At 38.5% G+C, this 57,671-nt stretch carries 51 protein-coding genes and 1 pseudogene (2 of these 52 only partly in view); 40 read left to right on the top strand and 12 right to left on the bottom strand.

The features are described 5' to 3' along the window. Both A3H37_09485 and A3H37_09480 read left to right on the top strand, forming a co-directional pair. Positions 1–355 carry the 3' end of a hypothetical protein gene (locus A3H37_09485; protein ID OGL51574.1) on the top strand. 1,445 nt of this gene lie to the left of the window's left edge, so only the last 355 of its 1,800 coding nucleotides appear in the window; its start codon lies beyond the left edge, outside the window; its stop codon occupies positions 353–355. Next, on the top strand, positions 352–1,110 hold the full coding sequence (locus A3H37_09480) for a hypothetical protein (protein ID OGL51573.1): 759 nt from the start codon (positions 352–354) through the stop codon (positions 1,108–1,110). Before A3H37_09485 ends, A3H37_09480 begins: the two co-directional genes overlap by 4 nt. Before the next feature lie 123 nt (positions 1,111–1,233). Here the strand turns inward: A3H37_09480 and A3H37_09475 are convergent, their stop codons facing one another. The 3 genes from A3H37_09475 to A3H37_09465 all read right to left on the bottom strand — a co-directional run bounded on the left by A3H37_09475 (position 1,234) and on the right by A3H37_09465 (position 4,005). Beyond that, on the bottom strand, positions 1,234–2,247 hold the full coding sequence (locus A3H37_09475) for a recombinase RecA (protein ID OGL51572.1): 1,014 nt from the start codon (positions 2,245–2,247) through the stop codon (positions 1,234–1,236). A gap of 216 nt (positions 2,248–2,463) precedes the next feature. Continuing rightward, positions 2,464–3,618 carry a hypothetical protein gene (locus tag A3H37_09470; protein OGL51571.1) on the bottom strand — a complete coding sequence of 385 codons (1,155 nt, stop codon included), beginning with the start codon at positions 3,616–3,618 and terminating at the stop codon, positions 2,464–2,466. A gap of 21 nt (positions 3,619–3,639) precedes the next feature. Next, positions 3,640–4,005, bottom strand: coding sequence for a hypothetical protein (locus A3H37_09465; GenBank protein OGL51570.1), 366 nt, complete (start codon positions 4,003–4,005; stop codon positions 3,640–3,642). Positions 4,006–4,052: 47 nt separating this feature from the next. Between A3H37_09465 and A3H37_09460 the strand changes: the two genes are divergently transcribed. The 3 genes from A3H37_09460 (at position 4,053) to A3H37_09450 (ending at position 5,993) form a co-directional block, all read left to right on the top strand. Next, a complete protein-coding gene (locus tag A3H37_09460) occupies positions 4,053–4,463 on the top strand; it encodes a hypothetical protein (protein OGL51569.1) in 411 nt (136 codons plus the stop codon). Beyond that, positions 4,460–4,735, top strand: coding sequence for a hypothetical protein (locus A3H37_09455; GenBank protein OGL51568.1), 276 nt, complete (start codon positions 4,460–4,462; stop codon positions 4,733–4,735). Before A3H37_09460 ends, A3H37_09455 begins: the two co-directional genes overlap by 4 nt. A 217-nt stretch (positions 4,736–4,952) precedes the next feature. Beyond that, positions 4,953–5,993 (top strand): 23S rRNA (adenine(2503)-C(2))-methyltransferase, encoded by a 1,041-nt coding sequence (locus A3H37_09450; protein OGL51567.1) that lies wholly within the window; start codon positions 4,953–4,955, stop codon positions 5,991–5,993. On the opposite strand, the gene A3H37_09445 is transcribed toward A3H37_09450, so the two are convergent. The 5 genes from A3H37_09445 to A3H37_09425 all read right to left on the bottom strand — a co-directional run bounded on the left by A3H37_09445 (position 5,980) and on the right by A3H37_09425 (position 13,521). Further along, positions 5,980–9,321 (bottom strand): hypothetical protein, encoded by a 3,342-nt coding sequence (locus A3H37_09445; protein ID OGL51566.1) that lies wholly within the window; start codon positions 9,319–9,321, stop codon positions 5,980–5,982. The two genes, A3H37_09450 and A3H37_09445, sit on opposite strands and share 14 nt — an antisense overlap. Before the next feature lie 40 nt (positions 9,322–9,361). After that, positions 9,362–9,793: a hypothetical protein gene (locus tag A3H37_09440; GenBank protein ID OGL51565.1), complete on the bottom strand. Its 432-nt coding sequence runs from the start codon at positions 9,791–9,793 to the stop codon at positions 9,362–9,364. Between the two features lie 64 nt (positions 9,794–9,857). Continuing rightward, positions 9,858–10,931 carry a hypothetical protein gene (locus A3H37_09435; protein OGL51564.1) on the bottom strand — a complete coding sequence of 358 codons (1,074 nt, stop codon included), beginning with the start codon at positions 10,929–10,931 and terminating at the stop codon, positions 9,858–9,860. Positions 10,932–11,233: 302 nt separating this feature from the next. Next, positions 11,234–11,449: a hypothetical protein gene (locus A3H37_09430; GenBank protein OGL51563.1), complete on the bottom strand. Its 216-nt coding sequence runs from the start codon at positions 11,447–11,449 to the stop codon at positions 11,234–11,236. Positions 11,450–11,592: 143 nt separating this feature from the next. Then, positions 11,593–13,521, bottom strand: a complete 1,929-nt coding sequence (locus A3H37_09425) for an aconitate hydratase (protein ID OGL51562.1) — start codon at positions 13,519–13,521, stop codon at positions 11,593–11,595. Between the two features lie 233 nt (positions 13,522–13,754). Between A3H37_09425 and A3H37_09420 the strand changes: the two genes are divergently transcribed. Then, positions 13,755–15,296 (top strand): hypothetical protein, encoded by a 1,542-nt coding sequence (locus A3H37_09420; GenBank protein ID OGL51561.1) that lies wholly within the window; start codon positions 13,755–13,757, stop codon positions 15,294–15,296. 270 nt (positions 15,297–15,566) lie between these two features. Here A3H37_09420 and A3H37_09415 read toward each other — a convergent pair whose 3' ends face one another. Next, a complete protein-coding gene (locus A3H37_09415) occupies positions 15,567–16,430 on the bottom strand; it encodes a 4-hydroxybenzoate octaprenyltransferase (protein ID OGL51560.1) in 864 nt (287 codons plus the stop codon). Next, the gene (locus A3H37_09410; GenBank protein OGL51602.1) at positions 16,427–17,140 is read right to left on the bottom strand and encodes a hypothetical protein; all 714 of its coding nucleotides are present in this window, start codon (positions 17,138–17,140) and stop codon (positions 16,427–16,429) included. Before A3H37_09410 ends, A3H37_09415 begins: the two co-directional genes overlap by 4 nt. A 258-nt stretch (positions 17,141–17,398) precedes the next feature. On the opposite strand from A3H37_09410, the gene A3H37_09405 reads away from it, so the two are divergent. Next, entirely contained in the window at positions 17,399–18,592 is a 1,194-nt protein-coding gene (locus A3H37_09405; protein OGL51559.1) for an aspartate aminotransferase, read from the top strand. Positions 18,593–18,959: 367 nt separating this feature from the next. After that, complete coding sequence (locus A3H37_09400; GenBank protein ID OGL51558.1) at positions 18,960–19,328, top strand: hypothetical protein; 369 nt, start codon at positions 18,960–18,962, stop codon at positions 19,326–19,328. A 27-nt stretch (positions 19,329–19,355) separates the two neighbouring features. Here the strand turns inward: A3H37_09400 and A3H37_09395 are convergent, their stop codons facing one another. Beyond that, positions 19,356–19,787: a hypothetical protein gene (locus tag A3H37_09395; GenBank protein OGL51601.1), complete on the bottom strand. Its 432-nt coding sequence runs from the start codon at positions 19,785–19,787 to the stop codon at positions 19,356–19,358. Positions 19,788–19,911: 124 nt separating this feature from the next. Between A3H37_09395 and A3H37_09390 the strand changes: the two genes are divergently transcribed. From A3H37_09390 to A3H37_09315, 16 genes are all read left to right on the top strand, one after another. Beyond that, positions 19,912–20,913, top strand: a complete 1,002-nt coding sequence (locus A3H37_09390) for a hypothetical protein (protein ID OGL51557.1) — start codon at positions 19,912–19,914, stop codon at positions 20,911–20,913. A gap of 1 nt (position 20,914) precedes the next feature. Further along, complete coding sequence (locus tag A3H37_09385; GenBank protein ID OGL51556.1) at positions 20,915–21,502, top strand: hypothetical protein; 588 nt, start codon at positions 20,915–20,917, stop codon at positions 21,500–21,502. Positions 21,503–21,535: 33 nt separating this feature from the next. Next, positions 21,536–22,462 carry a sugar kinase gene (locus A3H37_09380; protein OGL51555.1) on the top strand — a complete coding sequence of 309 codons (927 nt, stop codon included), beginning with the start codon at positions 21,536–21,538 and terminating at the stop codon, positions 22,460–22,462. A gap of 50 nt (positions 22,463–22,512) precedes the next feature. Further along, entirely contained in the window at positions 22,513–23,253 is a 741-nt protein-coding gene (locus tag A3H37_09375) for a 16S rRNA (cytidine(1402)-2'-O)-methyltransferase (GenBank protein OGL51554.1), read from the top strand. Positions 23,254–23,917: 664 nt separating this feature from the next. Then, positions 23,918–24,394, top strand: coding sequence for a hypothetical protein (locus A3H37_09370; GenBank protein OGL51553.1), 477 nt, complete (start codon positions 23,918–23,920; stop codon positions 24,392–24,394). A gap of 30 nt (positions 24,395–24,424) precedes the next feature. Then, the gene (locus tag A3H37_09365; GenBank protein OGL51552.1) at positions 24,425–28,315 is read left to right on the top strand and encodes a magnesium chelatase subunit H; all 3,891 of its coding nucleotides are present in this window, start codon (positions 24,425–24,427) and stop codon (positions 28,313–28,315) included. Positions 28,316–28,461: 146 nt separating this feature from the next. Further along, positions 28,462–29,538 (top strand): magnesium chelatase, encoded by a 1,077-nt coding sequence (locus A3H37_09360; protein ID OGL51551.1) that lies wholly within the window; start codon positions 28,462–28,464, stop codon positions 29,536–29,538. A 206-nt stretch (positions 29,539–29,744) separates the two neighbouring features. Continuing rightward, a complete protein-coding gene (locus A3H37_09355; GenBank protein ID OGL51600.1) occupies positions 29,745–31,733 on the top strand; it encodes a hypothetical protein in 1,989 nt (662 codons plus the stop codon). A gap of 335 nt (positions 31,734–32,068) precedes the next feature. Then, on the top strand, positions 32,069–33,157 hold the full coding sequence (locus tag A3H37_09350) for a hypothetical protein (GenBank protein OGL51599.1): 1,089 nt from the start codon (positions 32,069–32,071) through the stop codon (positions 33,155–33,157). 119 nt (positions 33,158–33,276) lie between these two features. Further along, a complete protein-coding gene (locus A3H37_09345; protein ID OGL51550.1) occupies positions 33,277–33,981 on the top strand; it encodes a hypothetical protein in 705 nt (234 codons plus the stop codon). A gap of 163 nt (positions 33,982–34,144) precedes the next feature. Next, complete coding sequence (locus A3H37_09340) at positions 34,145–36,049, top strand: hypothetical protein (protein ID OGL51598.1); 1,905 nt, start codon at positions 34,145–34,147, stop codon at positions 36,047–36,049. A gap of 104 nt (positions 36,050–36,153) precedes the next feature. Then, a complete protein-coding gene (locus A3H37_09335) occupies positions 36,154–36,939 on the top strand; it encodes a hypothetical protein (protein OGL51549.1) in 786 nt (261 codons plus the stop codon). Positions 36,940–37,128: 189 nt separating this feature from the next. Continuing rightward, positions 37,129–37,311 (top strand): hypothetical protein, encoded by a 183-nt coding sequence (locus A3H37_09330; GenBank protein ID OGL51548.1) that lies wholly within the window; start codon positions 37,129–37,131, stop codon positions 37,309–37,311. 174 nt (positions 37,312–37,485) lie between these two features. Beyond that, positions 37,486–39,987 (top strand): hypothetical protein, encoded by a 2,502-nt coding sequence (locus tag A3H37_09325; GenBank protein ID OGL51547.1) that lies wholly within the window; start codon positions 37,486–37,488, stop codon positions 39,985–39,987. Continuing rightward, on the top strand, positions 39,974–40,543 hold the full coding sequence (locus A3H37_09320) for a hypothetical protein (GenBank protein OGL51546.1): 570 nt from the start codon (positions 39,974–39,976) through the stop codon (positions 40,541–40,543). The genes A3H37_09325 and A3H37_09320 overlap by 14 nt, the downstream gene beginning before the upstream one ends. Further along, positions 40,536–41,729, top strand: coding sequence for a hypothetical protein (locus tag A3H37_09315; GenBank protein OGL51545.1), 1,194 nt, complete (start codon positions 40,536–40,538; stop codon positions 41,727–41,729). Before A3H37_09320 ends, A3H37_09315 begins: the two co-directional genes overlap by 8 nt. 204 nt (positions 41,730–41,933) lie before the next feature. On the opposite strand, the gene A3H37_09310 is transcribed toward A3H37_09315, so the two are convergent. Continuing rightward, a complete protein-coding gene (locus A3H37_09310; protein OGL51544.1) occupies positions 41,934–42,884 on the bottom strand; it encodes a hypothetical protein in 951 nt (316 codons plus the stop codon). Positions 42,885–43,180: 296 nt separating this feature from the next. On the opposite strand from A3H37_09310, the gene A3H37_09305 reads away from it, so the two are divergent. The 16 genes and pseudogenes from A3H37_09305 to A3H37_09230 form a co-directional block, all read left to right on the top strand. Next, positions 43,181–43,630, top strand: coding sequence for a hypothetical protein (locus tag A3H37_09305; GenBank protein ID OGL51543.1), 450 nt, complete (start codon positions 43,181–43,183; stop codon positions 43,628–43,630). 124 nt (positions 43,631–43,754) lie between these two features. Further along, positions 43,755–45,278, top strand: coding sequence for a hypothetical protein (locus A3H37_09300; GenBank protein ID OGL51542.1), 1,524 nt, complete (start codon positions 43,755–43,757; stop codon positions 45,276–45,278). A 357-nt stretch (positions 45,279–45,635) separates the two neighbouring features. Next, entirely contained in the window at positions 45,636–47,144 is a 1,509-nt protein-coding gene (locus A3H37_09295; protein ID OGL51541.1) for a leucyl aminopeptidase, read from the top strand. Beyond that, positions 47,141–48,136 (top strand): hypothetical protein, encoded by a 996-nt coding sequence (locus A3H37_09290; protein OGL51540.1) that lies wholly within the window; start codon positions 47,141–47,143, stop codon positions 48,134–48,136. The genes A3H37_09295 and A3H37_09290 overlap by 4 nt, the downstream gene beginning before the upstream one ends. A gap of 111 nt (positions 48,137–48,247) precedes the next feature. After that, entirely contained in the window at positions 48,248–48,784 is a 537-nt protein-coding gene (locus A3H37_09285; protein OGL51539.1) for a hypothetical protein, read from the top strand. A 58-nt stretch (positions 48,785–48,842) separates the two neighbouring features. Further along, positions 48,843–49,325: a hypothetical protein gene (locus A3H37_09280; GenBank protein OGL51538.1), complete on the top strand. Its 483-nt coding sequence runs from the start codon at positions 48,843–48,845 to the stop codon at positions 49,323–49,325. A gap of 223 nt (positions 49,326–49,548) precedes the next feature. Further along, positions 49,549–50,529 (top strand): hypothetical protein, encoded by a 981-nt coding sequence (locus A3H37_09275; protein ID OGL51537.1) that lies wholly within the window; start codon positions 49,549–49,551, stop codon positions 50,527–50,529. A 62-nt stretch (positions 50,530–50,591) separates the two neighbouring features. Continuing rightward, entirely contained in the window at positions 50,592–50,762 is a 171-nt protein-coding gene (locus A3H37_09270; protein OGL51536.1) for a ferredoxin, read from the top strand. A 150-nt stretch (positions 50,763–50,912) separates the two neighbouring features. Further along, a complete protein-coding gene (locus tag A3H37_09265; GenBank protein ID OGL51535.1) occupies positions 50,913–51,458 on the top strand; it encodes a hypothetical protein in 546 nt (181 codons plus the stop codon). A gap of 17 nt (positions 51,459–51,475) precedes the next feature. Beyond that, on the top strand, positions 51,476–51,715 hold the full coding sequence (locus A3H37_09260) for a hypothetical protein (protein ID OGL51534.1): 240 nt from the start codon (positions 51,476–51,478) through the stop codon (positions 51,713–51,715). 12 nt (positions 51,716–51,727) lie between these two features. Next, positions 51,728–52,717: a hypothetical protein gene (locus tag A3H37_09255; GenBank protein ID OGL51533.1), complete on the top strand. Its 990-nt coding sequence runs from the start codon at positions 51,728–51,730 to the stop codon at positions 52,715–52,717. Continuing rightward, the gene (locus A3H37_09250; protein ID OGL51532.1) at positions 52,714–53,703 is read left to right on the top strand and encodes a 2-oxoisovalerate dehydrogenase; all 990 of its coding nucleotides are present in this window, start codon (positions 52,714–52,716) and stop codon (positions 53,701–53,703) included. The genes A3H37_09255 and A3H37_09250 overlap by 4 nt, the downstream gene beginning before the upstream one ends. Positions 53,704–53,718: 15 nt before the next feature. Beyond that, positions 53,719–54,963: a hypothetical protein gene (locus A3H37_09245; GenBank protein ID OGL51531.1), complete on the top strand. Its 1,245-nt coding sequence runs from the start codon at positions 53,719–53,721 to the stop codon at positions 54,961–54,963. A 155-nt stretch (positions 54,964–55,118) separates the two neighbouring features. Further along, the gene (locus A3H37_09240; GenBank protein OGL51530.1) at positions 55,119–56,483 is read left to right on the top strand and encodes an aspartate ammonia-lyase; all 1,365 of its coding nucleotides are present in this window, start codon (positions 55,119–55,121) and stop codon (positions 56,481–56,483) included. 183 nt (positions 56,484–56,666) lie between these two features. Continuing rightward, positions 56,667–57,401 carry a hypothetical protein gene (locus tag A3H37_09235; protein ID OGL51529.1) on the top strand — a complete coding sequence of 245 codons (735 nt, stop codon included), beginning with the start codon at positions 56,667–56,669 and terminating at the stop codon, positions 57,399–57,401. A gap of 86 nt (positions 57,402–57,487) precedes the next feature. Continuing rightward, positions 57,488–57,671: pseudogene (locus A3H37_09230) on the top strand (hypothetical protein) (it continues 71 nt past the right edge of the window).

The raw sequence follows: 57,671 nt of genomic DNA, 5'->3' as shown, positions 1-57,671 counted from the left end.
AAGAAACAGGAGAGCCATCGGGGAGGCAAAAAAAAGACTTAAAGAAGCCAGGAAGTGCAGGGAGAATTATAAAGATGCCTTCTTTACTATTCTGTCCAAGACTGTCAGGGAATATCTTGGAGATAAACTGAATGTTGCAGGTTCTGCTCTTACCCCTGCTGAAATAGGGGAAAGGCTTGGAACTGCAGGAATAAATGAGAAGACTGTTGAAAAAGTTAAAAGTTTCCTTGAGAACCTTGAGTATAAAAAGTTTGTTTCCGGAGGCTTATCTCCTGAGGAGAAAAAAGAGCTTTTGATATCCGGTGAAGAGCTGTTGAATGTTCTTGAAAGGGATTTCAGGAGATTTCCTATATGAAAGTTTTTGTTCTTTTTTTCCTGTTTTCCATAATGCTGATTTCCCTTCCGGTTTTTTCTTCAGATGAACCCTCTAATATTTTTCTTGAAGCAAACCAGGCATACAATAAAGGCGACTATGACGGGGCTATTTCATTATACGAGAAGCTTTTAAACTCAGGAATCAGAAATGGTTTGCTCTATTATAACCTTGGGAACTGCTATTTCAGAAAAGGAGAAACAGGAAGGGCTATTTTCAATTACAAGAATGGTAAGTTATATAGTCCTCGGGATGAGGATTTAACTGCAAATCTTAATTATGCAAGGCAGAATATTAAAGATAGAACAGAAATAAAAGACCCGGAAATTCGCAGAAGAATTTTTTTCTGGTATTACAGTTTAAATCTTAAAGAGCTTTTCATGATATTTCTTGTCTTCAATGGAATATTCTGGATTTCAGCTATTTTGAAGATTTTTAAACCCTTGCCTCTCTTAAGAGCCGTTTTCTTTGTTTCACTCTTTATAATGCTTTCAAGCGGAATTTCAGCAGCAACAAAGTTTTACGTGATGGAAAACCTTAAGGATGGAGTTGTGCTTGCAGAAGAGGTTTCGGTGAGGTCCGGAAATAGCAGTAATGATACAATCCTGTTTAAACTCCATGAAGGGACAGAAATTGAAATTCTTGATGAGAGCGATGGGTGGTTAAAAATAAAACTTCCCCATGGTTCAAAGGATATGAGGGGATGGGTGGAGAAGGGGTTTGTTGGTATTGTATAAAACAGGTATAGGCTTATCTTAGCCTGACTACCAATCAAGCTTCTTAACGCTTACTCAAAATAATCTAACCGAATTTTTGTTTATGAAAAACACAACCTGAATACCCTGTGCGAAAGCGTGGGGTTATTTACTAGTTTTCAACAAGTCCTTTTTTTCCAAAACCTTTTTCTTTATCTCAAGACAGGTATCCTTGTGTTCCTTGAGAAAGAGTTTTGCATTTTCCCTGCCCTGACCAATCCTGTCGCCATCGTAGGAAAACCAAGCACCGCCTTTTTCTACTATTCCCAATTCAACTCCCTTATCAAGAATGTCTCCTTCAGAGGAAATACCCTCTCCATACATTATATCAAACTCAGCCTCTTTAAAGGGCGGGCAGACTTTGTTTTTGACAACCTTTACTTTTGTCCTGTTTCCAACAATATCCTGTCCTTCTTTTATTGAGGCAATTCTCCTGATGTCAAGCCGCACAGAGGCATAAAATTTGAGAGCATTTCCGCCTGATGTTGTTTCAGGATTACCAAAAAAGATACCAATTTTATGTCTTATCTGGTTTGTGAATATTAGTATGTTGTTTGACTTGCTCACAATGCCTGTAAGCTTTCTGAGAGCCTGAGACATCAGCCTTGCCTGTAAGCCCATATGGGCATCCCCCATCTCACCTTCAATCTCGGCTTTTGGGACCAATGCTGCAACAGAGTCAATTATTATCAGGTCAATTGCACCGCTTCTTACAAGGACTTCTGCTATTTCAAGCGCCTGTTCACCTGTATCAGGCTGGGAGATTAAAAGGTCATCTGTCCTTACGCCAAGCCTCTTTGCATAGGAGACATCCAGTGCGTGTTCAGCATCTATGAAGGCAGTTATTCCTCCGATTTTCTGCGCTTCTGCAGCAGCGTGAAGGGCAAGGGTTGTTTTACCTGATGATTCAGGACCAAAGATTTCTATTATTCTTCCCCGAGGCAGACCTCCAACACCAAGGGCAATGTCAAGGCTTAAAGAACCTGTTGAGATAACAGGAATATCCTGCACAACGTGTTCAGCACCAAGCCTCATTATTGAACCCTTGCCAAACTGCTTTTCAATCTGGGCAAAGGCTAAATCAATAGCTTTTTCCTTTTCCTTGCGTTCTCCAGCCATGGTTTGTCTCCTGTAAAAAAGGTTTCAAGGGTTTGAGGGTTCAAGGATTCAAGTGAAAATCAAAAGGCAAAAGTTTGATATAAGCTGTCACCATACAGCTCTCAGCTTTTTAATTTTTAAAATCTAAAATCTTCAATCATTAAACCATTAAACCCTTCTGACTATTTTTTTCATTATCACAGATTAAAAAAATCTGTAAAGGGAAATTTTTATAAATTAAATCACGCCATTTGCATAACCTGATTTTCCGTCTGCAAACCTTTCAGGGCTCATTTCAATGATTGGAAGGGTTTCTGTTTTTCCATCAATAATAAGCTCGGAGATTAGTTTCCCTGCTATCGGGGCGTGTGTTATGCCGTGACCGCTGAATCCGGCAGCGCAGATAAAACCTTTTAAGGCGGCAACCTCTCCGAGAATTGCATTCTGGTCAGGAGTAAGCGTCCTCAATCCTGCCCAGCCTGTTATAATCTTTGCGTTTTCTAAAACAGGGACCCTGTGGATTGCTTTTTCTACAACCTTTTCAAGAAGACTCCAGTCAAGGGTTGTGTCAAATCCGGAAGTTTCCTGTTTGTCCGCCATGCTCATAAGAATTGCTCCGCTTTGTTCGGGTCTAAAGTAAAACGGGGCATCAAGGTCTATTACCATTGGCGTAGTCGGGCTGATTTCTTTGAAGACATCAGTAACAAAGACCTGCCGTTTAAGAGGCGTGAGAGGGAGTTTCAGTCCGGACATTTCTGCGATTTTGCCGCCATAGGGACCTGCGGCGTTGATAATTATATCTGACTGGATTTCCCCCTTGTTGGTCACTGCTGAAAAAACTTTTCCATTTTTTACCTTTATTCCTGTCACTTCAGTTGAAGTAAGAATTTCTCCTCCGAGTTTTTTAAAATTTTTGGAATAGCCGTACATAAGTCCATTGGGGTCAAGATAACCATCCTGATGGCAGAATGTTCCGCCAAGGATATCATCAATATTTAATTGAGGAACAATAGTTTTTATTTCTATTGGAGACAAGAGGCTTACTTCTACTCCGAGCGATTTCTGAAGTTTTGCATTTTTTTTTAATTCTGAAAGGGTTATTTCACTTGCAGCAAGGAGCAGATAACCGTGTTGCCGGAAATCAATATTAACTTCCATCTCATCTTCAAAGGTTTTTAAGATTTTAACGCTTTCAAGAGTCATTCTGATATTTATTTCAGTTGAATGCTGGTGCCTTATTCCTCCTGCAGATTTTGCAGTTGAGCCTGTTCCAAGAAATTCCTTCTTTTCAAGAAGGATTACATTTTTTAATCCGCATTTAACAAGATTATAGGCAATGCTTATTCCTATAATCCCGCCACCAATTATTATGCAGTCAGCAGTTTGTGCCATGAATATGAAATTGTTTATAAGTCAGGGTAGCTTCGGGTCTCCTGACCCGAAATACCGTCTAATATCTGAGAACTCGTAATCAAATATATCATTGCATAAACCTTTCCTAAGAGGATTTTCATAACTAGAAATATTTTTAATTGGTTCACAGATAAAGTGAATATGATATGGCATAATAATAAATCCTATAAGTTTGTAATCAAACCTCTTTTCATAAAATGAAATTACCTTTATAGCTATCATAGCTATTTCTTTGTATTTAAATGCCTTGATACGATTGTTTGTCACTATTGTAATAAAGTGATAGCCTTCACTATATTTCATATTTCTTGATGGCAGGTCAGGAGACCTGCCACTACCCAAAGTTGAATCAAGTTTGTTTGCCATATTTCATTTGACATTACAGTTTTTGTTTATAAATTCAAATGAAAATTATGGTTAAAGATAAAAAAATAATTCTTGAAGAAGGTAAATTCCCTGCTGTTTGCTCTGGTTGCAGGCTATGCGAGATAGTCTGTTCATTCAGGCATGAAGGAATTTTTGCCCCCTGGCTTTCAAGAATAAGGGTTGTTACAGTTGAACATCTCATAGATTACCCTGTAACCTGCAAGCTCTGCAAAAACCCTCCGTGCCAGAAAGCATGCCCTGTTAATGCAATTTCAAAAAGCGAGGATACAGAAGGGATAAAGCTTGAATGGGGAAATTTTAAAACAGTCTATTCGCTTATTGAGCAGATGGCTCATAAAAAGGGATTTGGAGAAATTCTGTGTGATGGGCAGAAGGTTGCAGCATCAAGAATCGGGAAAGGGAGCGAGGAATTTGAACAGACCATTTGCGGGGATTGATAATAGATGATGTTTTGCCTGTTGAGCAGGCGTTTAATCTCAGAGTTGGCGGCTTTAGCAGAAAGAATGACAGAGTGCCGTCAATGTTTTTTGAAAAACCAGCTGATGGTGATAAATGGAGGGGAAAAACGTTTAAAAAAGAGGGTATTGAAAAAATGCTTGACGACTATTATGACTGCCGCGGTTGGGACAAAGAAACTACGGCTCCTAAAAAGGAAAAATTGCTGGAACTGGAGTTAGAGGATATAGCTGAAGATTTATACCATAGATAAAGTTTAAAGCTCTAAGGTCAAAATAGCTTTGATAGCTGTAAGCTATTGTCCTGTCCTGTAAATAACTTTACCCTATTGTCATTCCGAGCGAAGCGAAGGAATCTCCTTTTGAGATTGCTTCGGGACTTCGTCCCTCGCAATGACAATACAAAGAACTAATTATGACAGCATACTAAAATTTTGAAATTCCTTCGTCATTTGGATTTGATATATAATTATGGAAAAAACTGACTTATTGAATCTGAGTCTGCCTGAAATTGATATCTTTCTTGCTGAACTTGGACTTGAGGGTTACAGGGCTTCCCAGATAAAAAAATGGGTTTTCAAGGAAGGAATCACCTGTTTCAGCCAGATGAGCAATGCTTCCAAGAGCAACAGGTCACTGATTTCTGAAAAGGCTTTTTTAAGCAGGTTGGCAATTAAAAAAATCTTATCCTCCTCTGACAACACAAGGAAATATATATTTGCTCTTGCTGACAAGAATTTTATTGAGAGTGTCCTGATTCCTAACAAGAAGAGGATTACGCTTTGTATTTCGACTCAGGTCGGATGCGCAAGAGGATGCAGGTTTTGCCTTACAGGGAAAAAAGGATTTAAACGAAACCTCACCAGCGCAGAAATTTTAAACCAGATTCTGGAAGTAAAAAGAGATTTGGAAAAGAGCAACGAGCTAACAAATCTTGTAATAATGGGGATGGGAGAGCCGCTTGATAATTTTGAAAATGTTAAAAAAGCTGTGGAGATAATGATTGACAGGGGTGGATTTGATTTTTCATCGCGCCGCATTACCCTTTCAACCTGCGGAGTTATCCCGGGGATAAAAAAGCTGATGGAGTCCGGTTTAAACATAAGCATTGCTGTTTCATTAAATGCTCCAAATGATGCAAAAAGAAGAAAACTAATGCCTGTTAACAGATTTTTTCCTCTCAAAGAGTTGATGGAAGCGATTAGAACTTATCCTTTGCAGAAAAAAAGCATGATTACTTTTGAGTATATCTTAATAAAGGATTTCAATGACAGCATAGAAGACGCAAAAGAACTTGTGCGGATTCTTAAAGGAATAAAAGCAAAGATTAACCTGCTTAATTTCAATATTTTCCCTGATTCAGAGTTCCTGCCATCTCCTCCTGAAAGGGTTTTGGAATTTCAGAGCTTTCTGAAGTCAAAAAAAATCACTGTGAACTTAAGGAAAAGCAGAGGAACTGATATTCTTGCTGCATGCGGACAACTGGGAAATACTGCTTCTATGGTGATATAAGATATTTTGGATAGGTAAAGATCCTCTTAAATATTCCAAGAATTCCAGTGCCAAGACTCTGGATAGGTATTGATTCAACATCAGGATTTTTTAAATCCCCTGTTACTTTAAAATGTGCAATTACAATGCTCTTGTTTTCACCTCCGAGAATATACCCGATTACAGGGATATTGCTTACTATGGTATCTACTGTGCTTAAAGGCTGAACCCCTAATTTCATATCTATTGTACCCTTAGGTATGTCAATACTGCCAATTGCAGATATTTTCATTGCATTTCCGTCAAGGAAAAGGTTTTCAGTAGATACAATTCCATTTTTTATTAAAAAATCTCCTGTGAGGTTTTTATATGGCATTCCGTTAACCTGAACGTCCTTGATCCAGAATTCGTGCCATTTAAAAACATTGAAAAATGTCAGAACCTTTGAAAAAATATTAAGCCCTGTTTTCTTAATTTTTCCATTCTTTGAATCTATGGATATATTTCCGTTGAGATTATTTTTAATTTCTTCACCGTTTTCTCCTAAACTTCCTAAATTTCCCTTGATGTCTATTTTCCCACGCATATCAGAATCCTTAATACCAAGGTAACCAAGAATTTTTTTTATGTCGTTATTTTTTGTTTCATTAGAGAACTGGAAACGGTATTCATTCTTCCTGCTGAAATCAAACATACCGTTTAAAATAATATTTCCATCCCAGCATTTGGATTTTAAGTTTTCAATACTAACCAGTCCGTTATTGTAATCAAGCCTTCCAGCGAGGTCTGATAATTCAAGATTGCTGAATTTAAATCCTTCACGTTTATCTTTATCTGCAGTTTCTTTCGTGAAAAAGTCATTAAGATTTAATGATGGCGATTTTATATCAAAATCCATCTTTGGGGTTTTAAAATTTGATATCCTGCCATTCAGAATTAACCTGCTTTTGCCAATAGTTATGTCTGTGTTGGAAAGAGAAAGGGAATCTTTATCAAATGTAATGTTGCCGTCTATTTTATTCAGTGTTTCCCTGAATTTTCCTATTTTAAAAGTCACATCTTCCAAGCCAAAGTTTGGTGAAAGCTTTAATTCCTTTACATCAGAAACTTTTCCCAGTATTTTAATTTCCCCAGCGAGTTTTCCTGTGGTATCGTGTCTGAAAAGAAACGGGAATGATTGCTGTGCTTCTTTTAAATCAAATCCTTTTGATTTTAAGGAGATGCTAAGAGAGGGGCTTTTAAAATCATAAATATCTCCTGTGGCTGTGAGTTCATTTGTTCCCAGGATTATTGTTGATTTGTCAATATGAAGGGTATTCTTTTCAAACAGATGACCTTCAATGCTTAACTCATTTGGATGAAACTTCTGTTTGCTGAATCCCTCTCCAATCTTATAGCCCATTTCAGATAAATCAATTTTGCCAATAAGATTTGGGCTGATGGTTTTTCCTTTAGCTTTTATGCTGAGTTCCAGAAAACCGTCAGGCTTGATTTTTTCAGAGTTTTTTCCAAAAAACGGTTTGATTACTGCGGAGGATATATTTCCGTTAAAAGATAAAGAGACTGAAGAGGAGTTTTTCCTGTAATCTTTTATTGTTCCTTTCAATGTAATGCGTGAGTCTTTTATCTTTGCAGCCAGATTATTGATATTTATCTCATCGCTGTTGAATTTAACGATTCCATTCAGGTTATAAAAAGGGAAATTCAATTTTTGGTAAAGAAAACTCCCTCCGTTTAAAACCAATTCACCGCTATAACTGAATGGAGAATTTTCTTTTAAAAGTTTTCCAATTGAAAGGTTTAAATTTGCAAAACCGTTTGACGACTGAATTTTTCTTGCTTCAGCACTGACAGATTTAGGCATAAAGCCTGCTTTAAAAAATTCTGTTATTTCATAGATTCTTGTATTACCTTTTAAATTGAGAATCAGTTCAGGAGATTTATATATGCTCAAAATTTTCCCTGAAGTTAATTGCAATGGAGATTTCCCAAAGGTTCCATTCAAGTTTGCAAATATTAATTCTCCGTCTTTCATGGAAATATTTCCTTTTACAATTTTAATTGGACTCAGGTTGTTTCTTAAAAGCATATCTACATTGTTAACATCAGCATCAAGGGTTATCAAATTTGGATTTTCAGGATATTTATGGTTTTTAAAATCTTCTGTTTTTCCTTCAAATCTTAAGGAGTTTAACTTTGTTTCTCCTCCTTTGAGTTTTTCTTTTAAAAAACTTATAACTGATTGGGGCATTACTTTTTCAGGGAGATATTTCTTGTATTCATCATAGGGAAAAGAGTTGGAACTTATATTTAAATTTATACTCTTGTCTTCTGCTTTAAGGTTTTTCAGGTAAAAGGATCCGTTAAGGATTAAATTATCCATTTTAATCTGATAATCCTTAATATTAACTGAGTCTTTGTCTGATTTCATATCAAACCTTAAATTTCCAGAGTTTGACTGGAGCGGTTTGGTGTAGAATTTTGGGTAAGCAACTAACAGCGACTTGAACTGTACATCTCCTTTAAGAGTAAAATTGCCCAGAAGATTTCCTGACAATTCTGCTTTTATGTTTGTTATCCCGTCAAGATTTGAAAATGGTGAGAAGTTTTTATAGTAATGAAAAAACTGAATAAGATTGAATGAATTTATTTCAAGTCTTGCTGTGATCTTGATTTTGCTCGGGTCAAAATCCATCGGGATTTTTTCAACCATCCCTTTAACTTCAATCGAGCTTGTTCCTCCTTTTTCGTTCTGAAAATTCGACAGAAAAAAGATGCTGACAGGTTTAACAAAGGAAAAATTTTTAATATTTATTTCAAGCTCCTCATACTGAGATTCAAATGGCTTTTTTAAATTGAAAAAGTCATCAAAACTAATTTCCCCTTTTTTTATTAAGATATTTCTAAGAAGGATTTTTGAAAGAAGCTCAGGATCTCTTTTTATTTTCTTTAAAGCTTCTATAATACCTTTAATATTGAATTCACCGTTTTCATTTCTTTTTATCTTTATGTCGGGGTTTTTGATGATTATATTTTTTGGATTGAATTTGCCTGAAAAAAGCGAAGTGATACGAATAGTTATGTACAGGCTGTCAACAGAAAGAAAAACATCTTTTCCGTTTTCTTCAAAAATTTTCAGTCCTTCCAGTTTTATCCCCGGACCGCGGACAAATGACGGAGTAATTTTATCTATTGATGTTTTGCGGTTTGTAGATTTTTCCAGTCCCTGTGCAACGGTTGATTTAATCTGGTTAATGTCAATAAAATAGGGGATTAACAGGTAAAGCGCTGTTACTGAGAGGATAACAACTAACAGAAAAATGGCAAATATTTTTATTGCTAAAGACATTAGATTTTAAAATTCTCCTCAAAAGGCAAGAAGTATCTCTTCAGAAATTACATCTACCTCCAACTGTTTCAATGCGGATGCGGTGCACAGGGGACTTTTCAGAATTTTTTGAATGCTTTTCAGCAATTTCTTCGTATATGTCTTTACGCCTTCCCATTTTTTTTGCTAACAGTTTGAACGCTTTCAGAATATCTTCCTTATTAGTTACCTTTTCAAGTTTTCCTTCAACTATAACGGCTTTCCAGCGCTTGAATTTTAAATCAGTGTCACAGATTTTGAAGGCTACTTTTGGATTAATGGTAAAACATTTTGCTGTTCTTCCCATAGGGCTTGAAATCATATAGATATATTCACCATCAGTGTAGTAAGCAACTTCAACCCCGTAGGGTTTATTTTCATCAACAACCATCAGGGTTCCCCATGTCCATTCGTTAATTAACTGGTTTATTTCTTCTCTTGTCATATCACGCATTAAAGGTCCTCCTGGTAAAAAAAAATTTTCCCGGCTGTCAGCTAACCCCTCGAATCCTTGAACCCTATTTAAGTATGATTTTCTTAACCTTATGGTTATAAAGGTCTGCAATGATTATATTCCCATCCTTATCTATTGTAACACCTCCGGGCTGGTTAAACTGTGCTTTGATTCCATCTCCATCAATATCGCCTTTCTCTCCATTTCCGCAAAGCGTTGATACTTTTCCGTCCTGGCTTATGCTGCGGATAACATGGTTATAAAGTTCTGCTACAATTAAATTTCCATTATTGTCTACTGCAATTCCGTGGGGTCCGTTAAACTTTGCTTCATTCCCTTTACCATTTTTGTATCCGGTTCTTCCATTGCCAGCAAGAGTATATACATTAATTTTTTTTATACCAAAAAACCTTAAAAGAGCATCCCAGAAATTCGATGGAGACGCTTGGATTTTGCGAATTCTCTGGTTTCCTATATCAGCAACATATAAATTTCCATTCTTGTCAACAGCCACATCAATTGGCATATTGAACTGCGCAGAGCTTGCATTGCCGTCGCGGAATCCTTTTTCTCCGCTGCCTGCATATGTTGAGACGGTTCCATCAGGAGTTATTTTTCTGATTCTGTTATTTGAGATATCTGCAATGAAAAGATTATCTTCGCTATCAATTGCTATTGCATGGGGGAATGAAAATTCAGCCTCTTTCCCTTTGCCATCTTTAAATCCTGGTTTTCCTGAACCTGCAAATGTGGTTACTGTTTTATCAGTTGATATCTTTCTTATGGTAGAACTTCCAAGGTCAGCAACAAAGATATTCCCTTTGCTGTCCACGCCAACACCATGGGGAGCGCCAAATTTAGCCTTTCCCAAATCTCCGTCTATGTAACCACCTTCTTTTGTTCCGGCAATTGTGCTGACAGAACCGTTTGGGGTGACCTTCCTTATGCAATTATTAAATATATCTGCTACTATTATATTACCTTCCTTATCACAGGCAAGACGTATGGGAATATTGAATCTTGCATTATTGCCTTCTCCATCAGAAAAACCAAATTCTCCCTTTCCTGCCAGAGAAACAATCGCAACCTCAGCGTGTATTCCTGTAGCAATAAAAAGAAAAAGCAGAAAAAAGAATATTCCAGATTTTAAAATTTTTATAAATCCTCCTTTTCTTTTGATATTGATATATTGAATAGAAATCTATTTCAATAAAATTTCTAAAATTTATAGCAGGTTTTTTAATCGTTTGTTAAGAAAAAAAAAGTAGTGAAGACAGATTCCGATATTTTTTATAGAGTGGTATCAGAAAATGGGATAAGCAAATTAAGAAAAATTAGGACTTTTTAAATACAAAAACAGTTCTTAACAAGACGACTTTGCAGCTAAAACCGGAAAATGACAGGTTTATGAAAATAACTCGATTCGAGAACTTGGATTAATTAATTCTTGCCTTTTTTTTCAGGTTTTTTCCTGTGCCAGGCACCAATGTCTTTTCCTGCTTTTTTAACAAGCCATTCTTCCAAAACTTCTTCCATGACTCTCCAGTTTCTTCCAACTCTTACAGCAGGTATTTTTCCTTCTTTGGCATACCTGTAAGCAGTATGTGGATTGATTTTTAATATTTTTGCTGCCTCCCTGATTGTTAATATCTTCATTTTTTTCACCCTTTTAAAAAAGTTTTTTTTCTCTGTTGTCTTATAAAAGAAAACTTAGTTTTTTTATATTATTTGCTTGCATTTTTATATATTAAATACTGAAATATTTATCAAGTGGAATTTTGTTTTTTTCTAAATAAATTTCAGATTGAATTTCTTTTAGTATAATTTAATAAGCCTCCTGCCAGAATTATTTCTTTCTGCCGTTTGGTTAAGTCATAAGAGGCTTTGAATTCGCTTCCTTTGGAAATATTTATTATTGTCAGCTTATTGTTTTCTTTAAGTAATTTGTGGACATCTTTTATCTCAAGCCTGTTACCCTGCTCAAGACGGTTGTAATCATCAGGGTTTGAGAAGGTCAGAGGAAGAATTCCGAAGTTAATCAGGTTTGCCCTGTGTATCCTTGCAAAGGATTTTGTAAGCACAAATTTTATTCCAAGATACATTGGCGCAAGCGCAGCGTGTTCACGGCTTGACCCCTGTCCATAGTTTTCGCCGCCTATTATAAAACCTCCGTGTTCTGCTTTTGCCCTTTTGGGAAATTCAGGGTCTACCACTTCAAATACATACTCTGAAATTCGTGGTATGTTGGAGCGCAGCGGCAGAATCTTGGCTCCGGCAGGCATTATGTGGTCTGTTGTGATATTGTCACCGACTTTTAATAATACTTTTCCTTCAAGTGTGTACGGAAGAGGTTCTTTTACTGGAAGTGGTGCAATATTCGGTCCTCTTATTATTTCAACCTTATCAGGATTTTTTGACGGAGGAATTACCATGTTGTCGTCTATGAGAAATTTGTCAGGGGATTTTATCTTCGGATATTTTCCAAGTTTTTTTGGGTCAGTTATTACTCCCTTTATTGCTGCCGCGACTGCTACTTCAGGACTTGCGAGATAGATGAGTCCATCTTTTGTTCCTGACCTGCCTTCAAAGTTTCTGTTAAAGGTTCTAATGGAGGCTCCTTTGCTACAGGGTGATTGCCCCATCCCGATGCATGGACCGCAGGCGGATTCAAGAATCCTTGCGCCTGATGCTATTATATCAGCAAGGGCTCCGTTTTTGGCTATCATCTGAAAAACCTGTTTTGACCCGGGTGAGATTCCAAGGCTTACATCGGGGTGTACTTTTTTGCCTTTTAAGGCGGATGCCACAAGCATCAAATCCCTGTAGGATGAATTTGTACAACTTCCAATCAATATCTGGTTTACCTTTTCTCCTTGGATTTCCTTAACCTTGCAGACATTATCAGGGCTGTGAGGCTTTGCTATCATTGGCTCAAGTTTATCAAGGTCAATGGTAATAACTTCATAGTAAGTCGCCCCTTTGTCAGAGGAAAACTCTTTCCATATCTTCTCTCTTTTCTGGGCTTTCAGAAATTTCCTTGTCTGCTCATCGCTCGGGAATATTGATGTTGTTGCTCCAAGCTCTGCTCCCATGTTTGTAATGGTAGCCCTTTCAGGGACTGTCAGCGACTTGACTCCCTCTCCTCCATATTCAATAATTTTTTCTACTCCGCCTTTTACAGTCAGCCTTCTTAAAAGTTCAAGGATTATGTCTTTTCCTGAAACCCAGGGTTTTAAAGCGCCTTTTAACTCCACAAGAACAACTTTAGGATTTGTCAGATAGAATGGTCCGCCGCCCATTGCAACAGCAACATCAAGTCCTCCTGCACCTATTGCTATCATTCCCAAGCCCCCGCCTGTTGGCGTGTGGCTGTCAGAACCAAGGAGTGTTTGTCCTGGAACTCCGAACCGTTCTAAATGAACCTGATGGCAGATTCCGTTTCCGGGTCTTGAAAAATATATCCCGTACTTTGCTGCCACGCTCTGAAGATAGCGGTGGTCATCAGCATTTTCAAAACCTGTCTGAAGGGTGTTGTGGTCAACATAGCTTACCGAAAGCTTTGTCTTGACCCTCGGGATTCCCATTGCCTCAAACTGAAGATAAGCCATTGTCCCTGTTGCATCCTGAGTAAGGGTCTGGTCTATTTTAATTGCTATTTCTGTTCCTGCTTTTAACTCCCCTGAAACCAAATGCGCTTTCAATATCTTCTGCGTTAAATTCAGTGCCACTTTTCAACTCCTCCTACAAAAACTTAACAATTTTGCTCTTTCATGCTTAAATATATTAATAAAGTCAAGGGTAAATCCTAATATCTATTTTATGGGAATACATAAATTGAAAAAAAATGTCTATAAAAAATTTAAAATGAGAGAAGAAGTATTCAATTGACAGTTTCCCAGTATGATATTATATTAACTATATAATTTTGTGCATTAAAAACTGTCATTATTTGGGATAAAAGATGGCAATAAAATCCATTCATCTACATCCTTCTTCACCTAGAAAATTTTTTTTTATAATAATATTTTTCTTCTTTCTTCTAACGTCTTCTTCTTTTGCAGGCCACCCCCTTTCTCTTGATGCTGATATAGAAAAATCACCTGAGCAAATAAGTTTAAAAACTCCTGCTCTGAGCAGCAAGGTATATAACACCCCATATAATAATTCTCAGATTGAAATTAAAAAAATTTATGGTGTAAGCTGTAAAAAATACTTTTGCTTTCCAGCAAAGGTAATAACCATTAAGGGGAACTATATTTTCACAGATATTGATATAAAAAGGTTGGCTAAACCTGGCAAGATTATTGATAGTTATTCTAATTATAATATTAAAAGGATAACAACCCTCAAAATTAAAGGAAATATAGCCTATGCGTATGCAGAAACAGAAAATGAAAATGGTGGCAATTCTGTTTCTATTGCAAATACAAATACTGATACAAAAATTCTGACTGGAAAAACAAGTAATTTTCATAAAGGATTATGGGTTTTTGATATATCTAAATTGCCAAAAATTACTCATATTAAATTCTGGAATACTACAGATATTTCACAAGATTTTGAGATATATGGTGATTATATTTTTTCCTACTTTTTCAGCCCCGGATATAAAGATGACCCTTCTCAGCTTAGAATCACAAGATTTGATATAAAGAATCCATACGATATATTTTTAGATTCAACCTATCATACATATGGTATTCGTTCCTTGCGTTTGATAAATGGAAATTACCTTTATCTAATTGATATCAATAGCTGGATTGATAACTCTGACCCATTTTCTTCATCATTAATTATAATAGATATAGCAGACTCAAATAATATTAAACAAATAGCAAGCTATAGGATAAAGGATTTTATAATAGGTCTTGCTCCATATAACCTTATTTATCCTTTTGTTTCTGATAAATATTTTTATATCCCCTTTGCTTATAATTCAGATTTTAATCCTGGTAAATCTGGTTTAGCTATTTTTGATATTTCGAACCCATTAAATCTTCAACTGATAAAAGAATATATACTTGAAGAAATTTTAGGAATAAATGAAGTATTATCTTATGACAAATTATTCATAAGAAATGATTATGCTTATTTAATATCGAAAAATTCCAAGCTTATTATTTTAGATTTAAAAAATCCCTCTGAAATTTATATAACTGATTCCCACGATTTGCTGGATATAGATGGAAATTTTAGTTTTTTATCAAATGATAAATATAATAAATATGTGTTTATTCTAAATGAAATTAAGAAAGGGATTAAGAATGAATTTAAATTATATGTGTTTGATATAAGCGAACCATCAAATATTAAGTTAATGAATGATTTTTACTTTTCCTGGCCATTAAAGGTTAAACCCTCATCTGTAGCGATAAGATATATGCTTTCAGATTTCATAGATAACTATTTAATTGTTGAAGGGGGGTCTCATTCTATTATTAACGATCCACTCGGGACCGTTTTTGAAATCTTTAAGTTAACAGGTCTTCAAGTAGGATCTTGAGGTTATATCCTTTAATGCGAAATTAGATGGGAAGAAGGCAATTTTGACATGGCAGACAAGCCCCGAAATACGGGATAAAGGGATTTTACATCACAAGAGAAGAGAAAGATGACAGTGGAAAGATAAAATTCAAAAAGAGTATTGCTTCAAGAGGAAGAGATTCAGAAGGGTAAATTTTATACCTATAAGCTTTTTTCTAAAGATTAAAGATGATAATGATCATTTTTTAAAGAGTATAACTCTTTCCTCAACTCCAGCCAATTAAAAAATTTACTTTCCAAACAAACAATCTACAATGGTAAAAAACATCAAAGTTAAGCTTACAATACCATTCATATTGAAGAAGGCTTTGTTGATTTTTGAGAGGTCATTTTCTTTAATTAAGAGGTGTTCATAGATAAGGAAAAAAGAAGAGAGAATAACTCCAAGGAGATAGATTTTTCCAAGAAAAGAAAAAAAGATGACGGAAAAGAGTATCAGGACAGTCAGGATATGAAGGGATTTTGAAAGGGTGAGTGAATTTTTAACACCGATTTTTTTTGGTATGGAATAAAGTCCATAGGTTCTGTCAAAGTCAAGGTCTTGAAGTGAATATAGTATGTCAAACCCTGCTGTCCAGAGCATTACTGCAAGGGCAAGCTCTGCTGATACAATGGAAATCTCTTCTCTAATTGCAACCCATGCGCCAACAGGGGCAATGCTCAGAGAGAGTCCTAAAAAAAGGTGAGATAGCGAGGTAAAACGTTTGGTGTAGGAATAGAAAGAAATAATAAGAAGAGCTAATGGTGAAAGAATAAAGGCTAACCTGTTAAGACTGTAGGCTGCAAACTCAAAAATCAGGATTGAAAATATCCCGAATACCCACATTTTCTGCTTGCTCAACAGCCCTGAAGGGATTGCCCTGTTTTTTGTTCGCGGATTTACAGCATCAAGCCCTGAATCAGCAACCCTGTTAAATGCCATTGCCCAGCTTCTTGCTCCAATCATTGCAATTATTATCCAGAAGATTTTCTCTTTCTGAGGAATCCCTTCTGAGGCTATGAAGGCGCTCATTACCGCAAAGGGAAGGGCAAAGACAGTATGCTCAATTTTTATGTCTGTAAAAAAAGTTTTAATTTCTTTCAAAAAGCTCATTTTCTTCCAATATGGATAGTCACTATTCCAAAAGTTAAATTTTCATAACCTACATTTTTAAACCCGGCAAGTTCCATTTCTTTTTTCATCTCTTCCTGTGTAAGGAATGCTGTTACTGAATCCCTGAGGTAAGAGTAGGCTTTCTTATCTCCTGAGATTATTCTTCCCAATGAAGGAAGAATGTTTCTGAAATAAAAAAGATATAGGGAAAAAAGGAGAGAGTTTTTGGGGCGGTAGAATTCAAGTATGACAGCTTTCCCGCCATTTCTTATAACCCTTCGCATCTCAATCAGAGCATTTCTTAGGTTCTGAATGTTCCTTATCCCGAAAGCAGAGGTAATGGCATCAAAGGAGTTGTCTTTGAAGGGCAGATGCAGTGTGTCAGCGCAGAGAGGTATAAGCTTTGAGTTTTGAGTTTTGAGTTCTGAGGTCTGACTGCTGATAGCTGAAAGCTGATTGCTTTCTGATATTTTCTTTTTCCCAATCTCTATCATCTCCTTACAGAAATCAGTTCCAACTACCATACCATTAAAACCATTGTATGATGAGACAGCTATTGATAAGTCAAGAGTACCGGCGCATACATCAAGAACTCTGCTTGAGCCATCAGACAGAATGGATTTTGCAGTATTTTCTCTCCATTTCCTGTCAAACCCAAGGCTTAAAAGATGGTTTAAGAAGTCATACCTTGAGGATATAGAGGAAAACATCTTTCTTATGAACTCTTTATTCTTTTCCAAAACTTAGCTCCAGGTCAGTGTCATTGCGAGCGAAGCGAAGCAATCTCCCTTCCTAATCTTTTAGCCGAAAGTTTGAAAATGAGATTGCTTCGTCGCTATCGCTTCTCGCAATGACGTTTGTGAAATAGTTTAAAAACCTTCCAAAAATTCATTGACTAAAAATTCTCTTTTTCTTATTATCATTTCCGTTTCAAAAAGTAAGTATTTTTTATTTTAAGGAGTGTGGAAATGAAGCTTACAAAGAGAGCGATGAGTATTAAGCCTTCACCAACATTGGCTATTACAGCAAAGGCTAACAAAATGAAGGCAGAAGGGATTGATGTGGTAGGATTTGGTGCTGGAGAACCTGATTTTGATACTCCAGAGAATATTAAAGAAGCTGGAATAAAAGCCATAAAATCAGGATTTACAAAATATACGCCATCTGCAGGAATAGATGACCTGAGGGATGCGGTCGTAGAGAAGTTTAAAAAGGATAATAATTTAAAATATGAGAGGAGCCAGGTTGTAATCTGTGCCGGAGCAAAGGATGTTCTTTATAATATAGCTCAGGTTTTGTTTGAAGGGGGAGACGAGGTTATAATCCCTGCCCCTTACTGGGTCTCCTATCCTGACCAGGTAATTCTTGCAGGCGGAACTCCTGTAATTGTTCCAACAAAAGAAGAAAATGGCTTCAGAATGACAGGTGATGACTTCAAAAAGCATATTACTTCAAAAACAAAAGCAGTTGTAATTAATAGCCCATCAAATCCAACCGGAGGAAGTTATGAGGCAAAGCATCTTGAGGAAATTGCAGAGATCGCACTAAAAAGCAATCTTATTATAATTTCTGATGAAATCTATGAAAGAATGGTTTATGATGGATTCAAACATGTAAGCATTGCCTCTTTGTCAGATAAGATAAAAGAAAACACACTTGTAGTGAATGGTGTTTCAAAAACATATTCAATGACCGGATGGAGAATTGGCTATGTTGCAGGGAATAAGGATGTGATTTCTGCAATTGTAAACATACAAAGCCAGAGCACATCAAATCCAACCTCAATTTCACAGAAGGCAAGCGTTGAAGCTCTTCGCGGAGACCAGAAAGCGGTTGAAGAAATGGTTAAGGCTTTTGATGAGAGAAGAAAATATATTGTAAAGAGATTAAACTCAATAAAGGGGGTATCCTGTTTTAACCCTCAGGGGGCTTTCTATGCCTTCCCTAATTTCTCAAAACTTTATGGTAAAAAATTGAATGACAGAACAATTAATTCCTCATCAGACCTTTCTGAACTTCTCTTGACAGAAGTAAAAGTAGCTGTAGTTCCAGGAGTTGCATTTGGAGATGATGCCTATATCAGGCTTTCTTATGCTACCTCAATGGATAACATTAAAAAAGGGCTGGACAGAATAGAAGAGTTTGTAGGAAAGCTGTCTTAGAAGAGCAGGTTTGAAAACTTAGAAAACTAACTACCACCGCGACAGATAGAAGTTGTCCTACAATTGTCATTACGAGGAGCAACCTGCCGGCAGGCAGGAGCGACGAAGTAATCTCGAATTATAAAGCTGATAGCTTTCAGCTAAAAGACGAGATTGCCACGCTCCCAAAATTTATCCTGAGCATGTCGAAGGGGTCGCTCGCCTGCCTACCGCAGGCAGGCAATGACAAAATAGGTTTGTCATATAGACTGGAGAATTCAAGGTGTCTAAACAAAAGGTATCTATTTATTAATACCTTGACTTTTGATGGTAAGCTTTGGTTAATATATTAGTTTTTCAACTGTTTTAAATCTAAATATTGGCATAAATGGAAGAAAAAAAATCTGTTCTAATTGTTGAGGATGATGACCTCTACAGAGATTTCCTGATCAAGTATTTTACCAAGCGATCTTTTGAAGTTACAGCAGTTCAAAACGGGCTTGAAGGTTTCAATGAGGTTGAGAAAAAAGAATTTGATTTGGTACTGACTGATATAAGGATGCCAGTAATGGATGGCATCGAGTTTTTGAAAAAATTAAAAGATAATAACAAAACCCCTAAAGTTGTTGTTTTAACAGCATATGGTGAAATGAATTCGTATGTAAAAGTGCTAAACTTGGGTGCATTTGATTACCTTCATAAGCCGGTTGACATCAATGAGCTTTCTGCAGTGGTTGATAAAATATTAGGGCTCTGAGTTTAGTGTAATTTAGAGATCTCCGCTTTATTTTTCAGAGGATAAAGAAAGGTTTGCCTCCATTAGCTGATGAGATTTACCTAAATAAATTTTTTCTCTGCCAGTTTTTTTCCATCCAAGTCTTAAAAAAAAATTCACATTTGCCTCCTGAACCCATGCAAGAAATTTCTTTGCAGCTTTGCTTTTAGCTGTTTGAACTGCTTTTTTAACAAGAAGCTTTGCAGTATCTCCTCTTCTTGCTTTTTTCAAAACTGCGAGCCTTCCGCCAAACCATACCCCATCCTTTATTTCAAATACTCTCACTGTTCCAACTATTTCACCATTATATTCAGCGCAAATGTGAATGGCGTTTTTGTCAAATTTGTCTCTGTCAGAGTTTTTAAAAAGCTTCTGTTCTCTGACAAAGACTTCTCTGCGTATCCTGTAGCATTCGGAAATCTCTTCTATGTTTTCAGAAATGTGGCAAAAAACTTTTTTCATAAACAATATTTTATATAACAGACATAAAAAAGACCATAGTTTTTAATTGACAAGGGAGGTTCTTAAATTATACTCACAACAATATTGGAGGTTTGGAAAAATAATGAGAAAAGAGAGAGTTCTAACTTCAATCATATTAATCCTCTGCATTTTATCTGTAATTATTGGCGCTTTGCTTCTCAGAAAAGGAGTTAATGAAAAGGATAATGAGGAGAATAGCAGCGGTTTCTTTAGCAGAATGCCATCCAAAGAAGGAATTGCTGTGGTTGATATTTACGGTGAGATTTCCTTCCAGCCAACCTCTATCCCTTTTGGAGTAAGATTTAGAGGAGCTGATGCTGTTGTTGACAGAATAAGAACCTGCGCCAAAAACCCAAGAGTTAAAGCAATCATACTCAGGATTAACAGTCCTGGCGGGACTGTTGGTGCAACCCAGGAGATATATGATGAGGTTAAAAAGGCGAGAAAAAAAGGGATAAAGGTAGTTGCATCCTTTGGTGACATAGCTGCTTCAGGGGCATATTATATTGCCTGCGGAGCTGATAAAATAGTTGCCAACCGTGGAACAATTACAGGAAGCGTAGGGGTTTATATAGGTTCTTTAAACATTAAGGATTTTATGGATAAGTATGGTATTAAATACAATATAGTTAAAAGCGGACAATACAAGGATATACTTTCTGTCTGGAAAGAGTTATCAAAAGAAGAAAAAGAGATTCTTCAGGATACTGTTGATAATGTCTATTCCCAGTTTTTGGGTGCAGTTTCAGAAGGAAGACATATTAGTCCGGAAGAGGTAAAGAGGTTTGCTGATGGAAGAATCTTCAGCGGAGAACAGGCGAAAAAGATTAAATTTGTCGATGAGCTTGGTGGTTTTGAAGATGCAAAATTGATTGCCGGAAAGCTTGCAGGGATAAAAGGAGAACCTTTGATTATTAAGGAACCAGTCAAGCCTCTTGAACAGATTTTCGAACTTTTATCCAATATGGCAAATCTCAAAACAAACCCTTTTCAGATTGAACAGGAATCTCCTGTCAAATACCAGTACCTTCCCCAATTTGCTTATATAAATGATTTAGAAAGAATGTTTTCTCCTGTCAGGTAAGATGGTAAGAGACACTACAAATACAGACATGGTTTATTACATCATTGCCTCACCAAAAGAAGGAGTTGAGGCTGTAAGGGAGAAAAATTTCTTTTTCCTGTCCTTATTCATAGCAGCTTTATCTTTAACGAGCAGTTTCATTGGAAGCAGTATTGGTGTGTCATCAGAAATTTTCACTGCAAGTCTTGCTGCAGGAATTTTTGTAAGGTTTTTTCTTTTATATTTATTCCTGTTTCCAATCTCTTTGCTCTATAATTTCATTGCTGAAATTTTCGGGCGTAAGGAGAAAGTGACCAGAGTTTTAACCCTTTTGGGATTTTCATTTGTTCCGTGGATATTTAAGACGCCTCTTTCATTAATCTGTAATGGTTTTAACCTTGAAAGTTTATATGCTTTTTCTGGATTGATATTAGTGTTCTGGATTATTGGGTTGCAGGTTTTTCTCATAAAGAGAATTTATGAATTTTCTCTGTTCCGCACCTTGGCAGTTTATTTATTTCCTCTTCTTTTCATGATTCTTATGACTTTATTATTTGCTCTGATAATCTTAATCTTTTTAGCCTTCAATACAGTGAGGATTTTCATTTAACTGATAACTTATAGCTTAATTTAAGGAGAACTTATGAGTATTGTCGTTGTTGGTTCTGTTGCTCTGGATTCAGTTAAAACACCATTTGGTGAAGTGCAGGAGGTTTTGGGAGGCTCAGCAACATATTTCTCTGTTTCAGCGTCTTTTTTCACTGATGTAAAACTTGTTGCTGTTGTTGGCGAAGATTTTCCTGAGACTCACATAAAGTTGCTTGAATCCAGGTCAATAGATTTATCAGGGCTTCAGAAAAGACCCGGAAAAACTTTCAGGTGGAAAGGGAAATACGGATATGACTTAAACGAGGCTATTACCCTTGATACAAAGCTTAACGTATTTGAAAACTTCACCCCTGTTATTCCTGATAGTTACAGAAATGCAGAATATGTTTTTCTTGCAAATATTGACCCCGACCTCCAATCAAAGGTATTAAAATCAGTTGAAAAGCCCAAACTTATTGCGCTTGATACAATGAACTTCTGGATTGAAGGCAAGCCAAATGAATTAAAAAAGGCAATGGCAAACATTGACATTCTGATTATAAATGATGGTGAAACAAGAGAGTTCGCAAAGGAGCCAAATATAGTCAGGGCTGCACAGAAGATTCTTAAATACGGTCCCAAAATGATTATTGTGAAGAGAGGAGAATATGGTGCAATGATGTTTTCAGACAACTCAGTTTTTGCAACACCGGCATACCCTCTTCATACAATAAATGACCCCACAGGAGCAGGTGATACCTTTGCCGGTGGTTTTATGGGTTACATAGCTTCCATAGACAGGTTTGATGAACCTGCAATAAGACAGGGGATAATTTTTGGGAGTGTAATGGCATCCTTTGCAGTTGAGGATTTCAGCCTGAACCGTCTGATGAGACTTGAAAAAGATGAAATAAGGAAAAGGTTTAAAGAGTTTAAAAAACTTTCTCATTTTGATGACTTCCATGAGACATTTGGAATTTAGGTTATGATTATATTTAATCTGTTTATTGTTTATTGGTTGAAATGCAAGTGATGGAAAATAATAAAATGAATGGAGGGAAGGGCAGCCTTTTCATTGTCAGCACTCCAATAGGAAATCTTGAAGATATAACTCTAAGAGCAATACGAATTTTAAAAGAAGCAGATATTATCGCAGCAGAAGATACAAGACGGACAAGGATTCTTCTAAACCACTACCAAATTAAAAACCCCCTGATTAGCTATTTTGAACACAATAAAATATACAAAGGGAAGTTAATTGTAAAAGAGCTTTTGAATGGGAAAAATGTTGCTCTTGTTTCAGATGCAGGAACCCCCGGGATTTCAGACCCGGGATATCTTTTGATAAAGCAGTCTCTCGAGCAGGGTATTAATATAGTTCCTGTCTGCGGGGTTTCTGCCTTAAATGCAGCCCTGTCTGTATCAGGACTTCCAACAAGCAGATTTTATTTTTCAGGATTTCTACCGGTAAAAAGGAACAAAAAAAAAACTTATCTTGAAAAATTCAAGGAGAGCGAAGAGACAATAATCATATTCGAATCTCCCTATCGATTGATAAAGACACTGGAGGATATCAAAGAAGTGATGGGAGACAGGAAGGTCGCTATATGCAGGGAACTTACAAAAATGTATGAAGAGATTTTCAGAGGACAAATTTCAGATGGAATCAAGGAGTTTTTAAAAAGAAAACAGATTAAAGGAGAATTTACTCTTGTAGTAGGAGGAGTAAACTCCATTACAGAAGAACCTCTCCGGTCTGCAACATATTTTTAGGCTAGTTCTTTATTTTCCTTCTTCTGTTTTCCAGAATTAAATTGTCTATAATGGACCCACAGTTTACACATCGCCAACCCTCAAAGCTGTAATACATATCAAAAAATTTCTGAATTACCATAACTCCACTACATCTTGGACATCTCATAAAAGATCTCCTTATTAAAGAAGAGGGTTAAATGAAAATTTAATAAAATCTTGTATAACTTAGATTTATATAAATAGCAAAAGATGTGCCATCTTTTTAACAAGAGGAATAACTCTTTGTATTTTAATTATAATTATATTTTCTACTATAATAGTTAGTTGTTTATAGTTTAATTTTTTACAGAAAAAAAAGTTGAAATAAAATTTCTTTCCATAAACTATATTATAAATCAATATGTTAAATATATAATATGTGCCAATAGATTGACATCAATATTGTCATATAATTGGCATAATATTTAAAATAATACAATATATCATATAGTTAAGTTGTATTTAAAAATTAATAAATTTTGCTGTCATATCTTAATGTTTATGTGATTGTAAAAACTAAATTATTTTAAAAAAAAATTTTAAAATCTACTTGACAAGAATTTAATTAGGTATATAATATTTAGTAAACTAATTATTATAAAACTAATTATTCAAAATCTAATTACTTTGTGGAGATAAAAAAATGGGTGATTCAAATAAAGCCTTTGCGACAATACAGCAAATTGACAAATTAGAAAGCCAGATATCAAAAGTCAGGGAGTTTTTTGTTGAGTTTACCAATCGTGTAATAAGCATTGACAAGGAAAAGCTAAAGTTTGATTTCAACCTTTCACAGCTTAAAGCCTTATCAGCCTTTAAAGAAGATAAAGACTACACCATGGGAGAGTTGAGCAGAAATATTCAGGTAGCAATGCCGAGTATGACCGAGATGATAGATGGTTTAGAAGAGGTTGGTATAGTGGAAAGATGGAGAGACCCTGATGATAGAAGGGTTGTGCGGGTTAAATTGACAGAAAAGGGTAAGAAGATGCGAAAGGAATTTATGGAACGAAGAAGGGAAGAGCTTGAAAATATCTTCAGCAAACTTAGCAGTGAGGATTGGGATGAGCTCATAAAGAATCTTGAGAAGGCAAGCCAGATACTTAAAAAAATTGGATAGGTTATAAGTTAATTTCTTGAGGAGGAAAGTATGCATATTACTGCCATAGTTGGTGATTATACCTTCAGCAAATCATTCTCAGATGCATCAGATAAATTAAAAGAGATGTTCAAGGGGGAAGTGGAACTTACTTATCAGTTCTGTCTGAGACATCAGCCGTTTTCCAAAAAACAGCTGGATCAGATGGAGGAGAATGTTTCAAAGGCAGATGTAATAATTGTTAATATGGTTTTTGATGATGTTGTTCTTGCCATTCTTGAGAAGTACCACAATAAGGAGAAATCATTCATTGTTCTTGCCTCGGTTCCAAGGGGAATCAAGCTTACAAAACTCGGAAAATTCAAACTTGGTGAGCTTGTTGATGCTGTTGCAGAATCAAAAATAATGAAGGTGTTGTCAGTTCTGAAAGGGCTTATGGTAAGCAGCAAAAGCCCAATGGAAGTGAGAAAACTTCTTGAGATATCTGATGTGTTTTTAAAGGTATTGAGGTTTGGAAAATGGAAGGATGCCGGCAACTATGTCAGGTTGTGGAAATATTTTTACAAGGGTGGAAGAGAAAACATTATAAATATGCTCTACTTTATAATGGCAGAATATTATGGCTACAAAGTCAGCTATAAAGACCCTGTAGAAGTTCCGCCAACAGCTATCTACCATCCAAAAGCCCAGGACTTTTTTCTCTCGCTTGATGAATACCTGAAATGGTATGATAAAACAAACCTTGTAAAAAACAATGGATGGAAAAAAAGACCCCTTATCGGGATACTTTTTTATCTGCAGCGCTACCAGAGTGAAGACATAAAAGACCTGAACATGGTTATTGAAAAGTTAGAGGAAAAGGGAGTTAGAGTCGTTACAGTGCTCTCAGAAGGCTCTGAAAATGTTCGCAATATCAAAAGGCATTTCATTAATGAGAAGGGGCCAACTGTTGACGCCATCATAAGCTTCCTTTTCTTCCGCATAGAGGGAGGTCCGCTTGGAGGGGACTATGAGGGTTTTGTGAATCTCTGCAAGAAGATGAATATTCCATTCATACACTATCTGTGCATGGGGTATACAACCATTGATGAATGGAAGGAAAAGCCAGAGGGAATGGCTCCGCTTGAGACCACAATAACAGTAATTCTTCCTGAGCTTGATGGCTTGATTGAGGGATTGCTGGTTGCAGGACACAGGGATATATCAACAGGGAAAAACATAGTAAGAATAATGGAACCGATTGAGGACAGGGTTGATAAGGCTGTAGCAAGGACAGTTAACTGGATTAAGCTGAGACATAAGCAGAACAAGGATAAAAAGGTTGCAATAGTTCTTTTCAACTACCCTCCGGGAAAAGATAATCTGGGCAGTGCAGGAAACCTTGATACATTTGAAAGTATTATAAGGCTTTTGGATAAAATGAAAGATGATGGATATGTTGTTTCGGGCTATCCAAGAACAAGGCATGAATTTATCAGGCTTGTTACAAAGAAAAATATAATTAACCAGAGCAACTGGACAGCGCTACAAAAGGTAAAGGAAAATTCTTTCAAGGTGTCGCTTGATGATTATAAAAAATGGTTTGAAAATGTGCCAAAGTCCTGTCAGGATGAGATGATAGGAGCTTGGGGTGATCCTCCGGGGAAAATAATGTGTGATGATAAAAACATATTCGTTCCCGGAATCGCTTTTGGAAATGTATTTGTAGGTTTCCAGCCACCCCGCGGATATTTTGAAGACCCTTCAAAGACATACCATGACCAGGCAATTGTTCCGCACCATCAGTACCTTGCTTTTTACAGATGGATTGAAGATACTTTCAGGGCTGATGCCATACTGCATTTTGGAACTCACGGAACACTTGAGTTTCTTCCCGGAAAGCATGTTGCAATGTCCAAGACCTGTTATCCTGACATTCTTATAGGAAATCTTCCAAATCTGTATTTTTATACCTGCAGCAATCCATCTGAATCCTCAATAGCGAAAAGGAGAATATATGCCACGACGGTAGATTATATGACTCCACCAATGATAATCTCTGACCTTTACGGAAAATATGCAGAGCTTGAAATGGATATCCATAATTTTTTCCAACAGAAGGAGCAGAGTCCTGCGCAGGCTAAGAAAATAAAAGAGGGGATACTTGATAAGGCAAAGGAAGCAAACATGGTTGATGTAGAGGCTGCGGATGTTGATATCAATAAGCTCTATGATTCCCTTAATGAGATGAAAGGGAGCATGATGACCAAGGGAGTTCATGTGCTTGGAGACTCTCTGAATGGAGAAGAGTTAATAAATTATGTTCTTGGAGTCGTGAGGTTTGACAGGGGCGATATGGTGTCGCTTCACAAGATGATTGCTGCTTCAAGAGGGATAGACTGGGATGAAGCCCGCACAACTCCGTCAAAAATAACTAAAGGCGGCAAACTGATGGGAGCGGTTTTAGATGAAATAGATAAGGATGCAAGAAGTATTCTTTCTCTGGTGATTCAAAATAATTCTCCTGTCAAAAAGCTTATAAAAAAGAATGTTAAGTTTAAACTCAAGACAGAGCATGCGGAAGAATTTGAGAAAACTCTGGAGTTTGCCAAGACCTTTGCAAAGAGTTTATCTTCCAATAAAGAGGGTGAAGCCCTTATAGAGGCAATGAAGGGTTCATATATTCCTCCGGGACTTGGCGGAGACCCAATCAGGAGCCCAAGTGTTGTTCCAACCGGAAGGAATATATATCAGTTCAATCCTGACCTCATACCAACACCACTTGCATGTGAGAGGGGAGAGGCAATAGCTGATCAGGTTATTGAAAACTATAAGGCAGAAAATGACAATAATTTGCCTGAAACTGTTGCTGTCATCCTGTGGGGATTTGAAACAATGAAAACGCAGGGTGAAACAGTGGCTGAGATTTTCAGGCTCCTTGGTGTGAAGCCAAGGTGGTCGGGGGTTGGTGGTTTTGTCGGAGTCTCTCCAATTCCTCTCAAGGAACTCGGCAGACCAAGAGTAGATGTTGTTGTTGAGATATGCGGTATATTCAGGGATACCTTTCCCCTGCTTTTAAGAATGATTGACCGGGCATTTAAAATTGTTGCCTCTCTTGATGAGCCATCTGGGCAGAATTTTATGAGGAAGCACTCGCTTGAAATCCAGAAAGTTCTTGAAGGCAAGGGAGTGCCAAAAGAACAGGCAGAAAGCCTTGCACAGGCAAGAATTTTCGGTCCCTCTTCATCCAATTATGGAACTGATGTAACACAGATAATTGAAACCTCTGAATGGGAGGATGAAAGCCAGATAGCAGATTTGCACATATCAAAAATGGCTCATATCTATGGTGACAAATTCCACGCCTTCTCAAGTGTTGATACATTCAAAGAGGTGCTTGATAAAGTAGATGTTGTTGCTCAGGTAAGAAGCAGTGAGGAATACGGTATGGCAGATTTGGACCATTACTATGAATTTCTTGGAGGTCTTTCAAAGTCTGTTGAGACTGTGAGGAAGAAGAATCCTGGAAGAGGCAAAACCATGCCTACAATTCTTGTTGCGGACAGCACAAGAGATAAAATTAAGACTAAAAGCATAAGGTCAACCCTTGATTATGAAGCAAAAACAAAACTTTTGAATCCTGAATGGATAAAAGGCCAGATTGACAGCGGTTACAAAGGAATAAGAAATATTGGCCAGAGGGTTGAACACTTACTTGGGTGGTCTGTTACTGCGGGTTCTGTTGATAACTGGGTATGGAGCGGTGTGGCTGAAAAGTATATGTTTGATGATGAAGTAAGAAAGAAGATGATGCAGGAAAATATCTGGGCTGTAGAACATTCCCTTAACCGCCTGATGGAGGCTTATAACAGAGGGAAATGGGAGGCATCTCCTGAGGAACTGGAAAAATTAAAGCAGATATATCTTGAGATTGAATCCCAGATTGAAGAGCAGGAGGAATAGAGGGGAAACCCCTCACCCTGTCCCTCTCCCGCAAGGGGAGAGGGTAGTGAGCAGTGATATTCCTTTACTTCCCCTCCCTTGACAGGAGGGGATTAAGGGGAGGGTGAAAAGAGATTTTAGAAGAGAAATTAGGAGGTTTGAAGATAATGGGAAGTAATAGTTCTAAAGAACGCTTTAAACGGATTCTATACCCTTTTGTAGCCATAGTTGGACAGGAGGGGATGAAGCTTGCTCTGCTTCTTAATGCCATTAATCCTCAGGTCGGAGGAGTTCTTGTAAGAGGAGAAAAAGGGACAGGAAAATCTACTGCTGTCAGAGCCCTTGCTGAGGTTCTTCCAGAGATTGAAGTGATAAAGGGATGCCCTTTTAACTGCAATCCAAAAAGGACTTCGGAGATGTGCCCGTATTGCATGGAGAAGGTTGAAAGAGGCGAGTGGAACGGCGGCAAGGTTCCAACGGAGAAGCGGAAGATGAAGGTCGTTGACCTTCCTCTTGGCTCAACAGAAGACAGGCTTCTTGGAAGCCTTGATATCGAGAAAGCCATAAAAAGCGGAAAAAAAGAGCTTGAGCCGGGAATACTGGCTGATGTTAACCGCGGGATTCTCTATGTTGATGAAATAAATCTTCTTGATGACCATGTTGTGGATATGCTTCTTGATACAGCAACCTCCGGAGTAAATGTTGTTGAAAGAGAGGGAATTTCATTTTCCCATCCGTCAAGGTTTATCCTTGTTGGAACAATGAATCCAGAAGAGGGGGAACTCAGACCTCAGCTTCTTGACAGGATTGCCCTTCATATAGATGTAGAGGGTTTAAAGAGTGTTAATGAGAGGGTGAAGATAACCATTCTCAGGAATGAGTTTGAGAAAGACCCGATGGCGTTCAGCAAAAAATTTGAAAAGCAGAGCGAGGAGTTAAGAAAAAAAATAATAACTACTCAGAAGCTTATGGAAAAAGTTAAGACAGATGAAAGCCTTTTAAGAATTATCTGCAATATCTGCAATGAGCTGGAAGTTGAAGGGCACAGGCCTGATGCAATGATTGTCAAGACAGTCAAAACCCTTGCTGCATTCAGAGGAAAGAAAAGGATTACAAGGGATGATGTTAAAGAGGCTGTAAAACTGATACTTCCATTCAGAACAAGGAAGACTATGTTTAAAAGCGATGAAAAGACAGTGGATATTTTTGAAGATATTGTTAACAGGACATATGCAGAGGTATGATTTAAATTATCTATAGGTAAATTTCAAATTTCAAATGAATGTCAAATTTAAAAATTACTTATTTTTTTTATTTTGATATTTGAGATTTATTTGACATTTGGATTTTGAACTTTGGATTTTAAACTCAGAGAAGGTTGTCTGTGGAAAAAATACAACGCGTAGAAAGGATTCTGTATCCCTTTGCAGCCCTTGTAGGGCAGGAGAGTATGAAATTGGCGCTTATTCTTAATGCCATTAATACACAGGTTGGCGGTGTTCTGATAAGGGGAGAAAAGGGAACAGGGAAGTCAACAGCAGTCAGAGCCCTTGCTGAGATTCTTCCAAAGGTAGATGTGGTAAGGGGGTGTCCGTTTAGCTGTAATCCTCATATTTTTACTGAACTGTGCCCTTACTGCAAGGAAAGGGTTCTGGAAAAGGCTTCCGGAAGGGGAAGAAGAATTGAAGCGGAAAAGAGAAGGATTAAAGTTGTTGATCTTCCTCTTGGCTCAACTGAAGACAGGCTTCTCGGAAGCCTTGACCTTGAGAAAGCTGTGAAGTTAGGGAAAAAAGAACTTGAGCCGGGAATACTTGCAGAAGTCAATCAGGGAATACTCTACGTTGATGAAATTAATCTTCTGGATGACCATGTGATTGATGTGATTCTTGATGCATCTACTTCAGGTGTCAATGTTGTTGAGAGAGAAGGAATTTCGTTCTCTCATCCGTCAAGGTTTATTCTTGTGGGAACAATGAATCCCGAGGAAGGGGAGCTCAGGCCTCAGCTTCTTGACAGGATTGCACTCCACATTGATGTAAAGGGAATTGATGATGTGGATGAGCGTGTCAAAATTGTATCTTTAAGGAATGAATTTGAAGCAAACCCTGTTGCTTTCAGCGAGAAGTTTGAGAGTGAAAGCAGGAGGCTTGCAAAAAAGATTGAAAAAGCCCAGAAGATTTTAAGGGAGATAAATATATCAGACAATATCCTGATACTTATTTGCAAGATGTGCAAGGAGCTTGATATTGAAGGGCACAGGCCTGATACGATGGTTGCCAAAACAGCTGCCACACTTGCAGCATACAACGGAAGAACAGAGCTTACAAAGGATGACATAAAAAGAGCAGGGGAGTTGATATTCCCATTCAGGATGAGGGCAAATCCTTTTGGAAATGATGCTGCATCAGATGACATAATTGACCAGCTTGTGGATGAACTCAGCAAGGATATGGATGATTTTTTTCCGCCGGAAAATGAGGACAAGCCTGACCTTGAACCAACAGAGGAACAGAAAGAAAAAGTTGAAGGAAAGATTCACAGAATCGGGACACCTGTCCAGATACCAAAGGATATGACAAAAAGAAAGGCTGACCGCAAAATGCGTTCAGGCTCCGGGAAAAGAATAAAATCTATCTCTGTTGGAAGGAAGGGAAGATATATAAAGCACAATATTCCCAAGGGAACTATCACTGATATAGCATTTGATGCGACTGTCAGGGCTTCAGCACCCCATCAGAAAACCAGAAGAGAAAAGGCAGAAACAAACCACGCAATAATCATACACAGTGAAGACATAAGGGGCAAAGTGAGGCAGAGCAAGGTTTCCTCTCTTATTGTTATGGTTGTTGATGCAAGCGGTACAATGGGAGCGCTTGACAGGATGGAGTGCGCAAAGGGAACGGTATTTTCGCTTCTCATGGATGCCTACCAGAGCAGAGACAGAATTGCGATGATTGCTTTCAGGGGGAATGATGCGCAGGTAATCCTTCCTCCGACAAACGGAGTTGAGCTTGCAAAAAAGCTTTTGACTGATTTGCCAACAGGCGGGAAAACACCCCTTGCCCTCGGGCTTATGAAGGCTCTTAACCTTATAAAGAATGAGAGAAAAAAAGATGAAACAATCATTCCAATCATGGTTCTTTTAACAGACGGCAGGGCTAACATTTCAATAATTCCGGGTGCTGACCCAATGGAGGAAATAGAAAAACTGGCAGAGATGATAAATGTTGAAGGTATCTATTCAATAGTTATTGATACAGAGGTTACAAAGAATATGAGGTTTCTGAATTTTTCCTTTGAATTTGCAAAAGACATTGCGGAGAAGATGGGGGCAAAGTATTTCAGGATTGACCAGTTAGACCAGCAGAGTCTGGGGACATTGATAACAATGGAGAAGAATTTTGTCTTGGATAAAATAAGCCATCAGGCTGCCGTGTGAATATAATTTAGGATTTTATGAAATTAGCAAGGTTAATGAAAAATTTTGTTTTTGATGGTGTCATTGCGAGCCCATGAGCTTACCGAATGGGCGTGGCAATCTCATTGAAAAGCTGACAGCTGTCAGCTAACAGCTAAAAGATGAGATTGCTTCGTCGCTTTGCTCCTCGCAATGACATAGTCGGGAATTTTTAATAAATTTCTATGTACAAGAAATTTGGAGGAGAAGTAATGTCAAAGAAAGCCTTAGCTTTAGAAAAACATGAAACTGAATCAAAGAGATTTACAACAGGAAGGACCAATTTTCCCTTTTCAGCAATAATAGGGCAGGAGAAGATGAAGTTAGCCTTAATCCTTAATGCCATCAATCCACAGATTGGGGGAGTACTCGTAAGAGGGGAGAGAGGGAGCGGCAAGACAGTGGCTGTGAGGGGACTTGCAGATGTTCTTCCTGAAATAGAAGTGGTGAAGAACTGCAAATTCAGATGTGACGCAAGGGATATAAGCAAGATGTGCTCTATATGCAGGTCAAAATTTGAGAAGGGGGAGAAACTTCCATCTGTGATGCAGAAGATGCACATAGCAGAGCTTCCTGTTGGTGCAACTGAGGACAGGGTTGTCGGAACTCTGAACATAGAAAGAGCTATCAAAGAGGGAGTTAAAGCCCTTGATGTTGGAATACTTGCTGAAGCAAACCGCGGGATTCTCTATATTGACAACATTAACCTTCTTGATGACCATGTAATGGATGTGCTTCTTGATTCTGCGGCAATGGGAGTCAACATTGTTGAAAGGGAAGGGGTATCGGTTTCCCATCCTGCAAGTTTTATGCTTGTTGGCACAATGAATCCTGATGAAGGGGAATTGAGGCCTCAGCTCCATGACCGCATGGCATTCCACGTTGCGGTAAAAGGGGTCCATGATTTGAACAGCAGACTTCAGATTGTAAAGCATATTCAGGAGTTTGAAAAGGATCCAATTCTTTTTAAAGAAAAATATGAGATTGCAAACAGGGATATAACAAAGCGTATAATTCATGCAAAGGAACTGCTTCCAAAAGTTAATATGGATAAGCATTTTCTGAGAATAATAGCAAGGATGTGCATAGAACTTGATGTTGACGGTCACAGGCCTGACATAATCATAACAAGAGGTTCAAAGGCAAAGGCTGCCTATGATAGCAGGACAGAGGTCAACGAAGATGACATCAGGCTTGCAAGTGAGATGACTTTAGGGTTCAGGATGAGAAGGACTCCATTTGAAAATGCAGCACTGGGTGTTGAGAAATTCAAACAGGTAATGGAATATGCTAAAGAGATGGAAGAAAAGAGTGCGGCTGAAAAGAAGAAGGGGAAGCTAATTAAACTTGAAAAAGTAAAGGCAAAAGCTACGAAGAAAAAAGCAAAGGTTCAAGGTGCAAAATAAATATTATAACATGACAGGCGGGACGCCTGTCCTACTGGTTTAGAATAAATTATTTACTAATGTAGGATAGCCGTCTTGGCTGTCCTTTAATGTTAATGAAATATTCAGGAGAATTAGCCATGCATGATGTCAAAAGAGATTCTTTGTTTGAAGATAAAGGGTCAAAGAAAAAACATGTGAGTAAGAAGTCTCATCATTCTCATGGAGACGAGCATGACCACGATGAAAAGCTTGCATCAAAATATCCTGGTTATGAACTCAGGCATGTGCATGAGGATGATGAAGAACACGACCACGGCGAACAAGAGGATTACCAAGGTCATGACCACGACTCCAACCATGAAGAAGAAGAATACCATGCCCACGAAGACGAGGATGAGCACCATCACAATCATCCGAGAGATACTTTTTCTGACAGGGCTTTTGAACATCTTCATGATCATGGCCACCAGCTTTTACATTCTCATCACCATGTTCACCACAGGGAGGAGGCAAGCGTTGTACACAAATGGTTCAATAACCCTGCAAGGGACTGGTTTGCCCTTATTGTTGTCGGATTGCTGACAGCTTTGAGCGGGCTTGGTGTGGTGGGTGGAACTCTTGGCAGGGGGTTTCTTGTAATGGCTTCAGTAATTGGACTTTTCCCTCTGGTAAAGAATTCAGTTATAAGAGGTATTATTGAAAAGAGATTTAATGCTGATTTGGCGGTGAGTCTTGTTTTAATAATTGCCATGATTTATGGGCAGATGTTCTATGTGGCAGTGACTCTGTTTTTAATTCTGCTTGGCAGTTTTTTGAGATTGGATTTTTCGTGGAATAAGTGAAGTAAAAGGGTTCAAGGGGTCAAGGATTCCAGGGATCAAGTGAGATAAACCCAAACCCCATATTTTTATTTTTTTACTTTGTATTTTCCTTGAACCCTCGAATCCTTGAACCCTTTTGTTTGGAGCAGATATGCATGATGTAGCAAGGGAATGTCTGATTGAGATGGCAGCTTCTTCGCATTCCCGTGAGAATAAATCTCACAGAGGGCTCGAAGAGGCTGTTAAAAGATGGGAAGATTTTTTAAGCCCGGTTCTTTCCGTGATTTTTATAATTGCAAGCTGGATTTCAGGCTCTGATAAAACCACTTTTGGGATTAACCTCTCTTTTGTTGCAATTGTTTTAAGCGGTTATCCAATAGTCAAAAATGCAATAATCTCAACAATAGAAAACAGAAAGCTCAATGCAGAGGTTCTTGTTGCGTGTGCTCTTTTTGCATCAATCCGGGTTGGCGAATACCTTGCAGGCGCAATTGTTGTCCTGATGATGAATGTTGGAGAACTCCTTGAGGATATAACCATTGCAAGAACAGGACAGGCAATAAGAAAGTTGATGGAATTATCTCCTGAAACAGCAACAGTCATAAGGGGAAGGGAAGAAGCAGTTGTTGATATAGATGAAGTCGTGGTTGGCGACCTTGTGGTTGTAAAACCCGGTGAAAGGATACCTGTTGACGGTATAATTGATGTTGGAGAAGGTGAGGTTGACCAGGCATCAATCACCGGAGAATCAATGGCAGTCTACAAAAAGATGGGTGATGAGGTTTTCGGAGGGACAATAAACAGGGCAGGGGTTCTGATAATTAAAACAACAAAGATTGGAAAGGATACGACTCTTTCAAAGATAATTGAGCTTGTGAAAAAAGCGCAGGCATCAAAACCACCAATTGAAAGAATTGCTGACAGGTTCTCAACCTGGTTTACACCATCAATGTTAACACTTGCCATAATGGTATATTTGCTGACAGGGAGTGTTCTGAGGGCTGTTACTGTGCTTGTAGTTGCCTGCCCGTGTGCCCTTGTAATAGCTACTCCAACAGCAGTTGTTGCAGGGATAGGCAATGCAGCAAGAAAAGGGATTTTAATTAAGGGCGGGGCAACACTTGAAGCAATGGGAAAGCTTTCAGCCTTTGTGTTTGATAAAACAGGGACTCTTACTTATGGGACTCCTGAGGTGAAAAATATTAAGGGGTTTAACAGTGCTTCTGAGTCTGAAGTTCTGGAGATAGCTGCAACTGCTGAAAAATATTCTGAACATTCCCTTGGCGGGGCAATTCTTAAAAAAGCAGGGCAGTCTGGAATAAGTGTTCCGTCTCCTGAAAAGACAAGAGCAATTGTTGGAAAGGGAGTTGAAGCCATGGCTTTTGGAGAAAGAATACTTGTTGGAAACACAAGGCTTTATGAAGAAATGGGAGTAGATATTCCTGATGAGGCAAATGAGTTCATAAACAGAGAGCTTGATGATGGGAAAACATCAGTCCTTGTTTCAAGAGATAACAGAATAATAGGGGGTATAAGCATAGCTGATAAAATAAAGGAAGAAGTTTTTCAGACAGTAAAAGATATCAGGTCTCTTGGAATAAAAAAGGTAATACTTCTTACCGGAGATAACAAAAAAGCTGCTGAGGCTACTGCAAGGGGTGCCGGGTTTGACGAGATTGTAGCTGACCTTTTGCCTGAAGGAAAGGTTGATTACATCAAAAAATTAAAAGATAGCGGAGAGAGGGTTGCAATGGTTGGAGACGGAATAAATGATGCTCCGGCCCTTGCGATGGCAGATGTTGGCATTGCAATGGGCGCAATCGGAACTGATGCAGCAATTGAAGCAGCCCATATTGCACTTGTCTCTGATGATATAGCAAAAGTGACGGAAGGGATCGCTCTTAGCAGGAAGACTGTCCAGATTATAAAACAGAGCCTTGCTATTTCTATAGCCATAAATGCCTTTGCCCTTCTCCTTGCATCTTTTGGAACAATAGGTCCTGTTGCAGGGGCAGTTGTTCACAACATAGGCTCTCTGGTTGTTGTAGGGAATTCATCAAGGCTGATAGGGTACAAGTATAAAGATTAATCAGGGGTTCGAGGATTCAAGGGTTCGAGGGTTGGGATTTGATTTTCACTTAAATCCTAGAACCCTAGACCCCTTGAACCCTTTTTTACGAAAGGGAAAATTTTATGAACGGTGTGATTTCTAATTTTACTTCTATTTTGGGGCTGTTAGGACTGCCCATACTTCTTGGGCTTCTCCATGGCTTAAGTCCGTGTGAACATTCATGGCCTATATTAGCGCCTTTTGCAATAACTGCAAAGACTATGAAAAAGCTGTTCTATATAAGTTTAATGTTTTGCGCTGGAACGACTGTTGCCTGTATTCTTTTAGGGATAGCTTTTGGTGTTATAGGTGATTTCATCCCTATGAACTGGAGTGCTTACATGGGGGCAGGCACAGCAGGTATTCTGATTATTCTTGGAATTATTCTAATATTTAAGCCGACGTGGCTTCATTTTGACCACGAACATGATGACCACGACCATGACCATGGACATAGCCATAGCCATGAAACCAGCCACAGCCACAGCAAAGACCACAGAGAAAAACCTGCAAAGCCAGGCAAGAAAAAATTTAAACACGGAATCTACTGGGGAATGTTTTCGCTAAGCTTTATCAATATGATTCTCCCGTGTCCTGCTACTCTACCAATGTATACATTAGCTCTTAAATCAGATAGCATTCTTTCCAGTGTGTTAATTTTTTTAGCCTACGCTATAGCTACTACGCTTGTTGTTTTGATAATGACCTATTTTATTGGCAGGGCTTCAATGTTTTTGAAGAAGTTGAATCAGGAAAAATATGAAGTTATGTTTACAAGGATTAGTGGGGTTCTGATAGCTATTTTTGGCCTTTATATGGCGTTGGAGGAACTTAATCATATTTATGGATTTGGATTGCCTGGATTCTAATAACACTTTTTGGTATCTACATGGCGCTTGTCCAGTTTGAAAGCTTCAAACATCTGAAACCGGACTGGATACTTTAAAAAGTCGAAAGTCGAACTGGAGAAAGATGAAGGAGCTGGGGATAAAAAAGCTGTGAGTTTGAAATAAGTAGTCAGTGAACAGTAGTTAGTATTTTATTAAAAGGATATTTTTATGAAGGCAGTTAAGAAAAAAATAGGGAAAAGCTTCAAGGTCTGCCCTAAATGCGGCTATAGAAACGGTTTTCACATAATGTTTGAAAGGTCTGGAAGAAGTGAAAAGTCAAAATATAAAATAAAACTAATCTGTCCTAACTGCAGTCAGGTTTTTGATGTTGGGTTCAAGGCGGAGTTTTGATTTCTGAAATTCTCTTTTTCAAACACCGTTTTCAATACAGGGGTTTTCAAGAAAGGCAGGGAATGTCTTGGATAAAGGTATTAAAAAACAGGCAATTGTTGGCGGATAGCATGTAGTTGACATCGGGGATATGTTGTTGTAAGATTCCTACCAAAGAAAATTCTCAAAATTTTTTTGCTTTATAATACTTCTGAAACACTTCCTGTTGCAGGAGAACCTTCCGGGGAATGGAGAATGTTTATGAGCGATGATATCCATTCTGAGTCTACAATAAAAAAACTTTCACTGCTGTGCATTGCAGTAACAGTAGGCTTCAGTTTGCTTGCGATTGCAGGCTGGATGACTAATTTCCTTATCATTACAAGAATCAGCAATAAATATATTCCAATGGCTCCAAGCACTGCTATGTCGTTTATCCTGTTGAGCAGCGCATTGTTTTTTCATGCACGTCTGCCATTGAGTAATTTTGGCAAGATAATTTCCAGAATTAACGTATTTCTGTCTTTACTTATGAATTCTATTATAGCTGGCAATTTTTTTGGCTTAACAGGTTTTGATATTGAAAACCTGTTTGTTCCTGAGCCGGAAAGATTTGGTGAAGTTTTAATAGGTAGAATGTCGCCAATTACGGCTTCTCTTTTTTTACTATCCGGTTTGGCGCTTCTGTTAATGCTTTTCGCCTCATCAAAAAACAGAGAAAGGGTCAGAAATCTGTCAGGAGAGCTTGCTGTTGCTGTAGTTCTTATAGGTTTTATAGTATTGATAGGTTATTTGTATGGAAGCCCGTTATTATATGGCGGGAAAGTAATACCGGTAGCGCTTACAACAGGAATCGCTTTTGTATTTTTTGGCTTGGGAATTATTTTTTCTCAGGGTTCAGCCTGCTGGCCAACAAAATTATTCATCGGTTCATCAGTTTATTCCCGTATGATGCGGGCATTCCTTCCATTTGTTCTTGTCATTATCATGCTTGGTCATTTGCTGGAAAATATATTTTTATCGCGGGTAACCAGCCATACATTGCTATCATCATTAGTGGCAATCCTTTCGTTGATTATTGCCTCTTTCCTCATATCGAAAATATCTCGTGTGATTGGAAGAGAAATTGATATCGCTGAAACCAGGCGCAGAGAGGCAGAGGAGGTGCTTATTGAAAGTGAAAAAAAATACCGGAGGCTGTTTCAGGAATTTAATACATTGCTTGATGCTATTCCTGACACGCTGGTTTTACAGAATCCTGACCTGAAAATAATCTGGGCAAATCGTGGAGCTGCAGAGGGTTTGGGTATAGAGGTTTCAGATATAGAGGGAAAGCATTGTTATGAATTGTGGCATAAACGTTCAATTCCTTGTGCTAAATGCCCTGTTTTGATGAGCTTTCAGACAGGGAATATAGAAAATTTAGAAAATGTAAGCCCTGATGGCAGGAAGTGGGATTTACGGGCATTTCCTGTAAAGGATGAAAAAGGGAAGGTAGTGAATATACTTGAGATTGCCAGAGATATTACAGAGCACAGAAAACTTGAAAACCAACTCCGTCAGGCGCAGAAGATGGAAGCGATTGGCAATCTTACAGGAGGTATTGCGCATGACTTTAACAATATCCTTACAGCAATAATAGGTTATAGTGAAATCCTTGCTTCTAAAACCAGAGGAGATGAACAGTTAAGTAATTATGTTGAGCAGATATTTAAATCTTCAAAGAGGGCTGCTGATTTAATTCAGAGTCTCCTTGCCTTCAGCAGAAAACAATTAACCGATTCGAGGCCGTTAAATATCAATGATAGTGTGAAAGGAATGGAGAAATTTCTTAGAAGGGTTATTGGGGAGGATATTGAGCTTAATTTAACCCTTGCAGATAAAAATCTTATTGTGATGGCAGATTCTGGCCAGATGGAGCAGGTATTGATGAATCTTGTTACAAATGCAAGGGATGCAATGCCAAAGGGAGGAGTTTTAACAATAAGCACAAATATTAAGGAACTGGATGAGAAATTCAAAAAAACCTATGGCTACGGGAACACCGGAAGGTATGCCAGCATTTCTGTTACAGATACAGGTGTTGGTATGGACAGAGAAACAATAGGAAAGGTATTTGAACCATTTTTTACAACCAAGGAGGTTGGCAAAGGGACAGGGCTTGGACTGTCAATGGCTTACGGAATAATCAAGAAGCACAATGGTTATATTAATTGCTACAGCGAGCCCGGGAAGGAAACAAGGTTTAGTATATATCTGCCATTAACTGAATCTAAGGTTGAGAAAACAGAAGCGGCAGAAAAGACGGTTTCAGTATTTGGAAAAGAAACAGTGCTTGTGGCAGAGGATGACAGCGGAGTCAGGGGGTTTGTAAAAAGTATTCTTGAGGAATATGGTTATAAGGTGATTGAGGCAGTTGACGGGAATGATGCAATAAAAAAATTTATTGAGAATAAAGATAAAATAGATTTCCTCGTCCTTGACGTGGTGATGCCTAATAAAAACGGAAAAGAGGCATATGAGGAGATAAGAAAGATAAAAAGTGATATTAAGGCGCTTTTTACAAGCGGATACACAGCAGATATCATATATAATAAGGGGTTTGTTGAGGAAGGATTTAATTTTATTTCCAAACCTGTTTTGCCAACAGAACTTTTAAAAAAATTAAGAGAGATACTGGACAGTGGAACTGTTTGAAGCTATTAGGGGACGAAGGAGTGTCAGGAAGTTTAAGCCTGACAGGATTGATAAAAAGATAGTTGCTGAGGTTATTAAGGCGGCTTTGTGGGCTCCCTCATACCTTGACCACCAGAACTGGTGGTTTGTTGTCTTAACAGGAGAAGAAAAAGAGAGGCTTTATTCTTTCCTGAATGAACGCTTCCAGTATATTGTAAGCGCCATGGAGGGTGAGCTTTCAGAGAGGACCAAGACGATTACAGCACAGTTCCTCAGCTCTTCAGGAAGAGCGCCTGTACTGATTGTGGTTTTTTCAGAGATAAGCTCCTCTTCAAGCCACAATGCAATCCTCTCGGTTGCGGCATCAATAGAAAACCTTCTTCTTGCAGCCTATTCAAAAGGGCTTGGAAGCTGCTGGACAAGCGGGGTAATATATATATCAGAGGATGTAGGAAATTTTTTGAATATCCTTGATAAGGAGCTTGTCGCATTAATAACCCTTGGCTACCCGGACGAATCTCCCTCTCCGCACCAGAGAAAGCCTGATAAAGTTATCTGGAAGGGGTTTGATGACTGAGAAGATAAAAACCGGGACAGGAAAGATTTCAATCCTTCTTGCTGACGATTCAGAGGCATCCTGCCGCATAATCAGGAAATTTCTTGAGGACGAGAATTTTGAGGTCATCCCTGCAGGGAATGGTCTTGAAGCATTAAAACTTGCAGCAGAAAAATTTCCTGACCTGATTATTCTTGATGACATAATGCCTGTGTTAAACGGTTTTAAAACCTGCTCCAGATTAAAAGAGAATAACAAGACACGGCTGATACCGGTCCTTGTAATAACTTCCCTGCGTGAGCAGGATGACAGAATAAAGGCAATGAATTCAGGGGCTGATGACTATATTACAAGGCCTGTTGAAAAAAGAGAACTTTGTTTCAGGGTTAATCGCCTTCTTGAAATGAAGAGGAAAAACTATGAGATTGTTCTTCTTGAAAGGCTTACCTCGCTTGGAAGGCTTGCAGGAGGGGTTGCTCACGAGATTAATAACCCCCTGACAGGTGTTGTTACAAACATAGAGATGCTTAAGAATATGAGCGACAGATTAAATGAGGATGAATTTAAAAGTATATGTAAAAAAAATAAAATAAAAGGGAAGGCATTTAAAAACTTAAATACATATTTTGCTGAACTGAAAAAGACAGAGGAGAAAAAGAAAAGAATGCTTGACCTTGCAATAAAGGGAGGCAGAAGGTGCAGTAAGATTGTCGGAGAACTTCTGTCTTATTCATCAGCACAGCGCAAGTGGTCGCCGTCAAAGGTCAGCGTAAAGGAGGTTGTGCAGAAAGCCCTGAGCCTTGCAAAGAGTCGCTTCAAAGAGCTTGGAGTTAAAATAGATTTTAACTCTGGCAACGATGCAATTGAGACAATGGGGAATAAATGGGAGCTCCAGCAGGTGTTCATGAGTCTGATTGCAAATGCCTTAAATGCGGTTGAAAACAGAGAGCTTAAAAAAATAACTATATCAGTTGCAAAAGAAAGGAAGAATGTAGTTATAAGAGTAAGAGACTCAGGGTGCGGCATACCAAAAGAAAACCTTAATTCAATATTTGATTATTTTTATACCACAAGGGATGAAGGAGAGGGGTTCGGGCTTGGACTTTCAACTGTATATGAAATTATTCTGAAGCACGACGGTTCAATAGATGTTGACAGCGAGGTTGGAAGAGGGACTGAGTTTGTGGTGAGGATGCCGTTGGTGTGATGATAAAATCAAAGATTAAAAAATGAATTATCTCTCAGTAAAGTAGGCTCTTTGGCAATGTCATTGCGAGCGATAGCGAAGCAATCTCATCTAATAGCTGATGACTGAATGCTGACAGCTTAAAATCGAGATTGCCACGCTCCCTTTGGTCGCTCGCAATGACAGACATGGAATTGTCAGACAGCATGGGAAGTAATGGCTTTTTTACTTAGATCTTTCTGATATATACTTAAACGCGGATTCTGCGGCAATAGAGCCTTCACCGCTTGCAGAGATTAAAAGCTTCAGTTTTCCTTTATAGGAAACCATATCACCACAGGCAAAAATTCCTTCCTTTGATGTCATCATTTCTGAATCGACCTTTACTCCTGCGCTGTCAACTTCAAGACCCCAGTCTTTGAGTTTTTTGAAATTCGGTATTAGCCCTGCATTTATTACAACCATATCAGTTTTCAGTTTTTCATATTTTTTTTCTTCACGGTTAAAGAGGATTGCTTCATTTACCCTTTCAGCTCCTAAAATTTCCTTAAGCTCTGTATGGAATTTTACTTTAACTTTAGAATTCATTATTGCTTCCCTGTAAAACTCATAGGCTTCAAAGGATTTATTGCGGTGGATTAAAGTTACTTCCTTTGCCGCATCTTTTGTTGTGAGGGCTGCTTCAAGGGAACTGTTTCCTCCTCCAACACATAATATTCTTTTATCTTTTACAGCTTTCATCTCAGGAATTCCATATGCGACGCCGCATCCGATTAACTCCTGTTCGCCGATAATTCCAAGCGCCCTTGGCTTGAATACTCCTATTCCCATGGACAGTATTACTGCTTTTGCCCTGTATGAACTGCTGGAGGTTGTTATATCAAACCCGTCTTTTGCAGGTTTTATATCTTCTGCCCTTTCTTCTGAAATGAAATCGATCCCAAGTTTTTTTGTCTGCCTGATTATGCTGCCTGCAAGCTCTGCTGCGAGAATCAGGTCATAAGATGGATAATCCATTATTGGCTTGGATGAATAGACAGAGGTTAATTGTCCGCCGGGCTCCCTGTAATCAATTATCAGGGTTGAGAGTTTTCGCATCCTGCAAAAGATACCTGCTGTAAGCCCTGCAGCTCCAGCGCCGACTATTATGACGTCAAACTTTTTTCTGCCTGCCAAGTTTTCCCTTCATTGGTCAGCTGTTAGTTAACAGCGGATAGTATATAGTGAACAGTGAATAGTAGTCAGTATTTAGTTCTAAGTTAATAGTACTAACTACTGTTAACTAAATCTATTCACAATGGTTCAATCCTAAAGGAACAAGGGATGGATTTCAATTGAATTTTCTCTAAAAGGCTGGCTTAATGAAAAAACTTAAAATATTTTTAGAAATCTCAAATAAAACTTGACATTAACGTAAGGGTTATATATATTGGGCGCAGATAAAGATTGATTAATAAAATGAGGTGCTTAAAATGCAGATTGGAGATTTAGCAAAAAAGGCAAATATATCGCTGAGGACTATCAGATATTACGAGGAATTAGGTATTTTACTTCCTGCAGAGAGGTCAGCAGGAGGCTTCAGAAGATACGATAAGAAAGATTTTAACAAAGTTATGACAATTCAGAGGCTTAAGTCAGTTGGACTAACCCTTTCTGAAATAAAAGAGCTCTTCACTATACGCAAAAAAAGCAGTGTTGGCGGGGAGGCTGCAAGAAAAATATATGATTTTCTTGAAAAGAGGTCTTTTGGTCTGGATGAGCGGATAGAGAAGTTTCAGCAGATAAAGGAAGATATTGAGGTATCCAAGGAACTGGTAAAGAAGTGTTTTGAATGCAAGAGGAAGATTAATAATTGTCTCAGGGAATGTAATATTAAAGGCAAGTATAAAGAAGTTCCCAAATTGTTCAGCGCAGTAATTTAAGTTTTTTTTAATAAAAATGATGTTTACGTAAGAAATTAGATTAGAGAGAAGGATTAAAATTAATAATGATTTATAAACAGAGTTTAAAATAAACCTTCATTTTTTTATCTATGAAAGGAAAACAATGAGAACCCTTAATGACGAATTAACTGAGTCAAATGATGAACTTAAGACTGCTCTTTACAGTGAACCTGAAAAAATTGTTTCAGAAGAGCTCAATGATAATAGTGGCGAGAAGGGTTTTTTGTCCGCTTCAAATAAATCCGGTGATTTTGAAGAAGACCCTATTTTGAAATATTACAGAGAGATAGGCGTGAACTCCTACCTTACCCGTGAAAAGGAACTTGAGAGTTTTGAGATTCTTCAGAAAGCACGGGATGAAGCCACTAAAGCAGTAATAGCGTCCCCATTTTCCATTTCAGAGATAATCAGGCTCGGAACGGAACTAAAAGGGCGCAATATTAAAGTAAAAGAGGTGCTTGGGGTAAACCCCTTTGATGAAATGTATCTGATGGGAGCTGAGAAAAAAAGAGAACAGATTATTTCAGTAATAGATAGGGTAATAGATAAGGAAAAGCAGATAAACTCTTATCTGAAGCTCCTGAAAAGGTGCAGCAGGGAAGGCAGAAAATTTGAGAAAATAAAAAATGACACAAGGAAATGCCACGGAGAAATTATATCCCTTATAAAAAATATTCCGTTTAACCTTGACCAGATTGAGGCGCTTGGTCAAAGAACAATTGAGATAGCAAATGGGGTTTTGAACAGCAAGAAAGAGGGAAAGCGTGCAAAGAGAAAGGATTTAACAGCAGATAAAAGGCTGGCAGGGAACAGGGATGAATGGGGGAAATGGGAACCGGTAGTTTCTGCTGAGGAGTTAAAGAAACTTGCAAATAGTATAAGGGAAGGTCAGTTAATTTACAAACAAACAAAAGATAAACTGATAAAAGCAAATCTCCGTTTTGTTGTCAGCGTATCAAAGAAGTTTGAAAACAGAGGGCTTCAGTTGCTTGACCTGGTTCAGGAAGGGAATATTGGTCTGATGACTGCCATTGACAAGTTTGACTACAAGAGAGGGATAAAATTTTGCAGTTATGCTCACTGGTGGATACAGCAAATGATTATGAAAGCCCTTATGGGACAGGCAAAAACCATAAGAATACCTGTTCATATTGTAGAAAAGATAAGAAAGCTCAAATGGGCTTTCAGAACCCTGTCTCAGGAGTTTAAAAGAAAACCAACAATAAGAGAAATGGCAGAGAAGGTAAAGGTTCCTGAGGATTTTGCAAGAATGGTATTGAATATTCAGAAGGAGCCTATTTCTCTTGATAAAACCAATGAGGAAGAAGAGAATGAATCGACATTAATGGGTTTTGTTGAGGATACAGATTCTCCTTCACCTGAAAACGATTTGAGCGACAAGGAGCTTCAGAAGCAACTGCGCGAGGTTTTGAAGTCCTTATCTCCAAGAGAGGCAAGGATTGTGAGAATGCGCTTTGGAATAGATTTTAATGTGAACCATACACTTGAAGAGATAGGAGAAGATTTCTCTCTTTCAAGAGAAAGGGTAAGGCAGATAGAGGAAGAGGCAATCAATAAACTGAGAAGAATCATGGGAATCAGAAAGTTAAAATCATTTCTGAACTGAAAACAGATTTAATCCTTTGATTCAAAGAAAATATTATAGCAGGGGTTCAAAATTTTGAACCCCTGCTTAGTTTGTATCCTTAAATAGCAGTTTTCTGAAAAAGTCCCTTTTTGACCGTCATTGCGAGGAACGAAGTGACGAAGCAATCTGGAACTCATTGATTTATAAGAAACCGAGATTGCGGAGTTTATCCCGAGCGAGATTGCTAGGGCTAAAGCCTTTCGCAATGACGAGCAAGGGACCTGCTCGCAAACTTGCTGCAAGGGGCTTCAAAATCCGTTGACTTAGAAATTAAACCTTAGTATGAAGTAAAGGAATTTTAAGATACCTAATCGTTAGAAAGGAACCTGGTTTTTTATGAGAATATCAATTAAAACCGGCAGAGTTGAAAAAGAAAAAGCTGAAGCTATAATACTATTCTTTTTTGAAGGGTTCAATAAAGACAGCGAGGTATACAAAAAACTGAATTCAGCACTTAAGGGGATGCTTGCGGATGTAGCAGGAAGCGGTGAATTTACAGGAAAAATTGACCAGAGCACACTCCTTCATACAAACCAGTTTATTAATGCAAAAAGGCTGCTTCTTACAGGTCTTGGCAAGGGTAAAGATTTACATATTGATATAATCCGCAGAAAGACAGGAAATGCTCTGAAAAGACTCAGAGATGCAAGAATAAGCAAGGCTGTCATAGCTATTCCGGAAAAAATTCCAAACAATATTAAGACAGAAGAACTCTGCCAGAGCATAGCAGAGGGCAGTGAGCTTGCTCTTTTTGAATTTGATAAACTGGCAACAGCAAAGAAAGAAGAGAAAAAAGAGATTAAAGAGCTAGTTCTCCTTTTGAATAACAAAAAAACTTTTGGTAAGGCATCAAAAGGGGTTGAGATAGGGAAAAAAATTTCTGATGCAGTTAATATGAGCCGTGAGCTGATTGTAAAACCTGCAAACTATACAACTCCGACATTTCTGGCTGAAAAGGCAAGAGAAATATCCGGGCGACTGAGGCTTAAATGCAGGGTACTTGGGGAAAGAGAGATTAGAAAACTCAAAATGGGGGCATTTCTGTCAGTTACCAAGGGGAGCTATGAGCCTCCGAAGTTTATTATACTTGATTATTGTCCCAAAAATGCTGGCAATAAAACTGTAGCCCTTGTTGGCAAGGGAATTACTTTTGACAGCGGGGGAATCTCTTTGAAACCGAGCCGGAACCTTCACAAAATGAAGTATGACATGGCAGGAGGAGCTGTTGTTCTTGGAGTGATTCAGGCTGCGGCTTCTTTAAAACTTCCTTTGAGAATAGTCGGGCTTATTCCTGCCACTGAGAACCTTCCCGGCGGCTCTGCCACCAAACCCGGAGACGTCGTTGTTTCCCTTTCAGGCAAAACTATAGAGATACAGAACACTGATGCTGAGGGCCGCCTGATACTTGCTGATGCTCTCTACTATGCAAAAAGATTCAATCCTGATGCAATTATAGACCTTGCCACATTAACAGGCGCATGCTTTGTTGCCCTTGGTGACCAGGCAATAGGGATGATGGGGAACAATAACGGTCTGATGGATATGTTCAGGAAGGCAGGTGAAAAAACATTTGAAAGGGTATGGGAACTGCCCCTGTGGAAGGAATATGACGAGCAGATTAAAAGCGATATAGCAGATGTTAAAAATATCGGAAGCGACGGCGGTGCAGGAGCAATCCTTGGCGGGATTTTTCTGAAGAAATTCGTTAATGATTTTCCGTGGGTGCATCTTGATATTGCGGGTACTGCCTGGAATGACAGGGACAGGGATTATAGTCCAAGGGGAGCAACAGGGGTTGGCGTAAGGCTTATTACTGAGGTATTGAGAAACTGGAGAGATATATGAGATACATAATTGTTGGATGCGGGGCAGCAGGTTTGAGCGCTGCAAAAGAGATCAGGGATTCGGACGCAAAAAATGAGGTTGTTTTAATCTCAGATGAGGTTAACCCTTTTTATATAAGACCTGCTATTTGCGATTTTCTGTCAGGAGAGCTTAAAGAAGATGATTTATTTTTCAAAAGTGAATCTGTTTCAGAAGGCATAACTGTAATAAGCGGTAAAAAAGTTTTAAAGGTCTTGCCTGATGAGAATGCAGTTGTTTTAAGCGATGGTAAAAAGGAAAAATATAATTTTCTCCTTCTTGCTACAGGAGGAAAACAGAAATTTCCTCAGAAACTTTTGGTTCACAGGGAAAAAGTATTTACACTGAAAACATTTGCTGACGCATACAGATTAAAAGAAAGGGTTCAAAACGCCTTAAGAATACTTGTTTTTGGCGGCGGATATATTGGAGTTGAACTGCTGAGAGCGCTCAAAAGACAGGAGGTAGAAATAATATATCTGAGCAAATCCGGACTGTTCTGGCCGTCAGGACTTACAGATATTTCAGAAAAAGAGGTAGAGAAAAAACTCAGGGATGAAGGAATTTCCGTTTTTCCTGATGAGGGAATAAATGATATTATAGACAGCAACGGGAAAGAATACCTGGTTTTTACAGACGAAGGCAAAGAGATAAAATGCCAGTTTATAGGTGTGGCTCTCGGACTTGAGCCTGATACAGACTTTTTGACTGGCAGCGGTATAAAATGCGATAAAGGGATTTTAGTTAGTGAGGAGTTGAGGACAAACATTGCAAATATCTATGCAGCAGGGGATGTTGCGCAGGTTTATGATATAAATAAAAAGATTAACAGAATAAATTTTGGATGGCATAGTGCCTCTGTACAGGGGAAAACAGCAGGGCAGAATATGGCTGGCGGAAATGTAGTCTATATTTCAGATGAAGATAAATTTTTTCATAAGCTGTACGGGAAAAGGCTTGCGGAGAGATGGTGATTTTATAAAATTTTGTGAAGAGTTTCAGGTTTGGTAATTTGAGTTTTGAAATTTGGAATTTAGTAAGTAACAAAGTTTAAAACCAATAAGAGAAAAAAAGGGGGTAGCAGTATGGCAAGTGGTAATAAGGATGCTCTTGAGGCTCTTAAATTTGCTATAAAATTTGAGAAAGACGGGTATAATTTTTATACAAAGGCAAACAAAAAAACCAAGAATTTAGTTGGCAGGGAAATGTTTAAATATATTGCTGATGAAGAAAAAAAACACATTGAAAAAGTCAAGTCAATTTATGAGAAGCTTAAGAAATCTGGCGAGTGGCCCAAAGCAAGTAAAAAGAGTGTGGGGAAGAAAAAAGTTGCGGACTTTGAAACTATTTTTACAAGAGTAAAGGGTGAGATTATAAAAATTCTCAGGGCTGATTCCGGAGATGTAGAAGCCCTGAAGATAGCAAAAGAGATGGAGGCAAAGGGGTATAAATTTTACCAGAAGAGAGCAGATGAAACAGATAATCCTCTTGAAAGGGCATTTTATGAAGAACTTGTTAAAGAAGAAAGCAATCATTATGAAATTTTAGAAAACACTTATGAATATCTGTCAAATCCGAGCGACTGGTTTTCAAATAAAGAGAGACCGATTTATGAGGGATGATGAATCTCATGTTTTATATAGTAACCTGAAATAATTTTATTCAGAGGAGGAGGAATTAATGAGTTTAAAAGACATAATAAAATTGATGAAGGAGGCTATTCACGCTGAAATTGATTCGCAGGGTTTTTATAAAGAAGCGGCAAAGTGCACCAAAAAGAAGGAAGCAAAAAGAGTGTTCAATCTTCTTGAAGGGGATGAGAAGAGGCATGAAAAAATCCTGACAGAAAGACATAAAAGCCTTACAAGTGACCCTTTGCCTGAAATGAAGCCAAGGGCAAAATGGATAAAAATGGCAAGAAATATGGTCGAGAGCAAGACCAACCAGATTGATGCCCTGAGGATTGCCATAAATGCTGAGAGAAAAGCCCATAACCACTATATGAAGATGGCTGATAAGGCTGAAGACAAGCTTCTTGAAGAGGTAATGGAACTCCTTGCTCAGGATGAGCGGGGACACGAGCAGATACTGGTTGCAGAGTACAGGGCACTGACTCACCAGCCGTTTGATGATTATGAGCTTGATCTTTATGTAAGGGAATAAATAATGAAATCCTAAATCCTAATTTCTGAATTCTAAACCCCGTTAGAAATTAAAATTTCTAAGCGGGGTAAACAAATTCAAAATTCTAATGACCTAAATCCAAAACATTAATCCAAACCATTTTTGAACATTTGAATTTTGGATTTAGATATTGTTTAGGATTTTGGATTTAGAATTTTTTAACATAAAAGTAAATAAGCTAAGGATAGAAGAATAACGAAATATGTTTGAAAAAGTAGTAGAAATCATAAGGGAACATTCTAAGTTCCTAATTACAACCCATATAAATCCTGATGGTGACGGGCTTGGTTCAGAAGTTGCTCTTGCAGCTATGCTTAAAAAAATTGGCAAAGAGGCTTTTATTATAAATGAAAGTCCAATACCTGAGAACTATCTGTTTTTAAGTAAATATGGTGACATAAAAGTTTTTTCAAAAGAGTATATAAACATCATACGGAAGGCTGATGTGATTTTTGTTGTTGATATCAGCAACTGGGAAAGAGTCGGGGAGTTTGGTTCTCTTATTATGAGAGAGAGCAAGGCATTGAAAATCTGTGTTGACCATCATCCGTCAAACTCAGGTTTTGCAGATTTAAATATAATAGATGAGAGGGCTTCTTCAACAGGGGAGTTGATATATGACCTTGGAGAATCTCTTGAGATTCCTCTTAATGAAGATATAGCTACAGGGATTTATGTTGCAATAATGACAGATACAGGTTCATTCAGGTTCCCAAGCACCACTTCAAGAGTCCATATGATTGTCTCAAGGCTTCTTGAGAAAGGTATCAGGCCTGAAAAGATTTACAGGGAGATTCATGAGAGACGTTCACCATCAAGAATGAAAGTACTAGGGAGAGCCCTTTCAAATTTAAATATAGAATGCGAAGGAAAAGTTGCCTGGTTTTATGTTACCAAAGAAATGCTTGAAGAGTTTAACCTGAATACAGAAGAAACTGACGGTTTTGTCAATATGCTTGGCGATATCAGAGAAGTTATAGTTTCAATATTCTTTTTAGAAAGAAACGGAAAAGAGGTAAAAGTCAGCCTGCGGTCAAAAGATGATTATAATGTGAACAAAATTGCCAACCGTTTAAATGGCGGCGGACATGTGCGCGCGGCAGGAATATTAATGGAAGCTTCACTGAAGGAAGCAATTGAAAAAGTTCTTGGCGAAGTCAAAAAATATTTGACAAAAGAATAGATAATTGGCTCATATTGGTAGAGAAATACAAAATTATAGTTCTTAAAGAATAAGGAGAGAAAATGTCTCACAAGATAATTGAGGAATGTATTGCCTGCGGAGCCTGTGCTGAAAGTTGCCCTGAAAAGGCTATAAGTTCTGGTGAAACAATATATGTAATTGATCCGGCAAAATGCACTGATTGTGGAACATGTGCCGAGGTATGTCCTGTGGATGCATGCAAACCTGCATAATAATAGGGAGATATGTAAGTGAGAAAATGGAGGTGCGGTGTGTGCGGATATATTTACACAGGTTCAGAACCGCCTGAAAAATGTCCGCGATGCGGGGCACCAAGAGAAAAGTTTGTTGAGATTTTGAATTAAATTATAAGAATATCCCCCTTGCCTCAATGCAGAGGCAAGGGGAAAGCTTTTAAAAAGAAAAGGCCTACAATGATTGACAAGGATTTGACAGCAGTTGAAATTCTGGGAATCGGTGCAAGGTCAGAAGAGGAATCTTATAAACTTTACAGAAAATTAGCCCAGAAAGTAAAAAACAAAATTGTAAAGGAAAAGCTTTTAAGCCTTGCCAGAGAAGAAAAACTTCATAAAGAAATGCTCCTGAAGAAATACAACGAGCTTACAGGAGAAAAGTTTCCCCCTATCCCGCCAAGGGGGAGAGAAAGAAAAGAAACCATCAATACTGAAGAGATTGCCATAAAGGAACTTATTCAGATAGCTATCAGCAAAGAGAGAGAGGCATATAAGCTCTATTCCCTCGGAGCGTCAAAAGCCAAGGATTTAAGCGGAAAGTGTATGCTTGAATACCTGGCAGGTTTTGAAAAAAACCATGAAAGGATTTTAAAGACTGAGCTTGAAATTCTTGAACGGTTTCCCAAATGGTTTGAAGAAGAAGACGGTTTCAGGTTTACTCATGTGGGACCATAAGGTTATGAGGATGTATTATGGTAAATTTCAAATCTCAAATTCCAAATAAATACCAAACTAAAGCTCTCCACAGCCAAGCAAGTTGCCCGACAATGTCATTGCGAGAAGCGAAGCGACGAAGCAATCTCGCTTTAAAGCTGACAGCTATCAGCTTACAGCTAAAACTGAGATTGCCACGCTCCCTTTGGTCGCTCGCAATGACGGAAAAGGAATTGTCGAACAGCCTGCAAGCTACAGGGAATGTACTCACTATGTAATTATTTTATCAGATGGGGGTGATTGCAATAGCTAACAAACCAGAAAATAACCAGCTAAAGGAATTATATTATTTATTATTATTAACAAGAAACCTTGATGAGAGAGCGCGAAAACTGTTCAAGCAGGCAAGGTTTACAGGCACCTATTTTTCCGCTGTTGGACAGGAGGCAACAACAGTAGTTCCAACCTATGGATTGAAAAAGGAGGATGTTATTGCGCCGTCACACAGAGAGATAGGCGCAAACGTTGCAAAAGGCGTTCCAATAAAATATATTATGGCTCAGATTTATGCCCGCAAAACCAGCCCTGATAAAGGGAAATCACATCCCTGCCATTATGGCTATGCCCCGCTGAATGTCATAACCCCTGCAAGCACTGTGGCAGGGCAGGTTGTTGTTGGAACAGGAGCAGCACTGGCTTTTAAGATAAAGAAAACTGACAATGTGGTTTTGAGTTTTTTTGGAGATGGGGCTACAAGCAGGGGAGGTTTCCACGAGGCATTAAATTTTGCGGGAATTCATAAACTGCCAATTGTGTACATCTGCCAGAACAACCTTTGGGCTGAATCAGTACCTTTAAATCTTCAGACCGCGCTTACAGTTCTTTCAGAGAGGGCTAAGGCGTATGGTTTTGAAGGAGTTACGATTGATGGGAATGATGTCGTTGAAGTAAAGAAAGCTGCAGGTGCAGCCATTGAAAAAGCGCGAAAAGGCGACGGACCCACATTCATAGAATGCAGAACCTATCGCTGGTATGGCCATTCAGAAATAGACCCTGCAAATTACAGGGCAAGCGAAGAAGTGGAAGAGTGGAAAAAGAAAGACCCGATTCCCCGTTTTGAGAAATACCTTTTGGGGAAAAAGATTTTGAGTGAGCAGGAAAAAAATCAGATTTTTGGAAGGATTGAGAAAGAGATAGACGAGGCTGTGGAGTTTGCTGAAAAGAGCCCTTATCCGGCTCCGGAAGAAGCACTTGAGGATGTATATTATGAAGGAGAATGAAAGTGAAAAAAGTAACCTTTATCGAAGCAATAACTGAAGCCCTTGCAGAAGAGATGGAAAGGGATGAGAGAGTGTTTCTTATGGGAGAAGATATCGGGTTATACGGAGGAGTTTTCAAAGCGACCAAAGGGTTGCAGGAAAAATTTGGTCCAATGAGGGTGATTGACACTCCTATCTCTGAGGCATTTATTGCAGGAGGGGCTGTCGGGGCTGCATTGATGGGAATGAGGGCAGTACCTGAGATACAGTTTGCTGATTTCATTACTCCTGCAATGGACCAGATAATACAGCAGGCTGCAAAACTGAGATACAGGTCAGGAGGGAGTTACAAGGTTCCTGTTGTTTTCAGAGTCTGCTGTGGCGGAGGAATCGGCGGAGGGCTTTACCATTCACAGAGCAATGAGGCATGGTTTGTTGACCAGCCGGGATTAAAGGTTGTATTTCCTTCAACACCATATGATGCAAAAGGGCTTCTGAAAGCCTCTATCCGTGATGGTAATCCTGTGATATACTTTGAACATAAGAAACTATACCGCAGCATAAAACAGGATATACCAGAGGAAGATTATATTGTTCCTATTGGCAAGGCTCAAGTTAGGACAAAAGGTGACAAGGTCAGCATAATAACTTATGGATTAATGGTTCATTATTCTCTTGAAGCTGCTGCGAAACTTTCAAAGGAAGGAATATCTGCTGAAGTAATAGATTTGAGGACATTGCTTCCAATTGATAAAGAAACAATTCTTGAATCAGTGAAGAAAACAGGAAAAGCCGTAATAGTTCACGAGGCTAACAAGACCGGAGGTGTTGGAGGTGAAATTGCAGCAATCATTGCAGAAGAGGCTTTTGAATATTTGGATGCTCCTGTCACAAGGGTTGCGGGACCTGATATTCCAACAATGCCCTTTGCTCCTCCAATGGAGGATTTTTTTATGGTGAATCCTAAAAAGATTATAAATGCTGTGAGGAAAGTTGCAGCATATTAGTAAGGAGTTAATAAAATGCCTGTTCAAATACAAATGCCTCAAATGGGCGAGAGTGTAGTTGAAGGGACTATCTCGAAATGGCATAAAAAAGAGGGCGAAAAGATAAAAAAAGATGAGCCGTTAGTTGAAATAATTACTGATAAGGTGAATGTTGAGGTGCCATGCCTTGAGAACGGGATTCTTGCCAGAATACTTGTCAGGGAGGGAGAGACAGTTCCTATAGGGGCTAAACTTGCAATCATTCTTTTGCCGGGAGAAAAACTTGCTGAAGAAACTGTTTCAGATGCAAAAACAGAAGAAAAACCCAGAACCCTCAGAGAACCTGAAGATATTTTAAAAGCAGTGGAGGCAGGAGAAACTGAAAAGAAGAGGTATTCTCCTGCAGTGAGAAAACTTGCAAATGAATACGGAGTTGACCCTGCCATTATTCAGGGAACAGGCGCAGGCGGAAGAGTGACAAAGGAAGATATAATGGCTTTAGTTGAAAGACGTATTGAGGCAATAGTTGAAGAGGAGCAGGCAGAGATAAGCCCTGAATTCTGGAAACCCGCTGATTCAAAGAAAGAGGAGTTTGTTCATCTGACAGCTGTAAGGAAAATGATTGCCCAGCATATGGTAAAGAGCAAGCGCGAGGCTCCCCATGTTACCACATGGGATGAAGTTGATATGACACGGTGGGTTGATTTTTTAAGCAAGCGAAAAGATGAAATAAAAGAAAAATACGGGATAAAGCTGACATACATGCCTTTTATAATCAAGTCAGTGGTGCAGGCGCTGAAAGAATATCCAATGATCAACTCTTCCCTTGTTGGAGATGAGATTCGGATTAAGAAATACTATAACATTGGTATTGCTGTTGCAAGAGAATCAGGCCTGGTTGTTCCTGTAATTCATTCAGCAGACAAGAAATGCGTCGTTGAGCTTGCAAAAGAGATTGATGAACTCAGAATCAAGGCACAGAGCGACAAGCTAACCCTTCAGGATATACACGAAGGTAGTTTTACAATAACAAATGCCGGAGTTTTCGGGGCAATTGCTTCAACGCCAATTATAAATTACCCTGAGGTTGCAATCCTTGGTGTCCACAGGATAATGGAAAGGCCTGTTGTTGTTAAGGGAGAAATAACAAAGAGGTGGATGACGAATCTCTGCCTTTCCTTTGACCACAGGGTTGTTGACGGCGTGCCTGCTGTCCAGTTCCTGAACAGAGTAAAGGCATATCTTGAAGAACCGGAACTCTGGATATTTGAATTTTTCTGAGTTAATCATTTCGAGTTAGGTGTACAAAAATCCCCCCATCCCCCCTTTCCTAAAGGGGGTAAAGGGGGATTACAAATTGCCTGTCACATTGCTGGGGCAGAATTTGCACCATTGTTTATCTCATTGCATGTTTTGAAAAACAACTGGAGTATTAAGTGAAATACAGGAAAGAAAAGGATTATCTTGGTGAAAAACTAATACCTGATGATAAATACTACGGTGTTCAGACTTCAAGGGCTGTGGACAATTTTCCTATCAGCGGATTCACTCTTTCAAAGGAAATGATAAATGCCATTTCAGAAATTAAAATAGCAGCTGCAAAGGCGAATATGGAGCTTGAAAAACTGGATAAAAAAAAAGGCGAGGCAATAATTAAAGCTGCAAAGGAAGTTCTGGAGGGAAGGTTTGAGGGGGATTTCCCTGTGGATGCTTTTCAGGCAGGCGCAGGAACATCATCCCATATGAATTTAAATGAAGTAATTGCCAACAGGGCTTGTGAAATCCTTGGCGGAAAAAAGGGAGACAACAGCCTTGTCCATCCAAATGACCATGTAAATATGAGTCAGTCTACCAATGACGTTTTCCCCACAGCAATAAGAATTGCATCACTGAAACTTTTGGGAAAACTTCTTTCTGAAATGGATTCTCTGGGAAAGGCTTTTAAGTTAAAGGGAAGGGAGTTTAAATTTATTATTAAATCAGGAAGAACCCATCTTCAGGACGCTGTGCCGATGACTCTTGGAAATGAGTTTGGCGCCTATGGAGAATCTGTCAGAAAATGGAAGAAAAGAGCGGAAAATGCAATCGTCTCTCTGGGACTCCTTGGAATTGGCGGTAGCGCAGTGGGAAGCGGAATAAATACCCATCCAAAATACAGAGAAAGGGTTGTGAAAAATTTAAGAGGGATTACAGGATTGGATTTGAAATCATCTCCTGACCTTTTTGAGGCAATGGAAAGCATGGCGCCATTTGTCGAGCTTTCAGGAAGCCTGAAAGGCTTCTGCTTTGACCTTGTGAGAATTTGCAATGACTTGAGGCTTTTGAGCTCAGGACCAAGAACAGGTTTTGATGAAATCAACCTTCCTTCTGTGCAGCCCGGCTCTTCAATAATGCCCGGGAAAATCAATCCTGTCATGGCAGAAATGACAACTATGGTTGCTTTTCAGGTCATTGGCAATGACCTTACGATATCAATGGCAGCACAGGCAGGACAGCTTGAACTTAATGTGATGATGCCTGTGATTGCTTTTAACGTAGTAATATCACTAAGAATATTAACAAATGCATTAAAAGTTTTAAGAGAAAAATGTGTTGAGGGAATAACCGCAAATAAAGATATTTGCAGGAGATATGCAGAAAACAGCCTTGGTTTGGCAACAATCCTTAACCCCTATATCGGGTATGCAGCTGCAGCAGAGGTTGCAAAGGAGTCTAACAGGACCGGCAAGTCAATCATTGATGTCATTAGAGAAAAAAGGCTGATGAGTGATGGGGAGATTGAGAGAATTTTTAAACAGTAAGAAGTTTGTTGTTGACTTGATAGGTTACTGAAAAAAAACCAATGTCATTGCGAGGGGCAAAGCCCCGAAGCAATCTCACATCAGAGTTGACAAATGTCAGTTGGTAGCAAAAGATGAGATTGCTTCGCTTCGCTCGCAATGACGGTAGCTTAAACTATCACTATGAACTAAAAATTATTTTTTATGGAACTTAAAAACAAAGTAGCATTAGTCACTGGTTCAGGAAGGAATATGGGAAAGGCAATTGCACTCGGACTTGCTAAAGCAGGAGCAGATTTAATTATAAACTATTCTTCCTCAAAAAAAGGCGCTGAGGAAACAAGAGCAGAAGCAGAAAAAATGGGAGTGAATGCTATTGCGATTAGAGCTGATATTTCAAAAGTTCCACAGATTCAGAAAATGGTTAAAACGGCAGAAGAAAATTTTGGCGGGATTGATATTCTAGTTAATAGTTCAGGAGTTATAAAAAGGGCTCCACTTGAAGAGGTTACAGAGGAAATATGGGATACTACTGTGGATGTAAATCTCAAGGGACTTTTTTTCTGCTCTAAAATTGTTTCTGAAAGAATGAAGAAAAGAAAAAATGGCAAGATAATAAATATTTCTTCTCTCGGAGGAATAAAAGCATGGCCCTCTTACATGGCGTACTGCGCATCAAAGGCAGGTGTAATAATGCTTACAAAATGCCTTGCCCTTTCTCTTGCGCCTCATATTCAGGTCAATTCAATTGCCCCTGGCACAATAAGCTTTCCGGATGACGTAAATGAAGAGGCAAAGGAAGGTTTTCTGAAAAAAATTCCGCTCAAAAGATTTGGAGACTACGGGGATATTGTAAAAACAGTTGTTTTCCTGTGTAAGGATTCAAGCTACATCACGGGTCAGACAATAGTGGTTGACGGCGGACTGATGCTGAAGTGATGGTTGCTGACGCCATGTAATTTGACTTTTGAAATTTGAGTTTGTATTCAAGTATAAACCATTTTAAATTAGAAAGGAGCTCAAAAATGGCTGAGGCAAAAAAGAACAAAACCTATACCTGCAAAACCTGCGGCAGGTTATCAACAGATGTTAGCCACCTGTGCAACCCTGTTTATGCCGAGCTGAAGGATGCCTATGTTTGCGACTACTGCGGCAGGACAGCTGAAAATCCAAAGCATATCTGCAAGCCAAAAATTTCAGAGTTGAAAT

This window comes from Candidatus Schekmanbacteria bacterium RIFCSPLOWO2_02_FULL_38_14 (assembly GCA_001790855.1).
In the GTDB taxonomy this organism is placed as follows: Bacteria; Schekmanbacteria; GWA2-38-11; order GWA2-38-11; family GWA2-38-11; genus 2-02-FULL-38-14-A.
The sequence above is the reverse complement of the archived record's forward strand: the minus strand, read 5'-3'. Positions and strand labels throughout refer to the sequence as shown.

Bases quoted from the DNA above. Each gene is read 5' to 3' on its own strand.
- A3H37_09285 (OGL51539.1), top strand. From the start codon at position 48,248: ATGGCAAGTGGTAATAAGGATGCTCTTGAGGCTCTTAAATTTGCTATA.
- A3H37_09335 (OGL51549.1), top strand. From the start codon at position 36,154: ATGAACGGTGTGATTTCTAATTTTACTTCTATTTTGGGGCTGTTAGGA.
- A3H37_09385 (OGL51556.1), top strand. From the start codon at position 20,915: ATGGTAAGAGACACTACAAATACAGACATGGTTTATTACATCATTGCC.
- A3H37_09375 (OGL51554.1), top strand. From the start codon at position 22,513: ATGGAAAATAATAAAATGAATGGAGGGAAGGGCAGCCTTTTCATTGTC.
- A3H37_09270 (OGL51536.1), top strand. From the start codon at position 50,592: ATGTCTCACAAGATAATTGAGGAATGTATTGCCTGCGGAGCCTGTGCT.
- A3H37_09410 (OGL51602.1), bottom strand. From the start codon at position 17,140: ATGTTTTCCTCTATATCCTCAAGGTATGACTTCTTAAACCATCTTTTA.
- A3H37_09295 (OGL51541.1), top strand. From the start codon at position 45,636: ATGAGAATATCAATTAAAACCGGCAGAGTTGAAAAAGAAAAAGCTGAA.
- A3H37_09330 (OGL51548.1), top strand. From the start codon at position 37,129: ATGAAGGCAGTTAAGAAAAAAATAGGGAAAAGCTTCAAGGTCTGCCCT.
- A3H37_09445 (OGL51566.1), bottom strand. From the start codon at position 9,321: ATGTCTTTAGCAATAAAAATATTTGCCATTTTTCTGTTAGTTGTTATC.
- A3H37_09415 (OGL51560.1), bottom strand. From the start codon at position 16,430: ATGAGCTTTTTGAAAGAAATTAAAACTTTTTTTACAGACATAAAAATT.
- A3H37_09390 (OGL51557.1), top strand. From the start codon at position 19,912: ATGAGAAAAGAGAGAGTTCTAACTTCAATCATATTAATCCTCTGCATT.
- A3H37_09305 (OGL51543.1), top strand. From the start codon at position 43,181: ATGCAGATTGGAGATTTAGCAAAAAAGGCAAATATATCGCTGAGGACT.
- A3H37_09430 (OGL51563.1), bottom strand. From the start codon at position 11,449: ATGAAGATATTAACAATCAGGGAGGCAGCAAAAATATTAAAAATCAAT.
- A3H37_09235 (OGL51529.1), top strand. From the start codon at position 56,667: ATGGAACTTAAAAACAAAGTAGCATTAGTCACTGGTTCAGGAAGGAAT.
- A3H37_09380 (OGL51555.1), top strand. From the start codon at position 21,536: ATGAGTATTGTCGTTGTTGGTTCTGTTGCTCTGGATTCAGTTAAAACA.
- A3H37_09340 (OGL51598.1), top strand. From the start codon at position 34,145: ATGGCAGCTTCTTCGCATTCCCGTGAGAATAAATCTCACAGAGGGCTC.
- A3H37_09315 (OGL51545.1), top strand. From the start codon at position 40,536: ATGACTGAGAAGATAAAAACCGGGACAGGAAAGATTTCAATCCTTCTT.
- A3H37_09405 (OGL51559.1), top strand. From the start codon at position 17,399: ATGAAGCTTACAAAGAGAGCGATGAGTATTAAGCCTTCACCAACATTG.
- A3H37_09365 (OGL51552.1), top strand. From the start codon at position 24,425: ATGCATATTACTGCCATAGTTGGTGATTATACCTTCAGCAAATCATTC.
- A3H37_09260 (OGL51534.1), top strand. From the start codon at position 51,476: ATGGTAAATTTCAAATCTCAAATTCCAAATAAATACCAAACTAAAGCT.
- A3H37_09475 (OGL51572.1), bottom strand. From the start codon at position 2,247: ATGGCTGGAGAACGCAAGGAAAAGGAAAAAGCTATTGATTTAGCCTTT.
- A3H37_09420 (OGL51561.1), top strand. From the start codon at position 13,755: ATGGCAATAAAATCCATTCATCTACATCCTTCTTCACCTAGAAAATTT.
- A3H37_09280 (OGL51538.1), top strand. From the start codon at position 48,843: ATGAGTTTAAAAGACATAATAAAATTGATGAAGGAGGCTATTCACGCT.
- A3H37_09360 (OGL51551.1), top strand. From the start codon at position 28,462: ATGGGAAGTAATAGTTCTAAAGAACGCTTTAAACGGATTCTATACCCT.
- A3H37_09350 (OGL51599.1), top strand. From the start codon at position 32,069: ATGAAGTTAGCCTTAATCCTTAATGCCATCAATCCACAGATTGGGGGA.
- A3H37_09400 (OGL51558.1), top strand. From the start codon at position 18,960: ATGGAAGAAAAAAAATCTGTTCTAATTGTTGAGGATGATGACCTCTAC.
- A3H37_09470 (OGL51571.1), bottom strand. From the start codon at position 3,618: ATGGCACAAACTGCTGACTGCATAATAATTGGTGGCGGGATTATAGGA.
- A3H37_09290 (OGL51540.1), top strand. From the start codon at position 47,141: ATGAGATACATAATTGTTGGATGCGGGGCAGCAGGTTTGAGCGCTGCA.
- A3H37_09440 (OGL51565.1), bottom strand. From the start codon at position 9,793: ATGCGTGATATGACAAGAGAAGAAATAAACCAGTTAATTAACGAATGG.
- A3H37_09345 (OGL51550.1), top strand. From the start codon at position 33,277: ATGCATGATGTCAAAAGAGATTCTTTGTTTGAAGATAAAGGGTCAAAG.
- A3H37_09300 (OGL51542.1), top strand. From the start codon at position 43,755: ATGAGAACCCTTAATGACGAATTAACTGAGTCAAATGATGAACTTAAG.
- A3H37_09480 (OGL51573.1), top strand. From the start codon at position 352: ATGAAAGTTTTTGTTCTTTTTTTCCTGTTTTCCATAATGCTGATTTCC.
- A3H37_09460 (OGL51569.1), top strand. From the start codon at position 4,053: ATGGTTAAAGATAAAAAAATAATTCTTGAAGAAGGTAAATTCCCTGCT.
- A3H37_09450 (OGL51567.1), top strand. From the start codon at position 4,953: ATGGAAAAAACTGACTTATTGAATCTGAGTCTGCCTGAAATTGATATC.
- A3H37_09275 (OGL51537.1), top strand. From the start codon at position 49,549: ATGTTTGAAAAAGTAGTAGAAATCATAAGGGAACATTCTAAGTTCCTA.
- A3H37_09355 (OGL51600.1), top strand. From the start codon at position 29,745: ATGAAATTGGCGCTTATTCTTAATGCCATTAATACACAGGTTGGCGGT.
- A3H37_09370 (OGL51553.1), top strand. From the start codon at position 23,918: ATGGGTGATTCAAATAAAGCCTTTGCGACAATACAGCAAATTGACAAA.
- A3H37_09250 (OGL51532.1), top strand. From the start codon at position 52,714: ATGAAAGTGAAAAAAGTAACCTTTATCGAAGCAATAACTGAAGCCCTT.
- A3H37_09255 (OGL51533.1), top strand. From the start codon at position 51,728: ATGGGGGTGATTGCAATAGCTAACAAACCAGAAAATAACCAGCTAAAG.
- A3H37_09465 (OGL51570.1), bottom strand. From the start codon at position 4,005: ATGGCAAACAAACTTGATTCAACTTTGGGTAGTGGCAGGTCTCCTGAC.
- A3H37_09245 (OGL51531.1), top strand. From the start codon at position 53,719: ATGCCTGTTCAAATACAAATGCCTCAAATGGGCGAGAGTGTAGTTGAA.